Here is a 56,700-nt window from a genome sequence, read left to right on the forward strand (position 1 = left end):
TGATGCCATTCGCCAGCGAGATCCCGATAAAGCGGATCGCGCTCTGCAAACCCACCTCAATAGCGTTTCCGCTACCTGGCACGCGCTCGGTAAAAAAAGTCAAAAAATGCGGTAGCGATCGCACCTCCGATCCCGGTTTAGTGAAGCAGATCGCACTATAAGCGTTCTGTATTATTTGCTGCTTATTTGATCTGGTATAACAGGTATAAAGGTAGGTAGTTAATATATTCATCATCCGTAGAGGTAGGTATGGCAAAAGCATTGCAAGGCGTAATGGCGGCGTTGTTGACCCCATTTGATCATCAGCAGCAACTGGATAGCGAAAGCCTGCGCCGTCTGGTGCGTTTTAACATCGGGCAGGGTATCGACGGGCTGTACGTTGGCGGTTCCACCGGGGAAGCATTCGTACAGAGCCTTGCTGAAAGAGAGCAGGTACTGGAGATTGTCGCCGAAGAGGCGAAGGGAAAAATCACGTTGATCGCCCATGTCGGGACAGTAAGCACCGCAGAAAGCCAGCAGCTTGCCAGCGCCGCAAAGCGTTACGGTTTTGATGCGGTCTCTGCGGTGACGCCTTTTTATTACCCTTTCAGTTTTGAAGAGCACTGTGACCATTATCGGGCAATCATTGATTCCGCAGATGGATTGCCGATGGTGGTATACAACATTCCGGCGTTAAGCGGCGTAAAACTTACCCTCGATCAGATCAATACGCTGGTGACATTACCGGGCGTGAGCGCGCTGAAGCAAACCTCCGGCGATCTCTTCCAGATGGAGCAGATCCGCCGCGCGCATCCGGATCTGGTGCTGTACAACGGTTATGACGAAATCTTCGCTTCCGGTCTGCTGGCGGGCGCGGACGGCGGTATCGGCAGCACATACAACATTATGGGCTGGCGTTATCAGGGGATTGTTCAGGCATTGCGTGAGGGCGATGTGGCGAAAGCGCAGCGTCTGCAAACCGAGTGCAATAAGGTTATTGATTTACTGATTAAAACCGGCGTATTCCGCGGCCTGAAAACGGTCCTGCATTATATGGACGTGCTATCGGTGCCGCTGTGTCGTAAACCGTTTGCGCCTGTTGATGAAAAATACCTGCCGGCGCTCAAGGCGCTGGCTCAACAACTGATGGAAGAAAAGGCGTAACAGCATAATGCCGGGGGCGCTACGCTTGCCCGGCCTACAACAGTGTGAACAGTAGGCCGGATAAGGCGGAGCCGCCATTCGGCATAACGACAACAAAAATCGTCGGGAGAGTAAAATGAGTACTTCTACCCAAAACATCCCGTGGTATCGCCATCTCAACCGGGCGCAGTGGCGGGCATTTTCCGCTGCCTGGCTGGGATATCTGCTTGATGGTTTTGATTTTGTGTTGATTGCTCTTGTACTGACTGAGGTACAAAGCGAATTTGGGCTGACGACGGTACAGGCGGCAAGCCTGATTTCTGCGGCTTTTATCTCTCGCTGGTTCGGCGGGTTATTACTGGGCGCGATGGGCGATCGCTATGGGCGTCGTCTGGCGATGGTCAGCAGCATCATTCTGTTTTCGGTGGGAACCCTGGCCTGCGGGTTTGCGCCCGGTTACACCACCATGTTCATCGCCCGACTGGTGATTGGTATGGGCATGGCGGGCGAATATGGTTCCAGCGCGACCTATGTGATTGAAAGCTGGCCAAAACATTTACGCAATAAAGCCAGCGGTTTTCTGATTTCCGGCTTCTCCGTCGGCGCGGTCGTTGCCGCGCAGGTGTACAGCCTGGTGGTGCCTGTCTGGGGCTGGCGCGCGCTGTTTTTCATTGGCATTTTGCCAATTATCTTCGCCCTCTGGCTGCGGAAAAACATTCCGGAAGCGGAAGACTGGAAAGAGAAACACGCGGGTAAAGCGCCGGTACGCACGATGGTCGACATTCTTTATCGGGGCGAATATCGCATCATCAACATTTTAATGACCTTCGTCGCCGCCGCTGCGCTGTGGTTCTGTTTTGCCGGTAATCTACAAAATGCTGCGATTGTGGCGGGGCTGGGACTACTGTGCGCGGTTATCTTTATCAGTTTTATGGTGCAGAGCAGCGGTAAACGCTGGCCCACTGGCGTCATGCTGATGCTGGTGGTACTGTTTGCTTTCCTCTATTCCTGGCCGATTCAGGCGCTATTACCCACTTATCTGAAAACCGAGCTGGCCTACGATCCGCATACGGTAGCGAATGTCCTGTTCTTTAGCGGATTTGGCGCGGCGGTTGGTTGCTGCGTAGGCGGTTTTCTTGGCGACTGGCTGGGAACGCGTAAAGCCTATGTCTGTAGCCTGCTGGCCTCGCAAATCCTCATTATTCCGGTCTTTGCGATTGGCGGCACAAACGTCTGGGTTCTGGGTCTGCTACTGTTTTTCCAACAGATGTTGGGGCAGGGGATTGCCGGGATTCTGCCGAAACTGATCGGCGGTTACTTCGATACCGATCAGCGCGCGGCGGGGCTGGGCTTTACTTATAACGTCGGCGCGCTCGGCGGCGCGCTGGCGCCGATCCTGGGAGCGCTGATCGCTCAACGTCTGGATCTGGGCACTGCGCTGGCATCGCTCTCTTTCAGCCTGACGTTTGTCGTGATCCTGCTTATTGGGCTTGATATGCCGTCTCGCGTACAGCGTTGGCTACGTCCGGAAGCGTTACGCACCCACGATGCTATTGACGACAAACCGTTCAGCGGAGCCGTACCGCTTGGCAGTGGTAAAGGTGCCTTTGTAAAAACGAAAAGTTAATCCGCTTGCCCGGTTTTAAACCGGGCAATATTTGTAAGGGAGTAGTATGTCGTTACTTGAACAACTGGATAAAAATATTGCCGCTTCTGGCGGCCTGATTGTCTCCTGCCAGCCCGTTCCGGGCAGTCCGCTGGATAAGCCGGAGATTGTAGCGGCAATGGCGTTGGCGGCGGAACAGGCGGGCGCGGTTGCGGTGCGTATTGAAGGCATAGACAACCTGCGTATGACCCGCTCGCTCGTTTCGGTACCCATTATCGGCATTATCAAACGCGATCTGGACGACTCTCCAGTGCGCATTACCCCTTTTCTCGACGATGTAGATGCGCTGGCGCAGGCCGGCGCAGCTATTATCGCCGTTGATGGAACCGCTCGGCAACGGCCGGTAGCCGTTGAGGCGTTGTTGGCGCGCATTCATCACCACCATCTACTGGCGATGGCCGACTGCTCATCCGTGGACGATGGTCTCGCCTGTCAACGGTTGGGCGCGGACATTATCGGCACGACAATGTCCGGCTACACCACCCCCGATACGCCGGAGGAACCCGATCTGCCCTTAGTCAAAGCGTTGCATGACGCCGGATGCCGGGTAATAGCCGAAGGGCGCTATAACTCGCCAGCACTGGCGGCGGAGGCGATCCGTTATGGCGCATGGGCGGTGACGGTAGGGTCCGCCATTACCCGTCTGGAACATATCTGTGGATGGTATAACGACGCATTAAAAAAGGCGGCGTCATGACTACGTTAGCAATTGATATTGGCGGGACTAAACTTGCCGCCGCGCTCATCGACAAAAACTTGCGCATTAGCCAGCGTCGCGAGCTACCGACCCCCGCGAGCAAAACGCCGGATGCGTTACGTGAAGCATTAAAGGCGCTGGTTGAACCACTACGGGCAGAGGCGCGTCAGGTAGCGATAGCTTCTACCGGGATCATTCAGGAAGGGATGCTGCTGGCGCTAAACCCCCATAATCTGGGCGGCTTGCTACACTTTCCGTTAGTGCAAACACTGGAAACGATCGCTGGCCTGCCGACGCTGGCGGTGAACGACGCGCAGGCGGCGGCCTGGGCGGAGTATCACGCGCTCCCTGATGATATCCGCGATATGGTATTTATCACCGTTTCAACCGGCGTTGGCGGCGGCGTTGTCTGTGACGGCAAGCTCCTTACCGGAAAAGGCGGTCTGGCCGGGCACCTGGGACACACCCTGGCGGACCCACACGGGCCCGTATGCGGCTGTGGACGCGTTGGCTGCGTAGAGGCCATCGCCTCCGGACGAGGGATGGCCGCGGCGGCGCGGGACGATCTGGCGGGATGCGACGCCAAAACCCTATTTATTCGCGCTGGCGAAGGTCATCAGCAGGCGCGACATCTGGTAAGCCAATCCGCGCAGGTAATAGCGCGAATGATCGCCGATGTGAAAGCGATTACCGACTGCCAGTGTGTGGTCATTGGCGGCAGCGTAGGGTTAGCTGAGGGATACCTGGAGCAGGTTCGCGCGTTTTTGATGCAAGAGCCTGCGCCTTATCACGTGGCGCTGAGCGCCGCTCGCTATCGGCATGACGCAGGATTATTAGGCGCTGCTTTGTTAGCTCAAGGAGACACATTATGATGATGGGGGAAGTACAGTCGTTGCCTTCTTGCGGGTTGCATCCGCGACTGCTGGATGCCTTGACTCTCGCGCTGGCGGCAAGGCCGCAGGAGAAAGCGCCGGGGCGCTATGAATTGCAGGGCGACAATATCTTTATGAATGTAATGCAGTTAACGACGCAAATGCCGACCGGGAAGAAAGCGGAATTGCATGAACAATACATTGATATTCAGCTACTACTAACCGGCGTCGAGCGTATTGTGTTTGGGATGTCCGGTGCCGCTCGCCAGTGCGAGGAGATGCACGTTGAAGAGGATTACCAGCTTTGTAGTCAAATTGCCGACGAGCAGACTATTACGCTGCAAGCGGGGATGTTTGCTGTGTTTATGCCGGGAGAACCGCATAAACCGGGATGTGCAGTGGGTGAGCCAGATGACATCAAAAAAGTGGTAGTGAAAGTACGCGCCAGTCTGCTGGCGGCCTGAATCTCTTGCCGGAGCAGTCTTCCGAACGCAGCCCCTTACGGGGCTGCGTGGTGAATGTGCCGGAGAGCGCGGGTATGACGGGTTAACGCTTAAACGTTACGGCTTCCGGCTGGGTCAGGTGCAGCGTCGTCTGGCTCGGCACCGTCTCGGCAATCACCCGCCCGTGGCGAATCGAGTAACGGGCAGGCGTCTGGCGACGTACCGCATCGAATCCATTCTCAGCGGGTAAGATAACCAGATTCGCGGCATGGCCGACGCTCAGACCGTAGTCCTGTAAATGCAGGGTTTTTGCGCTGTGAGTTGTGATCAGATTTAACCCGTCGTTGATTTGCCCATACCCCATCAACTGGCAAACGTGTAACCCCATATGCAGCACTTGCAGCATATTTGCGGTGCCTAATGGATACCACGGATCGAAGACGTCATCATGGCCAAAGCAGACGTTGATCCCCGCTTCCAGCATCTCTTTCACTCGCGTGACGCCACGACGTTTCGGGTAAGTGTCAAACCGCCCTTGCAGATGAATATTCACCAGCGGGTTGGCGACGAAGTTAATCCCCGACATTTTCAACAGGCGGAACAGGCGTGACGCATACGCGCCGTTGTACGAGTGCATAGCCGTGGTGTGGCTGGCGGTCACGCGCGCCCCCATGCCATCACGATGCGCCAGCGCCGCGACCGTTTCGACAAAGCGAGACTGCTCGTCATCAATTTCGTCGCAGTGCACATCGATCAAGCGATCGTATTTCTGCGCCAGGGCGAAGATTTTGTGCAGCGATTCAACGCCATATTCCCGCGTGAACTCAAAGTGCGGAATGGCGCCAATAACGTCAGCGCCCAAACGCACGGCTTCCTCTAACAGCGCTTCACCGTTGGGATAAGACAGAATACCTTCTTGCGGAAAGGCGACGATTTGCAGGTCTACCCACGGCGCAACCTCTTGCTTCACTTCCAGCATGGCTTTCAGCGCGGTGAGCGTAGGATCTGAAACGTCAACGTGAGTACGAACGTACTGGATGCCGTTAGCCATCTGCCATTTCAGGGTCTGCATCGCGCGCGCTTTCACATCTTCATGCGTGAGCATTGCTTTACGTTCTGCCCAGCGCTCAATCCCTTCAAACAGTGTGCCGGACTGGTTCCAGCTCGGTTCACCCGCCGTTTGCGTGGTATCCAGGTGGATATGTGGCTCAACAAACGGTGGAATAGCCAGACCGCCTTCGGCATCAAGCACTTCGCCCTGCGGTAACGATGCGGCTTCCTGAGGCTCAATCCGGCTAAAGCGCCCGTTTTCAATCGTAATCTGCCATAATCCTTCGTGTCCCTGCAGACGCGCCTGACGAATGGTGATGTTATTGTTCTGCATGGCTGACCTCTGGTGATTTAGCAAGGCTGCGGTTGAAAAGTGGATTCAGCAGGATATAGCTGAAGACGCCGCCGAGTACGGCGTTGACGGGCACAATACCAGGAACATAATGTCCGGCGGCGATGCCCAGCGCGACGGAAAGAATAGCAATCCAGTTAACAGGAATAAAGCGCACGATGTTGAAGTCGGCATAGCGGCGGCGGTTCAACAGATAGTCGGCAATAATCACTCCGCCAACCGGTGGGATGGCAGATGACAGGAACGTCAGCCAGCCGACAAAATTATTGTAAAGCCACAGCGCGCACACGGTACCGATAATCCCGTTCACCACCGACAGCGTACGGCTGGAAAGACCGGTAATATTGGCGAAGCCCAGACCCGATGCGTACAGCGCGTTATCGTTGGTGGTCCAGATATTCAGGCCGAGCACCACAATCGCGGGCAGCAGCAGCCCCTGCGCTATCATCACGTCAGAGATATCCGCCTGACCGACGGCGGCAGCGCCTGCCGCGCCAAAGATAAACATCAGCGAGTTGCCGAGGAAAAAAGCGACCATCGCAATCAGTACGGCGCTTTTGGCATGACGCCCGAAGCGGACGAAGTCGGCGGTCAATGTACCGGCGCTGACAAACGATCCCACCACCAGCGCCAGCGCGCTGGAAAAATCCAGCGGCGTCTGCGGCACTATCGTTTTTAAATGCTCCAGCCCACCCACGCCGCTGATCGCCAGCCAGACGGAGTAGCTGCCCAGAATAACGATCGCGGGTACGGCAACGATAGACAAAATGGTCAGCGCCGAGATGCCGAAAAAAATGGTCAGGGTCATCAGTAGACCCGAAACGGCAATCAGGATATTGGCATCAATGCCCGTCGCTTTACTGACCGGAATAGCGAACATCGCTACGCCAACGCCAAACCAGCCTACCTGTGTGCCGCCTAGCAGCAGCGAGGGAAGCCATGATCCTTTAACGCCAAAGGAGTAACGTGCAAGGAGGTGGGTGGAGAGTCCGGTTTTTGCGCCGATGTAGCCAAGAAATGCAGTGTAGATACCGAGGAGGAGATTACCGAAGAGAACTGCGAGGAAGAAATCATTATAAGAAAGACCGGTGCCAAGTGTCCCTCCGGTCCACATACTGGCGGAAAAAAACGTTAAACCCAACATGACAAACGTCAGTGGAATCACGCCCTTCCGCGCCGCCAGAGGGACGGGGCCCTGGCTATAATTGTTGTCCTGCGACACAACGCCTCCATGAATTTTGCCCAAAAAATCCGCCGCATAATATACAGTTCTCAGAATAAAGCAAACGTTTTCGTATGATATTTTTTTGATAATTATTCATGGCATTAATGGTTCGTTAGTTTTTCTCCGTTGTCAGTGAACCACCGCGTGTGAGTTGAGTTTGCAGCATGGTTTGCGAACGAATAAGTTCGTCTGTGAGTAATTTTTCGTCGGGCAACTGCACTTTGTACTCGCTCGCCATGATGGTGTTTGGCAGGCCAGTCAGCGCGTAATGCGCTTCCCCCGCGCCTTTCCCTGCGCACAAAACCAGGCCGACTGGCGGGTTTTCTCCGGGCATTGTCCAGTGCTCTTTGGCATAGTTCAGGTACATATTCATCTGCCCGGCATCCGCATAACCGAATTTGCCTACCTTCAGGTCAACGAGCAACAGGCAGCGCAAGCGACGATGGAAGAACAGCAGATCGACGCGGAACCAGCTATCGTCTATGCGTAGTCGGCGTTGGCGGCCAACAAAAGCAAAATCGTCACCAAGTTCCAGCATAAAGTCCATCAGGTGGCTGAGCAGCGCGTCTTCGAGATCTGATTCGGAATACTCGTCCTTCAGGTTAAGAAATTCCAGAATGAACGGGTCGCGTATGGCTTGCTCCGGCAAAACGTTTGGCTCGGCGGGTGCAGGCTGCTGCAACATGGCGGATTTGTCGTGGGACAGTAGCGTTCGTTCGTAAAACTGAGTGGCGATTTGCCGATCGAGTTGCCGTACGGACCAGCCGTTACGTAGCGTCTCTTTCTCGTAAAAAGTGCGGGCATCGTTATCTTTCACCGACAGCAGACGCACATAAGCTGACCAGGGAAGAGGGAATGTTTTGGCGAGCGGTATGAGATTTGAAGATTCCGCAGACAGTGTCTGCGGAATTTCAATGTGTTGAAAACAAAGATAAAATGTACGAATTTGCCATAGGTTTCTGGTGGAAAAACCGCGCTTATAGCGCTGACTTAAATCTACCGATAATCGTTCGATAAGCTGGGTGCCATAGGCCGCTCGCGCTTCTCCTCCCTGTTCAAATTCGACAATGCGTCGGCCAATTTCCCAGTAGGTGGCAGTCATAATGGCATTGATGCTGCGCACGGTCTCGGTACGTGCCGTATCGACCAGACGAATAATACCGTCATGAATTTGCTGATATTCATCAGACTGTGGCACTAAAGTTGGATTCGTCATGTCATCCCTTACGTGATAGTTTCATTGTGAAATTAGAACGCTATCAATACGCTTCAGGCGTAAACGGATCAATCTATGAACGGATTTTACATGGCATTACATCTCGATTTACGAGCGGGTTTCCAGAATCGGCAGGAGAGATATTGAGGAGAGGAATATCGGCTCCCCAGCCATCAGCACAAGGCATTAACCGGGGAGCCGGAAGGGTTATACTTCGAGGTAGTTCATAATCCCGTCAGCCGCTTTACGGCCTTCCGCAATCGCCGTCACCACCAGATCGGAACCGCGCACGATGTCGCCACCGGCGAAGATTTTCGGGTTGCTGGTCTGGAAAGCATTATCGCTGCGTTCCGGCGCGATAATTCGTCCCTGCGAGTCCAGTTCCACGCTGTGTTTCGCCAGCCATTCCATGCTGTGTGGACGAAAACCAAACGCCATCACCACCGCATCAGCCGGAACCACATGCTCGGAACCGGCGACGATCTCCGCCCGCCGACGGCCTTTGGCATCCGGTTCGCCCATTTCAGTGCGCACCATTTTTACGCCGCTCACTTTGCCGTTGGCATTGACTTCAATGCCCAGCGGTTGAACGTTAAACTGAAACTCGACACCTTCCTCGCGCGCGTTTTTCACTTCGCGTCTGGAACCCGGCATGTTCTCTTCATCACGACGATAAGCACAGGTTACGTGCGTTGCGCCCTGACGAATGGAGGTACGTACGCAGTCCATTGCGGTATCGCCGCCGCCCAGCACCACCACGCGTTTGCCTTCCATGCTGACATATGGTTCGTCGCTGGTTTCGCCAAACCCCATGATCTGCTTCGTATTGGCGATAAGGAACGGCAGAGCGTCGAAAACCCCGTCCGCATCTTCATTTTCCAGCCCGCCGCGCATCGACTGATAGGTGCCGACGCCAAGGAATACCGCATCGTAATCTTTCAGCAGATCTTCAAGCTGTACATCACGACCCACTTCGGTATTAAGTTTGAACTCAATACCCATGCCGGTGAAGATCTCGCGACGGCGGGTCATCACCTCTTTTTCCAGTTTGAAAGCTGGAATACCGAAGGTCAGCAGGCCGCCGATTTCCGGATGGCGATCAAAGACCACCGCCTTCACGCCGTTGCGGGTCAGCACGTCGGCGCACGCCAGCCCTGCCGGACCTGCGCCGATAATCGCTACCCGTTTGTCCGTCTGGCGTACGCCGGTCATATCCGGGCGCCAGCCCATTTCGAACGCTTTATCGTTGATATAGCGCTCAATGTTACCGATGGTCACTGCGCCGAACTCATCGTGCAGCGTACAGGAGCCTTCGCACAGGCGGTCCTGCGGGCAGACGCGGCCACACACTTCCGGCAGGGTGTTGGTCTGGTGCGATAGCTCAGCCGCCTCAAAAATACGCCCTTCATTAGCCAGTTTCAGCCAGTTCGGGATGTAGTTATGTACCGGGCATTTCCACTCGCAGTAGGGGTTCCCGCAGGACAAACAGCGATCCGCCTGGGCTTTCGCCTGACCTTCAGAAAACGGTTCGTAGATTTCAACAAATTCGATCTTACGGATCTTCAGCGGTTTCTTCGGCGGATCAACGCGCTGCAGGTCGATAAATTGATAAACATTCTGGCTCATTTCAATTCCTTACTGCGCCTGCACGCGCAATTCTGCCGCACTACGACTACGGTGGCCCAACAGGGCTTTGACATCGCTGGACTTGGGCTTCACTAACGCGAATTGGGTTGAGAAGCTTGACCACCTGGACAGGATCTCTTCGCCGCGTTGCGAACCAGTATGCTGCACGTGCTCGGTGATCAGACCGCGCAGATGCTCTTCGTGGATAGCCAGCGAATCAACGTCCAGTACTTCTACCAGTTCCGGGTTTACGCGTTTACGGAATTCGCCATCTTCGTCCAGCACATAGGCGAAGCCGCCGGTCATGCCCGCGCCGAAGTTAACGCCGGTTTTACCCAGCACGCAGACGATGCCGCCGGTCATGTATTCACAGCCGTTGTCGCCGATGCCCTCTACTACGGTAATCGCCCCGGAGTTACGCACGCCGAAACGTTCGCCCGCGCGGCCCGCCGCGTACAGACGGCCACCGGTCGCTCCATACAGGCAGGTGTTGCCGATAATGCTGGCTTTATGACTGAGGAAGGCGGAACCTACCGGCGGTCTGATGGCGATCAAACCGCCTGCCATACCTTTACCGACATAGTCGTTGGCATCGCCAGTCAGATATAACTCCACGCCGCCCGCGTTCCACACGCCAAAGCTCTGGCCTGCGGTACCGCTGAAGTGCGCTTTAATCGGATCGGAAGCCAGCCCCTGATCGCCGTGGGTCTGTGCGATGTAGCCGGAAAGCGACGCGCCGACGGAACGATCGGTGTTGCGGATGTCGAACCAGAAGGTTTTGCTCTGGCGCGCATCGACAAACGGTTTCGCCTGCTGCAACAGTTGCGCATTCAGCACGCCGTTATCAAATGGCGGGTTATTCTCGGTGCAGTACAGCGCTTTACCCGGATGAGGTTCAGCGGTTTCCAGTAGACGAGACAGCGCCAGCTTCTGCTGTTTAGCGGTGAAGCCCTCCAGCTCTTTAAGCAGGTCGGTGCGGCCAATCAAATCCACCAGGCGGGTCACGCCAAGCGAAGCCATCAGCTCGCGCACTTCGCGGGCGATAAATTCAAAGTAGTTGGTTACTTTGAACGGCAGGCCGTGATAGTGGTTCTTACGCAGTTTTTCATCCTGCGTCGCCACGCCGGTTGCGCAGTTGTTCAGATGGCAAATGCGCAGGTATTTACAGCCCAGCGCCACCATCGGGCCGGTGCCGAAGCCGAAACTTTCCGCACCGAGAATCGCCGCTTTAATGATGTCGACGCCGGTTTTCAGACCGCCGTCCACCTGCAGACGAATCTTGTGACGCAGACCATTGGCGACCAGCGCCTGCTGGGTTTCAACAAGTCCGAGTTCCCACGGACAGCCCGCATATTTCACCGAAGAGAGCGGGCTGGCGCCGGTACCGCCGTCGTAGCCGGCGATAGTGATCAAATCCGCATAGGCTTTCGCCACGCCGGTCGCGATGGTGCCGACGCCCGGTTCGGACACCAGCTTCACGGAGATCATCGCCTTCGGGTTGACCTGTTTGAGGTCGAAAATGAGCTGCGCTAAGTCCTCGATAGAGTAAATATCGTGGTGCGGCGGCGGGGAGATCAGCGTCACGCCCGGCACTGAATAGCGCAGTTTAGCGATATACGGAGTGACTTTATCCCCCGGCAACTGACCGCCTTCGCCCGGTTTCGCGCCCTGCGCGACTTTAATCTGAATCACATCGGCATTGACCAGGTACGCTGGCGTCACGCCAAAACGGCCGGAAGCCACCTGCTTGATACGCGACACTTTATTGGTGCCGTAGCGCGCCGGGTCTTCGCCGCCTTCGCCGGAGTTGGAGTTGCCGCCGAGGCTGTTCATCGCTTCCGCCAGCGCTTCGTGCGCTTCCGGACTTAATGCGCCGATAGACATGGCTGCGGTATCAAAGCGTTTAAACAGCTCACTGGCGGGCTCAACCTCGTCGATAGTCACCGCCTCGCCGTCTGGATGTATCGCCAGCAGATCGCGCAGCGTTGCCGCCGGACGCTCATTGACCAGTTTGGCGTATTCCTGATAATCGCTGTACTCGCCGCTCTGTACCGCCTGTTGCAGGGTACGCACGACATCCGGGTTATAGGCGTGATATTCGCCGCCGTGGACGTACTTCAACAGGCCGCCAGGGCTAATGGGTTTGCGCGCCAGCCAGGCGCGTTTGGAGAGATTCAGCAGATCCTGCTGGAAGTCATCAAAGCTCGCGCCGCCGATACGGCTGACCACGCCCTGGAAGCACAGGTTTACCACATCATCGTGCAGTCCGACCGCTTCAAACAGTTTGGAGCAGCGGTAAGAGGCAATGGTCGAAATGCCCATTTTGGACATAATCTTGTACAGCCCCTTGTTGATGCCGTTACGGTAGTTCTGCATCACGGTACGGTAGTTTTTGGCGATGGCCTGGGTATCAATCAGACGCCCCAGCGTTTCGTAGGCCAGGTACGGATAGATGGCCGTTGCGCCAAAGCCGAGCAGTACCGCAAAGTGATGCGGATCGCGGGCGCTTCCGGTTTCTACGATGATGTTGGCGTCGCAGCGCAGGCTTTGTTCCACCAGACGCGTTTGCACCGCGCCCACCGCCATCGGCGCGGGCACCGGCAGGCGATTCTTACCGATATTGCGATCCGAGAGGACCAGCAGCACGGTGCCGTTGCGCACCATCTGTTCCGCTTTATCGCACAGCGCTTTAACCGTCGCGTCCAGTGTGGTTTCGGTGACATCAAAGGTAATGTCAAGCCAGTCGGCGCGGTAGTGATGCTCGCTCATGGTAGTGAGCTGTTTGAAATCGGAGTACAGCAGAATTGGCGATTTAAAACTCAGGCGATGGGCCTGACCTTCCGCTTCGCAGAAGACGTTCATTTCGCGACCGATGCTGGTGGCGAGCGACATGACGTGCGCTTCACGCAGCGGGTCGATAGGCGGGTTAGTGACCTGCGCGAACTGCTGGCGGAAGTAGTCGTAAATAATACGCGGCTGGCTGGAGAGCACGGCAAAGGGGGTATCGTCGCCCATTGAACCGACGGCTTCCTGGCCGTTTTCGCCCAACACGCGGATAACCGAGTCCAGCTCTTCGGCGCTGTAGTTAAACTGTTTTTGATAGCTGGCGAGCAGGTCATCGTCCAGTTCGCGGCTACCGACTTCTTCATCAGGCAGCTCTTCAAACGGCACCAGACGGCGGACATTCTTTTCCATCCACGCTTTATACGGATGGCGGCTTTTCAGATCGTCATCGGTTTCCGCGGAATGCAGAATACGTCCGCCGCGGGTGTCGATCACCATCAGCTCGCCTGGGCCGACGCGGCCTTTCTCGACCACTTCATCCGGCTGATAGTCCCAGATACCGACTTCGGAGGCGCAGGTGATCAGCTTATCTTTGGTAATGACATAGCGCGCCGGGCGCAGGCCGTTACGGTCAAGGTTACAGGCGGCGAAGCGCCCGTCGGACATCACGATGCCTGCCGGACCGTCCCACGGCTCCATATGCATGGAGTTAAAGTCAAAGAAGGCGCGCAGATCCTGGTCCATATCCGGGTTGTTCTGCCAGGCGGGCGGCACCAACAGGCGCATGGCGCGGATAATGTCCATCCCGCCTGCCAGCAACAGTTCCAGCATGTTGTCCAGCGAGCTGGAATCCGAACCGGTTTCGTTAACAAACGGCGCAGCGGACTGTAAATCCGGGATCAGCGGCGTCTGGAATTTATAGGTACGGGCGCGCGCCCACTGGCGGTTGCCGGTGATGGTGTTAATCTCGCCGTTATGCGCCAGGTAGCGGAACGGCTGCGCCAGCGGCCAACGCGGCACGGTGTTAGTAGAAAAGCGCTGGTGGAACAGACAGATGGCCGATTCCAGACGCAGATCCGCAAGATCCAGGTAGAAGCGCGGCAGATCCGCCGGCATACACAGACCTTTATAAATGTTGACCAGGTTCGACAGGCTGCATACGTAGAAATCTTTGTCGTCCTGCAGGCGTTTTTCAATGCGTCGGCGGGCGATAAACAGACGGCGCTCCATATCACGCGGACGCCAGCCCGCCGGAGCGTTGACAAAAATCTGCTCAATACGCGGCAGGGAGGAGAGGGCGATTTCACCGAGCACGCCTTCATTGGTTGGCACATCGCGCCAGCCGACAATCGACAGGGTTTCCTGCTGTAATTCTTCTTCGACAATATGGCGTGACGTGGCGGCCAGTTCAGGATCTTTATTCAAAAAGATCATCCCGACGGCGTAGTTTTTGGCTAAGCGCCAGCCGCGCTCTTCGGCCACGATGCGAAAGAAACGGTCAGGTTTTTGTAACAGCAAGCCGCAACCGTCGCCGGTTTTACCGTCGGCAAGGATCGCGCCACGGTGCTGCATCCGGGCCAGCGCGTGTATGGCGGTACGCACTACCTTGTGGCTAGGTTCGCCTTCTATGTGGGCGATCAGGCCGAAACCACAGTTATCCTTCTCAAGGGATTTATCGTACAACATATCAGTGAACCTCCCCAGGCTCTACGGGACGCTCTCCCAACCGACGGCGCGCGGGCACAGCAAGAGCATGGCGACGGGGCTGGCGCATCATACGCTTACCTCGCATTCGCCCTCTTTGTGTCCTTTGCGCATTGGTAAATACGGTTAAGAGGGAATCTCAATTACTGCATAAATATGATGAGCAGACGGCTCATCCAGAAAGCTTCCAGCGGATCCCCAACTTATCGGGAATCCACACCCAGGTCAAATGGCAAACTGATTTATGCAAAAGTGTGCTGTAGCACAGATAACTTTTTTAATCTGTTGAAATTAAAAGGTTTTTATAGAAGGGCTGCTAATACGGAGCGGCAGAAAGCCTGTGATCTGTCTCACTATAAGAGCCGCTCGCCAGGCATTATCTGACCTTGCTTTTTCAAAAATCTTGGCATTTTATGCTGTTTTAAGCGTGAGCAGTATTGAATGCTACTGTTTTTATCGATGACCCAGCAAACGCTGAAAAAAGAGGGGAATATCAGGAAAAATCATCAGCGGGATTATGAATGAAATATCGTTTATTTTGCTTGATTATGCAATTGGTAAAAGCCTTCCGGGACGATTGATCCAGGTCATCGCCAAAGGAGACTAAAAATGGCAGGCTTTGGCCTCTTTTTAAGAGGCGGTCTATCAGATTATGCAGTTACAGAAATTAGTCAATATGTTTGGTGGGGATCTTTTACGTCGGTATGGGCAAAAGGTTCATAAGCTGACGCTTCATGGCGGTTTTAGCTGCCCTAATCGCGACGGCACCATCGGGCGTGGCGGTTGCACCTTCTGTAATGTCGCCTCTTTTGCCGATGAGGCGCAGCAGCATCATTCGATTGCCGAGCAGCTTGCGCATCAGGCGCATCTGGTAAACCGCGCTAAACGCTATCTGGCCTATTTCCAGGCCTACACCAGCACCTTTGCGGAAGTGCAGGTGCTGCGTTCCATGTATCAACAGGCGGTCAGCCAGGCCAGTATCGTCGGGTTATGCGTCGGTACGCGTCCGGATTGCGTCCCGCAGGCAGTAGTAGATTTACTGTGTGAATATAAAGATCAAGGCTACGAGGTGTGGCTGGAACTGGGATTGCAAACCGCGCACGATAAAACCCTGCGCCGAATTAACCGCGGGCATGACTTCGCCTGCTATCAGCGTACCACCCGGATTGCCCGGGAGCGCGGGCTGAAAGTGTGCGCGCATCTGATTGTGGGGCTGCCGGGCGAAGGGCAGGCAGAATGCCTGCAAACCATGGAGCGTGTGGTGGAGACGGGCGTTGACGGTATTAAACTGCATCCGCTGCATATTGTGAAAGGCAGTACGATGGCCAAAGCCTGGGAAGCGGGGCGGCTGAACGGCATCGAACTGGACGACTACACGCTAACGGCAGGTGAGATGATTCGTCATACGCCGCCGGAGGTAATTTATCACCGAATTTCAGCCAGCGCTCGCCGTCCGACGCTGCTTGCCCCGCTGTGGTGCGAGAATCGCTGGACGGGGATGGTTGAGCTGGACAAATACCTGAATGAGCATGGCGTGCAGGGCTCTGCGCTGGCCCGTCCCTGGATACCACCTGTAGCGTAGCGTGATGAGGGGCGCTACGCATATTTCGCACAATATTCAACGCGGTTCCCATAATTGGGTATTATGTGCGAAGTTGTGGTGAAGGAATCCTCTATGAAGCAAATTCGTATGCTGGCGCAATACTATGTCGACCTGATGATGAAATTGGGTCTGGTGCGCTTTTCCATGCTCCTGGCGTTGGCATTGGTGGTGCTGGCGATTGTCGTGCAGATGGCGGTGACCATGGTGCTGCATGGTCAGGTTGAAAGTATCGACGTTATTCGTTCCATCTTTTTTGGCCTGTTAATTACGCCCTGGGCGGTCTATTTCTTATCCGTTGTTGTTGAACAACTGGAAGAGTCAAGGCAGCGACTGTCGCGTCTGGTGCAAAAGCTGGAGGAGATGCGCGAGCGCGATCTCAAGCTTAACGTACAGTTGAAGGACAATATTGCCCAGCTTAATCAGGAAATTGCCGATCGCGAAAAAGCGGAAGCGGAGCTGCAAGAGACATTTGAACAGCTAAAAGTAGAAATTAAAGAGCGTGAAGAGGCGCAAATCCAGCTAGAACAGCAATCCTCTTTTCTGCGCTCCTTTCTGGACGCCTCGCCGGATTTGGTTTTTTATCGTAATGAGGATAAAGAGTTTTCCGGCTGTAACCGCGCAATGGAATTGCTAACCGGCAAGAGCGAAAAACAGCTGGTGCATTTGAAGCCGGAAGATGTGTACTCTCCCGAAGCGGCGGAGAAAGTCATTGAAACCGATGAAAAAGTATTCCGCCATAACGTCTCCCTGACCTACGAACAGTGGCTGGATTATCCGGACGGACGAAAGGCCTGCTTTGAAATTCGTAAAGTGCCTTATTATGACCGTGTCGGTAAACGTCATGGCCTGATGGGATTTGGTCGTGATATTACCGAACGTAAGCGTTATCAGGACGCGCTGGAGCGCGCCAGCCGCGACAAGACCACGTTTATCTCTACCATCAGTCATGAGCTGCGCACCCCGCTTAACGGCATCGTCGGTTTAAGCCGCATCCTGCTGGATACCGATCTCACCGCCGAACAGGAAAAATACCTTAAGACAATCCATGTCTCCGCCGTGACGTTAGGCAATATTTTCAATGATATCATTGACATGGATAAGATGGAGCGGCGTAAGGTTCAGCTTGATAACCAACCGGTTGATTTCACCAGCTTTATGGCCGATCTGGAAAACCTTTCCGGTTTGCAGGCGCAGCAAAAAGGGCTACGTTTTGTGCTTGAGCCGACGCTGCCGTTGCCGCACAAAGTCATTACCGACGGAACGCGTCTGCGCCAGATTTTATGGAATTTGATCAGCAATGCGGTGAAGTTTACTCAGCAGGGCCAGGTGACGGTGCGGGCGCGCTATGATGAAGGCGACATGCTGCACTTTGAAGTGGAAGATTCCGGGATCGGCATTCCGCAGGATGAGCAGGATAAAATTTTCGCCATGTATTATCAGGTGAAAGACAGTAACGGCGGCAAACCGGCAACGGGGACCGGTATCGGGCTGGCGGTCTCCCGTCGGCTGGCGAAAAATATGGGCGGCGATATTACCGTTTCCAGTCTGCCGGGCAAAGGATCGACCTTTACGCTAACGGTTCATGCGCCAGCGGTGGCGGAAGAGGTGGAGGACGCCTTTGATGAAGATGACATGCCCCTGCCCGCGCTGCATGTTCTGCTGGTCGAAGATATTGAACTGAACGTAATCGTGGCGCGTTCGGTACTGGAAAAACTGGGTAACAGCGTGGATGTCGCGATGACCGGCAAGGCGGCGCTGGAGATGTTCACGCCGGGCGAATACGACCTGGTCTTACTGGATATTCAGCTACCGGATATGACGGGGCTGGATATTGCCAGAGAACTGACCCGTCGCCACACTCGGGAAGATTTACCGCCGCTGGTAGCGCTTACGGCTAACGTTCTGAAAGATAAAAAAGAGTATCTGGACGCTGGTATGGACGATGTGCTGAGTAAGCCGCTGTCGGTGCCGGCCTTAACCGCGATGATTAAAAAATTCTGGGATGCCACCGATAAAGAGGAGAGTACCGTGACGCCTGAAGAGAGCGATAAAGCGCAAGCGCTGCTGGATATCCCGATGCTGGAACAATACATCGAGTTGGTTGGGCCTAAATTGATCACCGACGGTCTCGCGGTGTTTGAAAAAATGATGCCTGGCTATTTAAGCGTGCTGGAGTCCAATCTGACGGCGCGTGACAAAAAAGGCGTCGTTGAGGAAGGGCATAAGATTAAAGGCGCCGCCGGTTCGGTAGGGCTGCGTCATCTGCAACAGCTTGGCCAGCAAATCCAGTCGCCGGATCTTCCCGCCTGGGAAGATAATGTCGCGGAATGGATTGAAGAGATGAAGCAGGAGTGGCAGCACGATGTCGCGGTGCTGAAAGCCTGGGTGGCAAACGCGGAAAAAAAATGACCCCGGTTTGACCGGGGTGCGCGAATACTGCGCCAACACCAGGGAAATCGTGGCTGCGCCGTGCTTATTATGATGATGTCAAAGGCGCAGTCCTGTTTTCAGGCCGCACGCAGTTAAGATAGCAAATCCTAAATGATTTGTTACATGAATCATTTAAATGTGTGAAGCGTAGCATTTTAATCAAAATTATTAATGGGCTTGAGTCGGTTGCAGGAGGATGTTCACCATGAAAAAAATTGGCGTAGTGCTCAGTGGATGCGGCGTCTATGACGGCGCCGAAATTCATGAGGCCGTTCTGACGCTGTTGGCCATTGCCCGCAGCGGCGCGCAGGCTATCTGCTTCGCGCCGGATAAACCACAAGCGGATGTTATTAATCACCTGACCGGCGAAGCGATGGCGGAAACGCGTAACGTCCTGATTGAGGCGGCGCGTATTACGCGGGGCGATATTCGTCCCCTGTCCCAGGCTCAGCCAGAGGAGCTGGATGCGCTCATTGTGCCTGGTGGTTTCGGCGCGGCGAAGAACCTGAGTAATTTCGCCAGCCAGGGGAGCGAATGCCGGGTGGATAGCGATGTCGTCGCGCTGGCGAAGGCCATGCACCAGTCCGGCAAGCCGCTGGGATTCATCTGTATCGCGCCCGCAATGTTGCCGAAGATCTTTGACTTCCCGCTACGTCTGACAATAGGGACGGATATTGATACCGCTGAAGTACTTGAAGAGATGGGGGCCGAACACGTACCTTGCCCGGTTGATGATATCGTTGTGGACGAGGATAACAAGGTCGTGACCACCCCTGCCTATATGCTGGCGCAGGATATCGCCCAGGCGGCAAGCGGCATTGATAAATTAGTGTCGCGCGTGCTGGTTCTGGCGGAATGAGCAAACGACGCATCGCGCCGTTAAGGTTTTTGCGCCGTCTACTTTTACGTATCCTTGCTGCGCTCGCCGTCTTTTGGGGCGGCGGCATTGCGCTGTTTAGCGTGGTTCCGGTGCCTTTTTCGGCGGTGATGGCGGAACGGCAGATTAGCGCCTGGCTCGGCGGAGAGTTCGGTTATGTGGCGCATTCTGACTGGGTCAGTATGGCGGATATCTCGCCGTGGATGGGGCTGGCGGTAATTGCGGCGGAAGACCAGAAGTTCCCTGAGCACTGGGGCTTTGATGTTCCGGCGATTGAAAAAGCGCTGGCGCATAATGAGCGGAATGAGAGCCGTATTCGCGGCGCCTCTACGCTTTCGCAGCAAACGGCGAAAAATCTCTTTTTATGGGATGGACGCAGTTGGGTGCGCAAAGGTCTGGAGGCCGGGCTAACGCTGGGTATTGAAACTGTCTGGAGCAAAAAGCGCATTCTCACGGTTTATCTGAATATCGCGGAGTTTGGCGATGGTATTTTCGGCGTGGAGGCTGCGGCACAACGGTATTTTCATAAACCCGCCAGTCGCTTGAGTATGTCTGAAGCCGCGTTGCTGGCGGCGGTATTGCCAAATCCGTTACGCTATAAGGCGAATGCGCCTTCCGGCTATGTGCGTAGCCGGCAGGCGTGGATTATGCGCCAGATGCGCCAACTGGGCGGGGAATCTTTTATGACGCGCAACCAGCTTAATTAATTTTGCCGATTGGCGGCGCGAACGCCTTATCCGGCCTGCGATCTGTGTCGTCCAGGCCTGATAAGCACAGGCCATTAAGCTTCGTGAGAAGTAAGCGCCAGCCGTTTCTTGTCTTTTGGCTGCGCGTCCCTCTCCAGGGCAACGGTCAGCGCAGGCTGGGCGATAAACCGCTGCCACACTCTCTCCAGTTTGCGTTCACAGCACCATGTTGACCAGGTTGCCAGCGGGATAAAGGTACTTTCCCCCAGATTGTCGCAAACCACCGGAACCACTTCTGACTCGCTGATACGCTGGCACAGGATGTTTTGCGGCTTCAGCGACATCGTCACAATATGGTTATCCAGCAGGTAACGTTTCAGTTTTTTCAGTAGCCGCCGCAGGACAGCGACATCCTCTTCATAACGACATTGCGCGGCGAACTCGGTCAGGGTAATAGAGGGCGCGCCGTTGAAATCGGTAATCATGTCGTAGACATAGCCAGTGCCGCAATCGGTTTCTACCGTGCCGTAATAACGGGGGATAGCGCTCCAGTCTGTCAGGTAGCGAGACAGATGCGCATAGTAGCTCAGTTCACGCCGAATCTCTTTATCACCGCCGTGGTCACGGTTGTAAATGACTTTTATGCAACGCCGGGCATTATCCGGATGCGTATAGCATTTACGATGTCGACCGGCGCCCAGCGGAGTCTGTTTCGATAAGAGGATCATGGCAAGTCCTGGAAAAATTTATTCACATAAATTTAGTATGGACAAAGAACTTAAACAAAACCTAAACGAAATTTTTTAAGGTTTTCTTAATGTTTTTATGCATAGGTAAAGCGCACGAAATGTACAAATCTTACGAAAGGGCGGGGCTGCGGGACAAGTGGCAGGCAGGCGTAACACGCCCGGTTTTGGGGTGACTGTCATCAAATACCGGGACGGCGTTGGGGGAAATAGGGTATAGAGGGGGAGGTTTAGTCTTCGTCAAAGCCGGAATTGAACAGCGCGATAACCGCCGCCAGCGCTTCAACTTCTTGCGGGCCGGTGGCTTCAATTTCGATCTGACGCCCCTTGGCGGAGTCGAGCATTAACAGAGCGATGACGCTGTTCGCTTCCGCTTCAGTGCCTTCGTCATTGCGTAATAGCACCTCGGCGTCAAACCCCTGCATCAGTTCGAAAAGCTTCATGGCAGGCCGGGCATGCATGCCCAGCTTATTGGTGACTTCAACAGTTTGCTTTACGGTCATGTTTTGCGTTTTTCCAGCGTGCGATGGCGAGACTGGACATTTTTACCGCGCGAGCGGAAGTAGTCTGCCAGCTGTTCTGCAATATACACCGAACGGTGTTTCCCGCCGGTACAACCGATAGCGACGGTAAGGTAGCTGCGGTTGTTGGTCTCCAGCATCGGTAACCATAGCTCAAGATAGCTGCGAGTCTGATAGATAAAATTGTGAACTTCTGTGTGTCGGTCAAGAAACGCGGCTACCGGCTTATCAAGCCCGGTCATGGGGCGCAGTTTTGGATCCCAGTGCGGGTTGGGCAGAAAGCGGACATCAAACACATAGTCCGCATCAATCGGGATACCATGTTTAAAGCCGAAGGACTCAAATACCATCGTCAGTTCACGCTCGCGTTTGCCCAACAGCCGGGTACGCAGCATCTCCGCCAGCTCATGGACGGACATTTCTGAAGTGTCGACGATCAGATCCGCACGTGAGCGTAACGGCTCCAGCAAGTCACTCTCTTTATCGATCGCACTCTCTAAAGAAAGATTTTTGCTGGAAAGCGGATGCAAACGGCGCGTGTCGCTGTAGCGGCGAATCAAGGTATTGCGGTCGGCATCAAGAAACAGCAATTGCGGCGAGAAAGCGCCAGGCAGATTATTCATCGCCTGTTCAAAAATCTCAGGTGATTCAGGCATATTGCGCACATCAATGCTGACGGCGGCGGAAATCTGGCGATCGGCCAGCGTTCGCGCCAGATCGGGCAACAGCACGACGGGGAGGTTATCCACGCAGTAAAATCCCATATCTTCCAGCGCGCGCAGAGCGACAGATTTACCTGATCCGGAACGCCCGCTGACGATCATCAGTACCATGTACCGTTTCTCCTCACAACGACAGAAATAAATGCCATTGAGTTGTTATGCCTCATTCTGCTCACCTTCGGTGTCAGTAATGATTTGATACAGCTCTTCATCATTCAGCGCCGCGCGCAGGCGGCGGCAGATCGTTTTATCCGCCAGACGTTTCGCCACCAGCGACAGCGTGTGCAGATGCGTTTTAGTTTGATCGGCGGGCACCAGCAGGGCGAAGAGGAGATCGACCGGCTGGTTATCGATGGCGTCGAACGCGATTGGCGTTTCGAGCTGAACGAACACGCCGACGGCGCGTAAGGTATCTTCTTCCAGTTTCCCGTGCGGGATGGCGATACCATTACCAATACCGGTACTGCCCATTTTTTCGCGTGTCAGAATGGCTTCAAACACGACCTGAGGAGGTAAACTGAGCTGTTTTGCCGCCAGTTCGCTGATGATTTCCAGCGCGCGTTTCTTACTCTGACAATGAACGCCGCTACGCGTACACTCCTGGTTAAGTACACTGCTCAGTTGTAGAGTCGTATCGTTATTTATCATAATTTCACCTAAGAACCTGTCCTGTCAGGTTGATGGCCAGGTTCGGAGCGCTAACTGTACAAATGGCCCGTTGTGTCACACAACAGGCCGTCCTGCACTGGCTAACTGCCCGGACAATTAGTGTTGTTTCAGTTTATCTTTATGCCTGGTTAACTGCCTTGCCAGTTTATCAATCAAGCCGTCAATGGCGGCATACATATCCTGGCCTTCCGCGCTGGCGTGAATTTCGCCGCCGTTAACGTGTAGCGTCGCATCCGAGATGTGCGTGACCTTCTCCACTTTCAACACCACGTATACCTGATTAATCCGCTCAAAATACTGTTCAAGTTTGGCGAATTTTGTCGTCACAAATTCACGCAGGGCTTCAGTAATTTCGACATTATGTCCGGTGATATTGAGCTGCATAGTGTCTTCCTTATCGGTTGGGTCAAACTAGCTGTTTGCGTTGGTTTGACGGCGGAATGGATAAAGACTCTCGGTACTTCGCAACAGTGCGGCGCGCCACCATGATACCTTGTTCTGACAGCAGAGAGGTTAACTTGCTGTCGCTCAGTGGTTTCGCGGGGTTTTCCGCCGCAATTAACTTCTTCACCAGCGCGCGAATCGCGGTGGAAGAGGCTTCGCCTCCGCCTTCGGTATTGACGTGGCTGGAAAAGAAATATTTGAGTTCAAAAATACCGCGCGGGCTGTGCAAATACTTCTGCGTGGTCACGCGGGATATAGTGGATTCGTGCATCTCGACGGCCTGGGCGATATCCGCCAGTACCATCGGTTTCATATATTCTTCGCCCTGTTCAAAAAAGGCTTGCTGTTGCTCGACGATGCAGCGACTGACGCGCAGCAGCGTGTCGTTACGGCTTTCAAGGCTTTTTATCAGCCATTTCGCATCCTGTAAATTACTGCGGATGAACTGGCTGTCGGCATCGTTGCGCGCGCTATTGCACATGGCGGCATAGTGCTGGTTAATCTGTAAACGGGGAATACTGTCGCTATTAAGCTCCACCGTCCAGCGACCGTTATGCTTGCGTACCAGCACATCCGGGATAACGTACTCCGGCTCGCCGGTCTGGATCGATTGACCGGGTCTGGGATCGAGCGACTGAATCAGGTTTACCGCCTCTTTCAGCACCTCTTCTTTTAGTCGGGTAACGCGCATCAACGTGCGGAAATCGTGGTTGGCCAGCAGATCAAGGTGATCGCAGATAATGAGCCGCGCCTCTTCCAGCCACGGCGTGGATTTGTCGAATTGTGAAAGCTGGATCAGCAGACAGTCGCGAAGATCTTTTGCCGCGACGCCTACCGGATCAAAACGCTGAATGCGCTTCAGAACGGCTTCGACCTCATCGAGATCCACCTCTACATCGCCCATGCTTTCGCGAATTTCGTCCAGGGATACGGTGAGATAACCGGTATCATCTACCGCATCGACAATGGATGTCGCAATAGCGCGATCGGTATCCGAGAAGGGCGTTAGCTCAACCTGCCACATCAGATAATCCTGCAACGACTGCGTCGTTTCGCCCTGATAGACGGGCAGCTCATCGTCGATATAATCGCCGCTGGGGCCGGACGGCGTCCCGGCGGTGTAAATTTCATCCCAACTGGCGTCAAGCGGCAGCTCTTCCGGCATCTCTTTTTGTTCGAGCGCGTCGGCGGTATCGAGAGGATCGTTATCCTGAGGTTGCTGAGTGTCGATTTCGTCATGAAGATCGGTTTGCTCAAGCAGCGGGTTATTTTCCAGCGCTTGCTGGAGTTCCTGCTGAAGTTCCAGCGTAGACAACTGCAACAGACGGATGGCCTGTTGTAGCTGAGGCGTCATCGCCAGTTGTTGGCTAAGCCTGAGTTGCAAACCTTGCTTCATATTCAGAGTCGTTTTCTCCCGCTAGAGCAGCATAGCCCTCTACCCTATCAGAGTCTGAAGTCTTCCCCAAGATATACACGCTTAACGTGTTCGTCTTGCAGGATTTCTGTCGGCGTACCGTGGGCAATAAGGTGGCCCTGGCTCACGATATAGGCGCGTTCACAGACTGCCAGCGTCTCACGGACGTTATGGTCGGTGATCAGCACGCCGAGCCCGCTATCGCGCAGATGCTCGATAATGCGTTTGATGTCGATAACGGAAATCGGGTCAACGCCGGCAAAGGGTTCATCCAGCAGGATAAATTTGGGATTAGCGGCCAACGCGCGGGCTATTTCTACACGACGGCGTTCACCACCGGACAGCGCCTGTCCCATGCTGTCGCGCAGATGCTCGATATGAAACTCTTCCATCAGCTCGTTGGCGCGGTCTTCTCGCTGTTCTGCGGTCAAATCGTCACGAATTTGCAGTACCGCCATCAGGTTATCAAATACGCTGAGACGGCGGAAAATAGAGGCTTCCTGCGGCAAATAGCCGATACCGCGGCGCGCGCGCGCGTGCAGCGGCAGCAGACTGATATCTTCATCATCAATGATGATATTGCCCGCGTCACGCGGCACGATACCGACGACCATATAAAAGGTGGTGGTTTTACCCGCGCCGTTTGGACCGAGCAGCCCGACAATCTCCCCGGAGTTAACGGTCAGACTGACATCTTCCACTACGCGACGGCCTTTATATGCCTTCGCCAGATTCTTTGCAGTTAATGTTGCCATAACGAATTAGTTACTCTTCTTTTGCGCCGGAGTCTGGCCTTTGTTTTTGTCTTGCAACTGCGACGGCACCAGAACGGTGGTGACGCGTTTGCCTTTCTCGCTGAAGGCCTGCATTTTCTGCTCTTTCACCAGGTAGGTGATTTTGTCGCCGGTAATGTTGCTGTCAAGCTGCTCCAGATAAGCGTTGCCGGTCAGCACCACAAAATCTTTCGCCAGCTCGTAATGCATATGGGAAGCGTGGCCTTTCACCGGCTTACCGTTGTCCTGCATCTGGTAGAAGGTGGCCGGATTGCCGTAACCGTCGATCACCTCTTTCCCCTGTTCGCCGCCAGGGCGGGTAACCACGACTTTATCGGCGTTGATCTTAATCGTGCCCTGGGTCATCACCACGTTGCCCGTAAAGGTCACGACGTTGCCTTGCATATCCAGCGACTGTTGATCCGAGTCAATATGAATAGGCTGTTCGGTATCGCCCGTGACGGCGAAGGCCGGAATGCTGGCGGCCAGCAGCGAGCCGGCAAGCATAAGATTAAGGCTGAGTTTGTTTGTTTTGAATTTCATAAGAGGTTCTAACCTTTTCAATCAGCTCGGCGTTCTTGCTGCGTAAGTTACCGCGCATTTTCAGTCCGCTGGAGTTAAATGTTGTGCCGTATAACGTCACCAGATCGTTCGAGGTAACATCCTGCGTCACCAGATTAATCTGCGCGTTATCGGTGGTAATTCTGCGTAATTGAGCGTCAGGCACCAGGGCGTTGACTTCAACATGGCCATACAGATAGAGCATCCGATCGTTAGTCAATTTGGCTTTATCGGCCTTGATCGACCATGTCGGCACTTTATCCTTATCAAAGGTGGTTAATACCGGTTGCGTAAACCATGAGACCGCCTGATCGGAAAAATATTCAACGTGCTGCGCGATCAGACGATAGCTCAACGCGCCTTCCGGACTGTACACGACGGTATCCGTATGCTCGCTTTTATACGTGGGATCGTTGCTGTTGACCATCACGGCAGCAGGATCGTCTTTATCCGCCAGATTGATACCAATCAGTACCAGAATGGCCAGCGACAGTAGAATGATAACCCAACGTCTGGTTTTACTCATATCGATTGCCCTTTGGCCTCATCCAGCTTGCCCTGCGCCAGCAGCAGCAAATCGCACACCTCACGTACCGCGCCGCGCCCGCCGGCAATGTGCGTCACATAGTCAGCGCGGGGGATCAGCAGCGGATGCGCATCCGCAACGGCAACGCTTAACCCCACTTTTTCCATCACTGGCCAGTCAATCAGATCATCGCCGACATAGGCAACATTTTCCGGCGCAATGGCCAGTTTTTCCAGCAGATCGCTAAAGGCGATCAGCTTATTCGACTGTCCCTGATAAAGATGGACAATCCCCAGCGTGGCGCAGCGATCTTCTACAAGTTTAGCCTTTCGTCCGGTAATAATGGCAACCTCGATATTGGAGGTCAAAGCACAGCGAATGCCATAGCCGTCACGAACGTTGAAAGCCTTCAGCTCTTCGCCGTTATTGCCCATATAAATCAGGCCGTCAGACAATACGCCATCCACGTCCAGGATGAGCAGGCGGATATTCTCCGCTTTGGTCATGACATGGGTGCTGACGGGGCCATAACAGGTCGCAAGCGACGCACCTGCTTTACTCATCGTTAATTATCCTTGAGTTTCTACACGACGCCTGCACGCAGGAGATCATGCATATGTAACACACCGAGTAACTGGTCGCCATCAGCAACCAGTACGGAGGTGATATGGCGGGACTGCATTAAATTCAGCGCATCGACAGCGAGAATACCGGGACGCACGCGAATGCCCCCTGGCGTCATCACCTCGGCGATCCCCAACTGGCGCATATCGCCGCCCATATCGAACACGCGACGTAAATCGCCGTCGGTGAAGATACCGTCAATCTTCATGGATTCATCGCAAATGACGGTCATACCGAGATTTTTACGCGTAATTTCTAACAGCGCATCACGCAGGGTGGCATGTTTATTAACATGCGGGATCTCATCGCCAGTATGCATAATATCGCTTACGCGCAGCAGTAGCTTACGTCCCAGCGCGCCGCCAGGATGCGACAGAGCGAAATCCTCGGCGGTAAAGCCGCGCGCTTTTAACAATGCCACGGCGAGCGCGTCGCCCATCACCAGCGTTGCGGTGGTACTACTGGTAGGCGCCAGGCCTAACGGACACGCTTCTTTGGGCACTTTAACACACAGATGCACGTCTGCCGCACGCGCCATGCTGCTTTCCGGTCGCCCGGTAATGCAAATTAACGGTACGTGCAGCCGTTTAAGCACCGGTATTAGCGCCGCGATCTCGCTGGATTCGCCGGAGTTGGAGATAGCGATAACCACATCCTGCGGCGTAACCATCCCCAAATCGCCGTGCGCGGCTTCGCCCGGATGTACAAAAAAGGAAGAGGTGCCGGTACTGGCGAACGTGGCGGCCATTTTCCGTCCGATATGGCCGGATTTCCCCATCCCCATGACCACCACTTTTCCGGTGCAGTTGAACATTTTTTCACAGGCCAGCGTGAAATGCTGGTTGATATATTGATCAAGCTCCGCCAGGCCTTCACGTTCAATTTCCAGGACCTCTTTGCCTGCCTGCTGAAAGTCAAACCCCGGTTGCAACGCTAAATGCGACATAATCCGTTTCCAGTTATCCAACAAGAAGTGGCGATAGCCAATAGAGCATCGCCAGCCATACGATAAACCCGCCGGTCAGCAGTATACCTGCGCCCCGACCAATCTGACGCGGATGCCGCCAGCAAAGTAAAGCGAAAACCACGCTAACCAGCAACATCACGCTATAATCACGCCCAAATGCCAGCGGGTTGATCTCCCCCGGCGCGATCAGCGCAGGCAGTCCCAGCACGATGGCGAGATTAAAAATATTGGCGCCAATGAGATTACCAACGGCAATATCATTTTCGCCTTTTCGCACGCCGGCAATCGCCGTCGCCAGTTCTGGCAGACTGGTGCCGACGGCGATGACTGTCAGACCGAGCGTTAATTCACTCATGGCGAAATAGTTCGCCAGCACCGTAGCGTTATCGATTACCATGCGCGTCGCCATCGGCATGATGACCAGCGCAATGCCCAGCCATAAGAACGCGACGGGGAGCCCGCCTTCGCGCGGCAGCTCCGCCAGTTGTTCGCGGGTGAGGCTGTCATTCCCCTGGCGTTCGGCCAGACGCGCGATTTTAACAATGAATAACAGCCATAGCACAGCCAGAAGCAGGAGAAAGATACCATCACTGCGGCTTAACTGTCCGTCATGCAGTACGGAACCGGCTACCACGCTAACAAATAACATTAATGGCAATTCGCGACGTAAAACATCGGAATGCACGGTAAATGGACGAACCAGCGCCGCCAGCCCTAAGATCAGCAAAATATTGGTGATGTTAGAACCGAGCGCCGCGCCGACGGCCAAATCGAGCTGACCGTGTAGCGATGCGGCGGCCGACACAATAATTTCCGGCAGCGAGGTGCCGATACTCACGACCGTCATCCCGATGATCAGCGGGGGAATACCGAATGTACGGCATAAAATAGAGGCCGCAAACACCAGACGATCGGCGCCGTAGGCCACCAGAAGCAAACCAATTATGAGTAGCGCCATCGCTAAAAGCATCTAAAGTCCTTTCTTCAGGTATACTCGCCGGTCCCCTGGAAGGGATATCTGGAAGCCGTAACGAAGTCCTAATTTTGACTTTATGCGGCTAAAAAGTAAAACGAATGCCAGCTTTCGCTAACCCTGTCAGTTAATATTCTGTAATTATGTCGAACCCATGGTTAAATTCAGCGCCATGGTTACCTCAACAAGGCAATACGAAGGATGAATCAATGGGTCAGTCTGCGGCCAATTTAGTCGATATGCGCGACGTCAGCTTTTCCCGTGGCGAACGCTGCATTTTCGATAATATTTCCCTGACGGTGCCGCGCGGGAAGATCACGGCGATCATGGGGCCGTCGGGCATCGGTAAAACCACGCTGTTGCGCCTGATTGGCGGACAGATCCCGCCGGATAAGGGCGAGATCTTATTTGATGGCGAGAATGTGCCGGCCATGTCCCGTTCGCGGCTCTACACCGTCCGTAAACGTATGAGTATGCTGTTTCAGTCGGGAGCGCTGTTTACCGACATGAACGTGTTTGACAATGTGGCCTATCCGCTACGGGAGCACACCAATTTACCCGCGCCGCTGCTAAAAAGCGTCGTGATGATGAAACTGGAAGCTGTCGGGCTGCGCGGCGCGGCAAAACTGATGCCTTCCGAGCTCTCCGGTGGGATGGCGCGCCGCGCCGCGTTGGCGCGCGCCATCGCTCTGGAACCGGATCTCATCATGTTCGATGAGCCGTTTGTCGGCCAGGACCCGATTACCATGGGCGTTCTGGTGAAGCTGATTTCAGAATTGAACAGCGCGCTGGGCGTGACCTGCGTGGTGGTCTCGCATGATGTGCCAGAGGTGCTCAGTATTGCGGATCACGCCTGGATCATGGCGGACAAAAAAATCGTCGCTCACGGTAGCGCTCAGGCGTTGCAGGAGAATACGGACCCGCGCGTGCGTCAGTTCCTTGACGGTATTGCCGACGGGCCGGTTCCGTTCCGCTATCCGGCGGGCGACTATCACCTTGATTTACTCGAAACAGGGAGTTAAGCCACTCATGCTGTTAAATGCGCTGGCAGCACTCGGACACAGCGGGATCAAAACCGTCAGGACGTTCGGGCGCGCCGGGTTAATGTTATTCAATGCGATTATCGGTAAGCCGGAGTTTCGCAAACATGCGCCGCTGCTGGTGCGCCAGCTTTATAATGTGGGCGTCTTGTCGATGCTTATCATTATTGTCTCCGGCGTATTCATCGGTATGGTGCTGGGGCTGCAAGGCTATCTGGTTCTGACCACTTACAGCGCGGAGACCAGTCTTGGCATGTTAGTGGCGCTTTCGCTGCTGCGCGAGCTGGGGCCGGTGGTCGCGGCGTTGCTGTTTGCCGGGCGGGCTGGGTCGGCGTTGACGGCGGAAATCGGCCTGATGCGGGCGACGGAGCAGCTCTCCAGTATGGAGATGATGGCGGTCGATCCATTGCGCCGGGTGATTTCGCCGCGCTTTTGGGCGGGCGTGATTTCGTTGCCGCTACTGACCATTATCTTTGTGGCGGTCGGTATCTGGGGCGGCTCGCTGGTCGGCGTAAGCTGGAAAGGAATCGACGCCGGGTTCTTCTGGTCCGCGATGCAGAATGCCGTCGACTGGCGTATGGACCTGGTGAACTGTCTGATAAAGAGCGTGGTGTTCGCCATTACGGTAACATGGATTGCGTTATTCAACGGTTATGACGCAATACCAACTTCTGCCGGGATTAGCCGGGCAACGACGCGTACCGTGGTTCACGCATCGTTGGCCGTTCTGGGGCTGGATTTTGTGCTGACCGCACTGATGTTTGGGAATTGAGTTCATGCAAACGAAAAAAAATGAAATTTGGGTAGGCGTTTTTTTGCTGGTAGCGTTGCTGGCGGCGCTGTTTGTTTGCCTGAAGGCGGCAAATGTGACCTCTATGCGCACGGAGCCGACCTATAAGGTTTATGCGACCTTCGATAACATCGGCGGTCTGAAAGTGCGTTCCCCGGTACGCATCGGCGGGGTGGTTGTCGGGCGGGTTGAAGATATCTCGCTTGATCCGAAAACATACCTACCGCGCGTAACGCTCGACATCGAAGAGCGTTATAACCATATTCCCGATACCAGCTCGTTGAGTATTCGTACTTCCGGGCTGCTGGGGGAGCAATATCTGGCATTAAACGTCGGTTTTGAAGATCCTGAGCTGGGAACGTCTATCCTCAAAGATGGGAGTACGATTCAGGACACCAAGTCTGCAATGGTGCTGGAAGATATGATTGGCCAGTTCCTTTATAACAGCAAAGGCGACGACAATAAGAATTCTGGCGATGCGCCAGCCGCAACGGAAGGCCATACTGAAGCCACAACGCCCGCGGGCGAAACGAAATAATCTCAGGAGAATTGAGGCATGTTTAAACGACTGATGATGGTGGCCCTGCTGGTCATTGCGCCATTAAGCGCAGCAACGGCAGCGGATCAGAGCAATCCTTATAAACTGATGAACGAGGCGGCGCAGAAAACGTTTGATCGCCTGAAAAACGAACAGCCGAAAATTCGTGCCAATCCGGATTACCTGCGAGACGTTGTTGATCAGGAACTTCTGCCGTACGTGCAGGTAAAATATGCCGGCGCGCTGGTGTTGGGCCGCTACTACAAAGAGGCGACCCCGGCGCAGCGTGAAGCCTATTTTGCAGCGTTTCGCGAATACCTGAAACAGGCATACGGTCAGGCGCTGGCGATGTACCACGGCCAGACTTACCAGATAGCGCCTGAGCAACCGCTGGGCGATGCGACCATTGTGCCTATCCGTGTAACGATTATCGATCCCAACGGTCGTCCGCCGGTACGCCTGGATTTCCAGTGGCGCAAAAACACTCAGACCGGCAACTGGCAGGCGTATGACATGATTGCGGAAGGCGTCAGCATGATCACCACCAAGCAAAATGAGTGGAGCGATCTGCTGCGTACTAAAGGCATCGACGGCCTGACCGCACAACTGAAATCTATCTCTCAGCAGAAAATTACTTTGGACGAGAAACAGTAATGACGCCGCAACTCACCTGGACGCGTGAGGCGGACACTCTGGTGCTGGCGGGAGAGCTGGATCAGGACGTGTTGGCGCCGCTATGGGACGCGCGCGTAGAAGCGATGACTGGCGTTACCCGTATCGACCTGAGCCAGATCTCCAGGGTGGATACGGGGGGACTGGCGCTGCTGGCGCACCTTGTGAACCAGGCAAAAAAGCAGGGCAATGCCGTGTCGCTGTCTGGCGTTAACGACAAGGTTTACGCGCTGGCGCAATTATATAACTTGCCCGAAGACGTACTTCCCCGTATGTAATGAATGCCGGATGGTTTATCCGGCCTACACTTCGCATGATCCCCGTAGGCCGGATAAGTTGCGTTAGCAGCACCATCCGGCACTTTTACCGCGCTGATTTATCAGCGTAATCTTTTGCTTATTTAAGACGGCGCGACTTTGCTCTAAGATGTTGGGCTGTTTTCACTATTTGACGAATAAAGAACCCATGGAAAATCATGAAATTCAGAGTGTGCTGATGAATGCCCTCTCCCTCCAGGAAGTCCACGTCTCCGGCGATGGCAGTCACTTTCAGGTTATTGCCGTGGGCGAGATGTTTGACGGCATGAGCCGGGTCAAGAAACAGCAAACGGTCTATGGGCCGCTAATGGAGTACATTGCGGACAACCGTATCCATGCCGTATCGATCAAAGCATATACCCCGGCGGAATGGGCGCGCGATCGTAAACTTAACGGATTTTAAGCTACGGGTAACCTGCCGGTAGCGGAGATGAATGCTTAACTGAGAATACAATAATGGATAAATTTCGTGTACAGGGGCCAACGACGCTCCAGGGCGAAGTCACAATTTCCGGCGCCAAAAACGCCGCGCTGCCGATCCTGTTCGCCGCTCTGCTGGCAGAAGAACCGGTAGAGATCCAAAACGTTCCAAAACTGAAAGACGTGGATACGTCGATGAAGCTCCTGAGCCAATTAGGCGCGAAAGTGGAACGCAATGGATCGGTACACATTGACGCCAGCCAGGTGAACGTGTTCTGCGCGCCTTATGATCTGGTTAAGACCATGCGCGCCTCGATATGGGCGCTGGGGCCGCTGGTTGCCCGTTTTGGTCAGGGACAAGTCTCTCTGCCGGGGGGCTGTACTATCGGCGCGCGTCCGGTTGATCTGCATATTACCGGTCTGGAACAACTGGGTGCGACCATCAAGCTGGAAGAGGGCTACGTAAAGGCCTCCGTAGAAGGGCGTCTTAAAGGGGCGCATATCGTGATGGATAAGGTCAGCGTCGGCGCGACCGTCACCATTATGTGCGCCGCCACGCTGGCGGAAGGGACGACCATCATTGAAAACGCCGCGCGCGAGCCGGAAATTGTCGACACCGCTAACTTCCTGGTTACGCTGGGGGCGAAGATCGCCGGGCAGGGCACCGATCGTATTACGATCGAGGGCGTAGAGCGTCTGGGCGGCGGCGTTTATCGTGTGCTGCCGGATCGTATCGAAACAGGGACTTTCCTGGTGGCGGCAGCAATCTCTCGCGGCAAAATCCTCTGCCGTAACGCGCAACCGGACACTCTGGACGCGGTACTGGCGAAACTGCGCGATGCTGGCGCGGATATCGAAGTGGGCGAGGACTGGATTAGTCTGGACATGCACGGCAAACGACCGAAGGCGGTCAATGTCCGTACCGCGCCGCATCCGGCATTTCCGACCGATATGCAGGCGCAGTTCACGTTGCTGAACCTGGTGGCGGAAGGGACGGGCTTTATCACTGAAACCGTCTTTGAAAACCGTTTTATGCACGTGCCTGAACTCAGCCGCATGGGCGCGCGTGCGGAAATTGAAAGCAATACCGTCATATGCCATGGCGTAGAAACGCTCTCTGGCGCCCAGGTCATGGCGACAGATCTGCGAGCATCTGCGAGCCTGGTGCTGGCGGGCTGTATTGCGGAAGGCACGACGATTGTGGATCGTATTTATCACATCGATCGCGGTTATGAGCGCATCGAAGACAAACTGCGCGCGCTAGGCGCGAATATTGAACGCGTGAAAGGCGAATAATCTTCTGTACGCTGAATAACCCCCGCGAACGCGATTGCGGGGGTTATTTTACAGGCACTTACTCTACATTCTGTTTGTCTTTATTACGCGCTCTCATAAGCCGCGTTCTGTCGATAAACTCATGCGTGCGCGGATCGTGATAACGCGATGGCCAAATAACCCAGGGTTCCGTTCCCAATGCTTTCGCAATAATCAACTCTCCTTTCGGCCACGGGCGCGTTAATGCATTGGCCAGCGTGGATGAACTCAATCCATTCCGGCGTGACTCAGCGGCCATTGAAGTCCCTTTTTTACGTAGTCCGGCAATGATATCGGCCGGATGCCAGTCAATAAGCTTGCTTTCCATACATCCATCACTCCTTAGGTTAATCACTTACGGTTTTAACAACCCGACGACGTTCGATACTATAACGCTTCGTGAAGGAATGTTCTAAAAAGTTCATGTAAGTGGCGGTAATATTCAGAATATGCCAGGGAAAGTCCTGAATGAGTATGTGAAAAAACAGGCGATAGGGTATCTGGAGTTTATTAGAACTTAATGGGATATCCCGCGCAGTACGCGGGATAAGAGAACGGCATTAACGATCGCGCTGCACCGCGATGTGTGCGAGACCGATAAGCGCCTCACGCCATGGGGTATCCGGCAATATCTGCAACGCGGATATCGCTTTGTCGGCTTCTTCTTCCGCTCGCTGACGCGTCCATTCCAGCGAGCCGCAGGTGGTCATCGCTTCCAGAACCGGTTCCAGAAGATGACGGCCATTACCTTGTTCAATAGCGGTACGGATCATCGCTGACTGTTCTGGCGTACCGTGGCGCATGGCGTGAAGCAACGGTAAGGTGGGTTTGCCCTCATTGAGGTCATCACCCACATTTTTACCGAGATGCTCGCCGTCGGCGCTGTAATCCAGCAGATCGTCAATGAGCTGGAAAGCCGTACCAAGGTAGCGGCCATAGTCCTGCAACCCTTTCTCTTGCTCAGGCGTACAACCGGCGAGAATACCGGAGCACTGGGCGGCAGCTTCGAACAGACGGGCCGTTTTACTGTAAATCACCCGCATGTAATTTTCTTCGGTAATGTCCGGGTCATTCACGTTCATCAATTGCAGCACTTCGCCTTCTGCGATCACGTTGACCGCTTCCGACATCACTTCCAGCACTTTTAACGAGCCGAGGCTGGTCATCATCTGGAAGGCGCGGGTATAGATAAAGTCGCCGACCAGCACGCTGGCGGCATTACCGAAAGCGGCATTTGCCGTCGCTTTGCCGCGACGCATATCGGATTCATCCACCACATCATCATGTAGCAGCGTCGCCGTGTGGATAAACTCGATCAGAGCGGCGATAGTCACGTGCGCGTTACCCTGATAACCCACCGCGCGCGCGGCAAGAACGGCAATCATCGGACGAATGCGTTTTCCGCCGCCGCTAATAATGTAATATCCTAGCTGATTAATCAGTTGAACGTCGGAATTAAGCTGTTCAAGGATTGTCGCATTGACACCCGCCATATCTTGCGCGGTTAACTCGTTGATTTTTTCTAAATTCATCGCAAAAGCCGGGCTTATCGCCCCGATTATCCCATGTCTGAATGAGGTAACGTAGGGTTTATGGTTAGAAATATACCCTGATTGTACTGAAAAAACGCCGCAGATAAACGTTACCGTATGCGTTGTGTTTTTTTTCTTCATGTATTGATGGTAGCACTTGTCAAAGCCGTGCAATTTGCGTAATATTCGCGCCCTATTGTGAATATTTATAGCGCGCTCTGAATCATTGAAAGGTGTGCGCGGAAGCGGAGTTTTTTATGTACGCGGTTTTCCAAAGTGGTGGTAAACAACACCGAGTAAGCGAAGGTCAGACCGTTCGCCTGGAAAAGCTGGACATCGCAACTGGCGAAACTATCGAGTTCGCTGAAGTTCTGATGATCGCAAACGGTGAAGAAGTCAAAATCGGCGTTCCTTTCGTTGATGGCGGCGTAATCAAAGCTGAAGTTGTTGCCCACGGTCGTGGCGAGAAAGTTAAAATCGTTAAGTTTCGTCGCCGTAAACACTACCGTAAGCAGCAGGGCCATCGTCAGTGGTTCACTGATGTGAAAATTACCGGCATCAGCGCTTAAGATTAGGGGAGCAGATTAAATGGCACATAAAAAGGCTGGCGGCTCGACTCGTAACGGTCGCGATTCTGAAGCTAAACGTCTGGGCGTAAAACGCTTTGGCGGTGAAGCAGTTCTGGCAGGCAGCATCATCGTTCGTCAACGTGGTACTAAATTCCACGCTGGTACCAACGTTGGTTGCGGTCGTGACCACACTCTGTTTGCTAAAGCAGACGGTAAAGTGAAATTCGAAGTTAAAGGCCCGAAAAACCGTAAATACATCAGCATCGTTGCTGAGTAAGTTTTTTGTGGTCCGGTAACGGATGAAAGCCCCGCACCTGTTGCGGGGCTTTTTACATTCGATGGCCGACTAAAATATACCCGTGTGGCTGTGCGAATGCCGTTAACGGGTCTTTGCAGGGAACACGGCATGAAGCAGCAGGCAGGCATTGGCATTCTTTTAGCGCTCACTACCGCGATGTGCTGGGGAGCGTTGCCAATAGCAATGAAGCAAGTGCTGGAGGTGATGGAGCCTTCAACCATTGTCTTCTACCGCTTCTTAATGGCCAGTATTGGCCTCGGGGCGATACTGGCAGTAAAAAGAAAGCTGCCGCCGCTGCGTATTTTTCGTAAGCCGCGCTGGTTGGTGTTATTGGCGATAGCGACCTGCGGACTGTTCGGTAATTTCATTTTGTTCAGTTCTTCCCTGCAATATTTAAGCCCAACCGCGTCGCAGGTTATCGGCCAGCTCTCGCCGGTTGGCATGATGGTCGCCAGCGTCTTTATTCTGAAAGAAAAGATGCGCGGTACGCAGGTGATTGGCGCGCTGATGTTATTGAGCGGGCTGGTGATGTTTTTTAACACCAGTCTGATCGAGATTTTTACCCGACTGACCGACTACACCTGGGGCGTTATTTTTGGCGTAGGTGCGGCGATGGTGTGGGTGAGCTATGGCGTGGCGCAAAAAGTATTATTGCGACGTCTGGCCTCGCAGCAGATCCTGTTTTTACTGTACACTTTATGTACGATAGCGCTCTTGCCGCTGGCAAAACCGATGGTGATAGCGCAACTGAGCGACTGGCAGCTCGCCTGTTTGATTTTCTGCGGGCTAAATACGCTGGTAGGATATGGCGCCCTGGCGGAAGCGATGGCGCGTTGGCAGGCGGCGCAGGTGAGCGCGATAATCACGCTTACACCGCTATTTACCCTGCTGTTTTCAGATCTTTTATCTATGGCCTGGCCCGATTTCTTCGCCAGACCGATGTTAAACCTTTTAGGTTATCTCGGTGCGTTTGTCGTGGTTGCGGGCGCGATGTATTCCGCCATTGGTCATCGTATTTGGGGCGGTTTACGCAAGCATGAAACGGTGGTTTCGCAACCCCGCTCAGGCGAATGATTTACGGAGAATAAAATGAAGTTTGTTGATGAAGCATCGATTCTGGTCGTTGCAGGCGATGGCGGTAATGGCTGTGTGAGCTTCCGCCGCGAAAAATATATCCCGAAAGGCGGCCCGGACGGCGGTGATGGCGGCGACGGCGGCGACGTCTGGATGGAAGCCGATGAAAACCTGAATACGCTGATCGATTACCGCTTTGAAAAATCGTTCCGCGCTGAACGTGGTCAGAATGGCGCGAGCCGCGACTGTACCGGTAAACGCGGTAAAGACGTGACCATCAAAGTGCCGGTCGGTACGCGCGTTATCGACCAGGGAACCGGTGAAACGATGGGCGACATGACCAAACACGGTCAGCGTCTGTTGGTCGCGAAGGGCGGCTGGCATGGGTTAGGCAATACCCGTTTTAAATCCTCGGTTAACCGTACGCCGCGCCAGAAAACCAATGGTACGCCGGGCGATAAGCGCGACCTGCTGCTGGAACTGATGCTGCTGGCGGATGTCGGGATGCTGGGGATGCCAAACGCCGGTAAATCAACGTTCATTCGCGCGGTATCGGCAGCAAAACCGAAAGTCGCGGACTATCCGTTTACCACGCTGGTGCCGAGCCTGGGCGTGGTACGTATGGACAGCGAAAAGAGTTTTGTGGTGGCCGACATTCCGGGGTTGATCGAAGGCGCGGCGGAAGGCGCGGGCCTGGGGATTCGCTTCCTGAAGCACCTCGAACGTTGCCGCGTACTGCTGCACCTCATTGATATCGATCCGATCGACGGTTCCGATCCGGTGGAAAACGCCCGTATCATTATTGGCGAACTGGAAAAATACAGCCAGGATCTGGCGGCTAAACCGCGCTGGTTAGTGTTCAACAAGATCGATCTGATGGATAAAACCGAAGCGGAAGAGAAAGCGAAAGCGATCGCCGAAGCGTTGGGCTGGGAAGGGAAATACTATCTGATTTCCGCTGCCAGTCAGCTAGGGGTGAAAGATCTCTGCTGGGATGTGATGACCTTTATCATCGAGAATCCGATCGCGCAGGCTGAAGAAGCAAAACAGCCGGAAAAAGTCGAGTTCATGTGGGACGATTATCATCGCCAGCAGTTGGCTGAAGTGGAAGAAGACGCAGACGATGACTGGGATGACGACTGGGATGAAGACGACGAAGAAGGCGTCGAGTTCATCTACAAACGTTAATCTCGTAGCCGGATGGCGCTTACGCTTATCCGGCCTATAAAAGCCAACGGGCCGCATTTGCGGCCCGTTTTATTATGTTCGTTGTTGGCCGGATAAGACGCGTTAGCGCCGCCATCCGGCAATAATGCACTCAGTTATTCTGATAAATATCCTTATACAACCGACTCTCGAAGCGTACCAGCGGGATTCGGCGATTACGCTGATCGGCAGGTGGAACCGCGTAGCCGGACAAATACTGTACAAATGCCATCCGTTGCCCGCTTGCGGTGGTAATAAAGCCCGCCAGATTATACACGCCCTGCAGTGACCCGGTTTTCGCTGAAACCTTACCGTCTACGCCCGCCTGATGCAGCCCGGCGCGGTATTGTAATGAACCATCATAGCCCGCCAGCGGCAGCATAGAGATAAAGTTCAGCTCGTTATCGTGTTGGGCGATATATTGCAGCACCTGCATCATCGTGGCGGGAGCGATCAGATTATGGCGAGAAAGACCGGAACCGTCGGCAATAATGGTATTGCCGATATCAATTCCCGCCTGTTGGCGCAGGATCTGGCGAACGGCATCCGATCCCGCCCGCCAGGTGCCAGGCACGTTAAACCTGACATGACCAATCATCCGAAAAACAGTATCGGCGATCATGTTGTCTGACTTTTTCAGCATAATCTTAAGCAGATCGTGCAGTGGCGCCGACTGTTTACTGGCGACGATCGTTCCGGGCTCGTTAACCTGCGTCTGGCGCAGCAGCGTGCCGCGGTAAGTTATCCCGGCCTCTTTCAGTTCCTGCTTGAGGATCGCGCCCGCGTAGCTGGCGCCGTCCTGAATAGCAAAGGCCAGCGGCAGCGGGTCGGCGCGCTGTGGTAAACAGCCGGTAAGCGTATAACGGTTCAAATCGCCAGGCACAACATCCAGCTCGCAATACTGCGCGTCTGCCGAACCGCGCGGCAGAGTCCGTACCTGGCTGAACATCGTTACCGGATAATAAGAGGCCACGCGAATAAAGGCTAAATCGTTTGGTTTTTGCGCGCTATAAAGCGACACAGAAAAACAGTTGCGGTCAACAATGGCGGCGGCGGGAGGCGCGCTGAAACACTGCGTCATGTCGTTCCACGGCCAGCCTGGCGCTTTATCGTGGCTGGCGAAAATCGACGTGTCGATAAGCACATTACCGTCGATTTGCGTGACGCCTGACTTTTTCAGCGTCGCGACCATATTGCGAATATCCTGACGTCTTAGCGTTGGATCGCCACCGAAGCGCGCAATTACGTCACCTTTCAGGATGCCGTTATCGACGTTGCCTTTAGTCTCCAGCGTGGTCGTAAAACGGAAATCCGGGCCGAGTTGAATCAGCGCCGCCAGCGCGGTAATCACCTTTTGGGTACTGGCGGGAAGCGCCATCTGCTGACTATGATAATCAATAGCCGGCGCGGGCGCGCCAATCTTTTGCACCATCAGCGCGAGGTTGGCGCCGGCCGGAAGCTGTTTGATGTATTCGTCAATATTCGCGGCCTGAACGCTGAACGCTATACTGGTGGTCAATCCGATGATAAATCTGGAAAATCGCATAATCTCGCGCTAACACCCTGGAAACAAGCCGTCATACTACGGCGCAACGCCCTAAAAAGTAAACGATGACCCATAGGGAACTCCAGGGTAAAATGGTTATCAAAGAGGAAATTGTAGCTGACCTGGGACTGCGCGCCTGGGTTGGTGTTTTTTTGCTTCTGACCCTGGTATGGCATATGCCGGGGCTGGCTTAGCAGCCGGGGTAGAGTTCATTGCCCCCTACAGGAATGTTCAAGAGGTATAACAAATGCAAGCTATTCCGATGACCTTACGCGGAGCCGAAAAACTGCGCGAAGAGCTGGATTTTCTGAAATCTGTGCGCCGTCCTGAAATCATCGCCGCTATCGCCGAAGCGCGCGAACATGGCGATTTAAAAGAAAACGCGGAGTATCATGCTGCACGCGAACAGCAGGGTTTCTGCGAAGGGCGCATTAAAGATATCGAAGCAAAACTGTCGAATGCGCAGGTGATTGATGTCACTAAAATGCCGAACAATGGTCGCGTGATTTTCGGCGCTACCGTCACGGTGCTGAACCTGGACACCGACGAAGAGCAGACCTACCGCATTGTTGGCGATGATGAGGCGGATTTTAAGCAAAATCTCATTTCGGTAAACTCGCCAATCGCTCGCGGTCTGATCGGCAAAGAGCAGGATGACGTCGTGGTGATCAAAACGCCTGGCGGCGATGTGGAATACGAAGTGCTTAAAGTGGAATACCTTTAAGCAGTACTCAATACGCAAATTGTTGGTGTATTGTAAAGAAAGGAAAAAGGCCGCATAGCGGCCTTTTATCAACGGAGAGAGCGTGGCATTTTGCTCTCCTGCTCGTGGAAAACCCCTCGTTTTACACAGATTTTGTGTTCGACTTTAGGATATCCTTAACGCGGCAGCGAGATTTTACGCTCTTTAGTTGGGCGATACAGCACCAGCGTTTTACCGATGACCTGTACGTTACAGGCGCCGGTTTCGCGCACGATAGCGTCCACGATCAAGGTTTTTGTTTCGCGATCTTCCGAGGCGATTTTCACCTTGATAAGTTCATGGTGCTCTAACGCTTGTTCAATCTCGGCCAGTACCCCTTCGGTCAAACCATTATTGCCAAGCATAACAACAGGCTTGAGCGGATGTGCCAGACCTTTTAGGTGCTGTTTTTGTTTAGTACTCAGATTCATCGTATATTTTTGCTTACGTTGGGATTGAAAACGGGTCATTCTACCGCCATCTCCCTTATATCGCCAAATAGGCGTGTAGAAATTTACGCCATTGGCTACGATGAACTGCCCCGACGGGAAAGTTAAATGACAGGTAAAAAGCGTTCTGCCAGCTCAAGCCGCTGGCTTCAGGAACACTTTAGCGATAAATATGTTCAACAGGCGCAGAAAAAGGGGCTACGCTCCCGTGCCTGGTTTAAACTTGATGAAATACAGCAAAGTGACAAACTTTTTAAGCCGGGAATGACGGTAGTCGATCTCGGCGCTGCGCCAGGAGGCTGGTCACAGTATGTGGTCACGCAGATTGGCGGCAAAGGCCGCATCATCGCTTGTGATCTTTTACCTATGGATCCTATCGTTGGTGTGGACTTTCTTCAGGGCGATTTTCGTGATGAACTTGTCATGAAAGCGTTACTGGAACGCGTGGGTGACAGTAAAGTACAAGTTGTCATGTCGGATATGGCACCAAACATGAGCGGAACACCGGCGGTGGATATCCCCCGCGCCATGTATCTGGTGGAGCTGGCGTTAGAGATGTGCCGCGATGTGCTGGCGCCAGGCGGAAGTTTTGTAGTGAAGGTGTTCCAGGGCGAAGGTTTCGATGAGTATCTAAGGGAAATTCGCTCCCTGTTTACGAAGGTTAAAGTTCGTAAGCCGGACTCTTCGCGTGCGCGTTCGCGTGAAGTGTACATTGTAGCGACCGGGCGAAAGTGATAACCGGCAGATTTCAGACGTAAGGTTTGAAAGAAACTGGATATAGAGTATCCTGACGCTGTTTTTAACACAGTTGTAATAAGAGGTTAATCCCTTGAGTGACATGGCGAAAAACCTAATACTCTGGCTGGTCATTGCCGTTGTGCTGATGTCAGTATTCCAGAGCTTTGGGCCCAGCGAGTCTAATGGCCGTAAGGTGGATTACTCTACCTTCCTGCAAGAGGTCAATCAGGACCAGGTTCGCGAAGCGCGTATCAACGGACGTGAGATCAACGTTACCAAGAAAGATAGTAACCGTTACACGACTTACATTCCGATTAATGATCCGAAGCTGCTTGATAACCTGCTGACTAAAAACGTCAAGGTTGTTGGCGAACCACCTGAAGAGCCAAGCCTGCTGGCTTCTATCTTCATTTCCTGGTTCCCGATGCTGTTGCTGATCGGCGTCTGGATCTTCTTCATGCGTCAGATGCAGGGCGGCGGTGGTAAAGGCGCCATGTCGTTCGGTAAGAGCAAGGCGCGTATGCTGACGGAAGATCAGATCAAAACCACGTTTGCTGACGTTGCGGGTTGTGACGAAGCGAAAGAAGAAGTGGCGGAACTGGTTGAATACCTGCGTGAACCGAGCCGTTTCCAGAAGCTGGGCGGTAAAATTCCGAAAGGCGTCCTGATGGTCGGCCCGCCGGGTACCGGTAAAACCCTGCTGGCAAAAGCCATTGCGGGTGAAGCGAAGGTGCCATTCTTTACGATTTCCGGTTCTGACTTTGTGGAAATGTTCGTGGGTGTCGGCGCGTCTCGTGTGCGTGACATGTTCGAACAGGCCAAGAAAGCGGCGCCGTGCATTATCTTCATCGATGAAATCGACGCCGTAGGTCGCCAGCGTGGCGCTGGTCTGGGCGGCGGTCACGATGAACGTGAGCAGACGTTGAACCAGATGCTGGTTGAGATGGACGGCTTCGAAGGTAACGAAGGTATCATCGTTATCGCCGCAACTAACCGTCCGGACGTTCTGGACCCGGCGCTGCTGCGTCCAGGCCGTTTTGACCGTCAGGTGGTGGTAGGCCTGCCGGATGTTCGCGGTCGTGAGCAGATTTTGAAGGTGCATATGCGTCGCGTACCGTTAGCGACGGATATTGATGCGGCGATCATTGCGCGCGGTACGCCGGGCTTCTCCGGTGCGGACCTGGCGAACCTGGTCAACGAAGCGGCGCTGTTTGCCGCACGCGGCAACAAACGCGTTGTGTCGATGGTTGAGTTCGAGAAAGCGAAAGACAAAATCATGATGGGCGCCGAACGTCGCTCCATGGTGATGACGGAAGCGCAGAAAGAGTCGACCGCGTACCACGAAGCGGGCCACGCGATTATCGGTCGCCTGGTGCCGGAACACGATCCGGTGCACAAAGTGACGATTATCCCGCGCGGTCGTGCGCTGGGCGTGACCTTCTTCCTGCCTGAAGGCGACGCGATCAGCGCCAGCCGTCAGAAGCTGGAAAGCCAAATCAGCACGCTGTACGGCGGACGTCTGGCGGAAGAGATTATCTACGGCGTTGAGCATGTTTCTACCGGCGCGTCGAACGACATTAAAGTCGCGACTAACCTGGCGCGTAACATGGTCACCCAGTGGGGCTTCTCGGAGAAACTTGGTCCGTTGCTGTATGCGGAAGAAGAGGGCGAAGTGTTCCTCGGCCGTAGCGTCGCAAAAGCGAAACATATGTCTGATGAAACTGCGCGTATCATCGACCAGGAAGTGAAAGCGCTGATTGAACGTAACTACAATCGCGCTCGTCAGATCCTGACTGACAATATGGATATTCTGCACGCGATGAAAGATGCGCTGATGAAATATGAAACCATCGATGCGCCGCAGATTGATGACCTGATGGCGCGTCGTGAAGTGCGTCCGCCTGCGGGCTGGGAAGATCCAAACGGCACCAATAACTCTGACAGCAATGGTACGCCTCAGGCGCCGCGTCCGGTTGATGAACCACGCACGCCGAACCCGGGCAACACGATGTCAGAGCAACTGGGCGACAAATAAGCGTTTGTTGTACAACATTATGTTTAGCGCTCACCGAAACCCTGGGGCTTGCCCCGGGGTTTTTCTTTTTTTTACTCACCACAAATAAAACAGGGATTTTGACCATGAAACTCTTCGCTCAGAGCGCCACGCTCGATCTCACTCATCCGCATGTTATGGGGATCCTGAACGTAACGCCGGATTCGTTCTCCGACGGCGGCGCGCATAACACGCTGATTGAGGCGGTGAAACATGCGAATTTAATGGTGAATGCCGGGGCGACAATTATTGATGTGGGGGGGGAATCAACGCGACCAGGCGCGGCGGAAGTGAGCGTGGAAGAAGAGCTGGATCGCGTTATTCCGGTACTGGAAGCAATCGCGCAACGTTTTGAAGTGTGGATTTCTGTGGATACCTCTAAACCCGAGGTGATCCGTGAAGCGGCAAGGGCGGGCGCGCATATTATCAATGATGTCCGTTCGCTCTCCGAGCCCGGCGCGTTGGAAGCGGCAGCGGAAACCGGCTTGCCGGTCAGTCTTATGCACATGCAGGGCAACCCCAAAACCATGCAGGAGGCGCCGAAATATGACGATGTCTTTGCCGAGGTGAATCGCTACTTTATTGAGCAAATAGCACGTTGTGAGAAGGCCGGCATCGCAAAAGAGAAATTGTTGCTCGACCCCGGATTCGGTTTCGGTAAAAATCTCTCTCACAATTATACCTTACTGGCGCGACTGGGTGAGTTTCATCATTTTAACCTGCCGCTGCTGGTGGGCATGTCACGTAAAACGATGGTTGGTCAGTTACTTAACGTGGGACCATCAGACCGTCTGAACGGCAGCCTTGCGTGCGCGGTAATTGCCGCGATGCAGGGCGCGCAGATCATTCGCGTCCATGACGTCAAAGAAACCGTAGAGGCGATGCGGGTGGTAGAAGCCACTCTGTCTGCAAAGGGAAACAAACGCTATGAGTAATCGTAAATATTTCGGTACCGATGGGATTCGCGGACGTGTAGGCAATGCCCCCATTACACCTGATTTCGTGCTTAAACTGGGTTGGGCTGCCGGAAAAGTGCTGGCGCGTCATGGCTCGCGTAAAATCATTATCGGTAAAGATACGCGTATTTCCGGCTATATGCTGGAGTCCGCGCTGGAGGCGGGCCTTGCCGCTGCGGGGCTGTCGGCCTCGTTTACCGGACCTATGCCAACGCCAGCCGTCGCCTATCTGACGCGGACTTTCCGCGCGGAGGCGGGTATCGTTATCTCGGCTTCGCATAACCCGTTCTATGATAACGGCATTAAATTCTTCTCTATCGACGGTACGAAACTGCCTGACGATGTGGAAGAAGCCATTGAAGCCGAAATGGAAAAAGAGATCACCTGCGTAGACTCCGCCGAGCTGGGGAAAGCGAGCCGCATCGTCGATGCCGCCGGACGCTATATTGAGTTCTGTAAAGGCACCTTCCCGAATGAACTGAGCCTCAACGGCCTGAAAGTAGTTGTGGATTGCGCCAACGGCGCTACCTACCATATCGCGCCGAATGTGCTGCGCGAGCTGGGCGCGACCGTTATCGCCATCGGCTGTGAGCCAAACGGCGTCAACATTAACGAAGAAGTGGGCGCGACCGACGTGCGCGCGTTGCAGGCGCGCGTGTTGGCGGAGAAGGCGGACCTCGGCATCGCGCTTGACGGCGACGGCGACCGGGTCATCATGGTTGACCATGAAGGCAATAAAGTCGATGGCGATCAGATCATGTATATCATCGCGCGCGAAGGGCTGCGCCAGGGGCAACTGCGCGGCGGCGCGGTGGGGACGCTGATGAGCAATATGGGGCTGGAGCTGGCGCTCAAGCAGCTTGGCATTCCGTTTGCCCGGGCGAAAGTGGGCGACCGCTACGTGCTGGAAAAATTGCAGGAAAAAGGCTGGCGCATCGGCGCGGAAAACTCTGGTCACGTTATTCTGCTGGATAAAACGACCACTGGCGACGGTATTGTAGCGGGGCTACAAGTTCTGGCGGCGATGGTGCGTAATCATATGAGTCTGCACGATCTGTGCAGCGGTATGAAAATGTTCCCGCAGATTCTGGTTAACGTGCGTTACACCGCCGGTAGCGGCGATCCGCTGGAAAATGAAGCGGTGAAAGCGGTAACGGCGGACGTAGAAGCCACGCTCGGCAATCGTGGGCGGGTACTGCTACGTAAATCCGGTACCGAACCGCTGATTCGCGTGATGGTGGAAGGCGAGGATGAAGCGCAGGTTACGGCATTCGCCCATCGTATCGCGGATGCGGTAAAAGCCGTTTAAGTGACTAAAAAGGCGGCGGTTGCCGCCTTACTGCCCGCAAAAAACAACGCTTTTGCTGTTTTTTTCCGCAGTTGATACAATGCGCTTAAATTGCCCTTGCGAAGGTCATTCACTTTGGTTAGTATTCACACCCGCTTCAGTGGGAAACAGTAAAAATCCCGCTTTATTGGTAGAAGCATTGGTACGCGGCAACTCCGCAAGGAACAGGTTGATTATGTACGAAGCTCTTTTAGTTGTTTTCCTTATTGTGGCAATTGGCCTTGTAGGTCTGATCATGCTGCAGCAAGGTAAAGGCGCTGATATGGGAGCCTCCTTCGGAGCAGGCGCTTCCGCTACGCTATTTGGTTCAAGTGGTTCTGGTAACTTCATGACCCGAATGACGGCGGTATTGGCGACGCTGTTCTTCATCATCAGTCTGGTGTTGGGTAATATCAATAGCAACAAAACCAATAAAGGAAGCGAGTGGGAAAATCTGAGCGCGCCGGCGAAGACCGAGCAGACTCAACCTGCTGCACCGGCCCAGCCGACCAGCGATATCCCACGCTAATAGCAGTATCCGTGCCGAGGTGGTGGAATTGGTAGACACGCTACCTTGAGGTGGTAGTGCCCAATAGGGCTTACGGGTTCAAGTCCCGTCCTCGGTACCAATATTCCGAAAGAAAGACGCTGAAAAGCGTCTTTTTTTTCGTCTGTTGAAACTGCTCTCAGAGAGGAGGTTGAAGCACGCTTACACGCGTCCCTGGCATGGCCCCGTCAATACGTTGAGATAGCCCTCCATACATACTCATGTATGTCCTCTCTGGTGATCTCCCTGCGTCAGGTTCACTCCACCGATTACGAGATCATCTTCGTTCATTGAAGCCAGTAGTTGCTCAGCTATAATCTGAAATGCTTGTATCTGTTATCCCCCTCCATATCTTTTGCTCAAGTAGTTTTATCTAATCTTCCTTTGCACTGAGCCGAATATCTAAGGAAGAGATTAATGAGTTTATTTTTCGATCGTGCTGGATTGATTGCTGAATTGCGCACATCCAATTTGAGCTCTGCTATTCAGGAGAAAGTCGTGCAACAGGCACGTGCTGCTATTGCATTTAAACGTTGTCTGCGGGATATGGAAACAGTAAAGGTGGGGGCATCGCGGTTGGGCGGTCTACCCGACTGGCCATTAGGACAAAGCTGGCCTATACGAAAAAAATCGGTTAATGCCACATCTCGCGTACTAAAGCTGAAAGCTGAAAAAACGCGAAATGCCAGGTTTGTTCATGAAATGAAAATGAGTTATGAACTGCTTAATGAAGGGCGTAAGCTGCTTGGGCAGCCAGCGGAAGATTTTGACGAGGAGAGGTGTCGGTTGGTGCAGCAACGGTTATTAACCGAAATTGACATCCGCATAGAGAATCAGTTGGTTGATTTTCCGCTTGCTTTTGTTGCCCAACTAAATTTGAGTGACCTGGCGTTACTCCCGGGGTTTGATCCACTGCTTCCCAGGCGGGGGTTATTGAGCTTCTTTGTCGATGTTACCTGGGAAGATCGGCAGCCCTTTGTTTTCTGGCACGATGTTGAGGTAGATACATTAAGCACGCTAGCTGTGCCAGATGACTTGCTGGCTTTTTACAATAAGATTGAATTTCGTGAACCATGGCAATTGTGTACACAGGTTGAGTGCCTGGAACCTCTTTCCGTTATCAGTGTTCCGTCAGTCTGCGAGGGGTTAAGCGTTACGCAGCAGAAAGCGTATGAATCATGGTATGACGCGTTAAGTGATTACGAACAGGATAACCCGTATCGAGTTGATGCCTGCTATTCCGGCGATCTTCTGGGAGGGTGGACAATTCCTCTCCAACGTAGTGTGGAAGATGAACTGAATCAAAATGATACAAGATGGCGACAGCTTTTTAGCTGGGATGAAGAAATTCATTCTACAACAGCATTACTGGCTGTCGCTGGGCCGGATTTTGGCGGGGGCGTTGACTATATAATGATGACTGAAAAAGACATGGCTGCACAATGCTTTGACAGGGTGCGAAATGTTGTCCAGTTTGATTAACCGGCAAATCAGCCATTTGCATCAACCTGGGGTGATGTTCATAAAAAAGGCCGCTTTCGCGGCCTGTTGCATCAACGACGCGGGCTTATTTGCCTTTGTTTTCCAGATTCTCAACCTGCGGCAGACCGGTCGCGGAAGAGGCGGTTAACAGACCCGCTTTCGCGTAGCCGAACAGTTTCTCGCGGGTATCGGTAATGTCCAGATTACGCATGGTCAACTGGCCAATACGATCGTCCGGTGAGAATACGGACTCGCCTTTCTCCATGGTCAGACGCTCAGCCTTATAGGTCAGGTTGTCTGACACGGTGTTCAGGATGGAGTAGTCGTTGCCGCGACGCAGCTCCAACGTCACTTCACCGGTAATCTGGCTGGCGACCCAACGTTGCAGGCCGTCACGCAGCATCAGCGCCTGCGAGTCGAACCAGCGGCCCTGATACAGCAGTTTACCCAGCTGACGACCATGAGAGTGATATTGCTCAATGGTGTCTTCGTTGTGAATACCGGTCAACAGACGCTCGTAAGCGATGTGCAGCAGTGCCATTCCGGGGGCTTCATAAATACCGCGGCTTTTTGCTTCAATGATGCGGTTTTCAATTTGGTCGCTCATACCCAGACCGTGACGGCCGCCGATGCGGTTTGCTTCCAGCATCATCTCAACATCATCGCTGAAGGTTTTACCGTTCAGGGCAACAGGGTGACCCTGTTCGAAGCGGACGGTCACCTCTTCTGCCGGGATCTTCACGCTCTCGTCCCAGAACTTCACGCCCATAATCGGGTTGACGATCTTGACGCTGGAGTTAAGAAACTCCAGATCTTTCGCTTCATGCGTGGCGCCGAGCATGTTGGAGTCGGTGGAGTAGGCTTTTTCAACGGACATTTTATAGTCGAAACCGCAGGCAATCATAAATTCAGACATCTCATGGCGACCACCCAGCTCATCGATAAAGTCGGTATCGAGCCACGGCTTGTAAATCTGCAGCTCGGCGTTGGTCAGCAGGCCATAACGATAGAAACGTTCAATATCGTTGCCTTTATAGGTGCTGCCGTCGCCCCAGATATTCACGCCGTCTTCTTTCATCGCGGCGACCAGCATCGTGCCGGTTACGGCACGGCCCAGCGGCGTGGTATTGAAATAGGTCAGCCCGCCAGTCGTATTATGGAAAGCGCCGCACTGAATCGCTGCGATCCCTTCTGCAACCAACTGCTTGCGGCAATCAATCAGGCGAGCATTCTCTGCGCCATACTCCATTGCGCGACGAGGAATGGCGTCATAGTCATCCTCATCCGGTTGTCCCAGATTCGCAGTATAGGCATATGGGACAGCTCCTTTTTGTCGCATCCACAGCAGTGCGGCGCTGGTGTCCAGACCGCCGGAAAAAGCGATACCAATACGTTGACCTGCTGGAAGATGCTTAAGAATCGTCGTCATAGAATAGAACCCTGCTTGATTGACTGATAATGAGATCGGTTTCTGCTTTAGTGCATTTTTATGCAAAATAAATGAGTTTTCATTTAATCATCTTTTAGCAGAGACAGGAAGCGTTTAGTGAAGGTTTACTGAAATAACGTTGTGAAATGCATGTATAAGCCGGAGAGGTGGGATGAGTATAACGAAGAGTGATATTCATTCATCTGCATATTGGGAATAGGGTTGACATAACTCATGCCTGGTCACTATACTGTGCGCAGATTTTACGTCCCGTCCTCGGTACCAAATCCCAGCAGTATTTGCAAATTTTGCCCAAAACGAGTAGAATTTGCCACGTTTCAGGCGCGGGGTGGAGCAGCCTGGTAGCTCGTCGGGCTCATAACCCGAAGGTCGTCGGTTCAAATCCGGCCCCCGCAACCACTTTCCCTTAGAGTTCTTTTTCAAATATACTGTGAAGATTATGTCCTTCGTAGCTGGATTTGAAAAAAATTCTTTCGGAAGGTACACCAGACCGCCGTTGCGGTTATAGGGTTCAGTTATCTAAAGCCCCGATTTATCGGGGTTTTTTGTTATCTGACTACAGAATAACTGGGCTTTAGGCCCTTTTTTTATGTCTTGGGGGTGGGCTTGTCCACATTAGAGCAAAAATTAACAGAGATGATTACAGCGCCAGTTGAAGCCTTAGGCTACGAGCTGGTCGGCATCGAATTTATTCGCGGTCGCACATCCACACTGCGCATCTATATTGATAGTGAAGATGGCATCAATGTTGATGATTGTGCTGATGTGAGCCACCAGGTAAGCGCGGTGCTGGACGTTGAAGATCCTATCTCCGTGGCTTACAACCTTGAAGTCTCGTCACCGGGTCTCGACCGTCCTATGTTCACTGCCGATCATTATGCGCGTTTCCAGGGTGAAGAAGTTGCGCTGGTTCTTCGCATGGCGGTACAGAACCGTCGCAAGTGGCAGGGCATTATCAAAGCGGTGGACGGTGAAATGATTACCGTCACAGTCGAAGGCAAAGATGAAGTGTTCGCGCTGAGTAATATCCAGAAGGCGAACCTGGTTCCCCACTTTTAACAGTCTGGATGAGGTGAAAAGCCCGCGATGAACAAAGAAATTTTGGCTGTTGTTGAAGCCGTCTCCAACGAAAAAGCGCTGCCACGCGAGAAAATTTTTGAAGCGCTGGAAAGTGCGCTGGCGACAGCAACAAAGAAAAAATATGAGCAGGAGATCGATGTTCGTGTAGAAATCGATCGTAAAAGCGGTGATTTTGATACTTTCCGCCGTTGGTTGATCGTTGAAGAAGTGACCATGCCGACGAAGGAAATTACGCTGGAAGCGGCGCGTTTTGAAGACGAAAGCCTGAATGTTGGCGACTATGTTGAAGATCAGATTGAATCTGTCACCTTTGACCGTATCACCACGCAGACTGCGAAACAGGTTATCGTACAGAAGGTCCGTGAAGCTGAACGCGCGATGGTTGTCGATCAGTTCCGCGACCAGGAAGGCGAAATCGTCACTGGCGTGGTGAAGAAAGTGAACCGCGACAATATCTCTCTGGAAATTAAATCCGAAGGGATGGCCGGTAACGCTGAAGCGGTGATTCTGCGTGAAGATATGCTGCCGCGCGAAAACTTCCGTCCTGGCGACCGTATTCGCGGCGTGCTGTATGCTGTTCGCCCGGAAGCGCGTGGCGCGCAGCTGTTCGTCACCCGTTCCAAGCCGGAAATGCTGATCGAACTGTTCCGCATTGAAGTGCCGGAAATCGGCGAAGAAGTGATTGAAATTAAAGCGGCGGCTCGCGATCCGGGTTCTCGTGCGAAAATCGCAGTGAAAACCAACGATAAACGTATCGATCCGGTCGGCGCTTGCGTGGGGATGCGCGGCGCGCGCGTTCAGGCGGTCTCTACCGAACTGGGCGGTGAGCGTATCGATATCGTGCTGTGGGATGATAACCCGGCGCAGTTCGTCATTAATGCGATGGCGCCGGCAGACGTCGCGTCTATCGTGGTGGACGAAGATAAACATACCATGGATATCGCCGTTGAAGCCGGTAATCTGGCGCAGGCGATCGGACGTAATGGTCAGAACGTCCGCCTGGCTTCGCAATTGAGCGGCTGGGAACTCAACGTAATGACCGTTGATGACTTGCAGGCTAAACATCAGGCTGAAGCACATGCCGCTATCGAGATCTTTACTAAATATCTTGATATTGATGAAGAGTTCGCGACCGTTCTGGTAGAAGAAGGTTTCTCCACGCTCGAAGAACTGGCCTATGTGCCAATGAAAGAACTGCTGGAAATTGACGGCCTTGATGAGCCGACCGTTGAAGCACTGCGCGAGCGTGCTAAAAACGCACTGGCCACTCTGGCGCAGGACCAGGAAGCAAGCCTCGGTGATAACAAACCGGCTGACGATCTGCTGAATCTGGAAGGATTAGATCGCGATATGGCTTTCAAACTGGCGGCTCGTGGTGTTTGTACGCTGGAAGATCTCGCCGACCAGGGCATTGATGATCTGGCTGATATCGAAGGGTTGACCGACGAAAAAGCCGGTGAGCTGATTATGGCTGCCCGTAATATTTGCTGGTTCGGCGACGAAGCGTAATAAACTGTAGCAGGAAGGAACAGCATGACAGATGTAACCCTAAAAGCGCTGGCCGCAGAGAGACAGGTTTCCGTGGATCGCCTGGTACAGCAGTTTGCTGATGCAGGTATCCGGAAATCTGCTGACGACTCTGTGTCCGCACAAGAAAAACAGACTTTACTGGCGCACCTGAACCGCGAAGCGGTTTCTGGTCCCGATAAACTGACGCTGCAGCGTAAGACGCGCAGCACCCTGAACATTCCAGGTACCGGTGGAAAAAGTAAATCGGTACAAATCGAAGTCCGCAAGAAGCGCACCTTTGTGAAACGCGATCCGCAAGAGGCTGAACGCCTGGCCGCGGAAGAGCAGGCGCAGCGTGAAGCGGAAGAGCAAGCCCGTCGTGAGGCAGAAGAACAGGCCAAACGCGAGGCGCAACAAAAAGCTGAACGCGAGGCCGCAGAACAAGCTAAGCGTGAAGCCGCTGAAAAAGCGAAACGTGAAGCTGCGGAAAAAGACAAAGTGAGCAATCAACAGACTGACGATATGACCAAAACCGCCCAGGCCGAAAAAGCCCGCCGTGAGAATGAAGCTGCAGAGCTGAAGCGTAAAGCGGAAGAAGAAGCACGTCGCAAACTCGAAGAAGAAGCGCGTCGTGTAGCAGAAGAAGCTCGCCGCATGGCGGAAGAAAACAAATGGACCGCAACGCCTGAGCCAGTAGAAGACACCAGTGACTATCATGTCACTACTTCTCAGCACGCGCGCCAGGCCGAAGACGAAAACGATCGTGAAGTAGAAGGCGGTCGTGGTCGTGGCCGTAATGCAAAAGCGGCGCGTCCGGCGAAAAAAGGCAAACATGCCGAATCCAAAGCCGATCGCGAAGAAGCGCGTGCTGCGGTTCGCGGCGGTAAAGGCGGCAAGCGTAAAGGGTCTTCTTTACAGCAAGGCTTCCAGAAGCCCGCTCAGGCCGTTAACCGCGACGTGGTGATCGGTGAAACCATCACCGTTGGAGAACTGGCGAACAAGATGGCGGTGAAAGGTTCTCAGGTCATCAAAGCGATGATGAAGCTGGGCGCCATGGCCACCATCAACCAGGTCATCGACCAGGAAACCGCACAGCTGGTTGCCGAAGAGATGGGCCACAAAGTTATCCTGCGTCGTGAAAACGAACTGGAAGAAGCGGTAATGAGCGACCGTGATACCGGCGCTGCGGCTGAACCGCGCGCCCCGGTTGTGACCATCATGGGCCACGTTGACCACGGTAAAACCTCTCTGCTGGACTACATTCGTTCCACGAAAGTAGCCTCTGGCGAAGCGGGCGGCATTACCCAGCACATCGGTGCTTACCACGTTGAAACTGACAACGGGATGATCACCTTCCTGGACACCCCGGGTCACGCCGCGTTTACTTCTATGCGTGCTCGCGGCGCCCAGGCAACGGATATCGTGGTTCTGGTGGTAGCGGCAGACGACGGCGTGATGCCGCAGACTATCGAAGCTATCCAGCACGCGAAAGCGGCAGGTGTGCCGGTCGTGGTTGCGGTGAACAAAATCGATAAGCCGGAAGCGGATCCGGATCGCGTTAAGAACGAACTGTCCCAGTACGGCATTCTGCCGGAAGAGTGGGGCGGCGAGAGCCAGTTCGTTCACGTGTCTGCGAAAGCAGGTACCGGTATTGACGAACTGCTGGATGCTATCCTGCTGCAGGCCGAAGTTCTGGAACTGAAAGCGGTACGCAAAGGTATGGCGAGCGGTGCGGTGATCGAATCCTTCCTGGATAAAGGTCGTGGTCCGGTGGCTACCGTGCTGGTTCGTGAAGGTACGCTGCATAAGGGCGATATCGTGCTGTGTGGCTTCGAATACGGCCGCGTGCGTGCGATGCGTAACGAACTGGGTCAGGAAGTGCTGGAAGCGGGTCCGTCCATTCCGGTGGAAATCCTCGGCCTGTCCGGCGTTCCGGCTGCGGGTGACGAAGTGACCGTGGTTCGCGACGAGAAGAAAGCGCGTGAAGTTGCTCTGTATCGTCAGGGTAAATTCCGTGAAGTTAAACTGGCTCGTCAGCAGAAATCTAAACTCGAGAACATGTTCGCCAACATGACCGAAGGCGAAGTTCACGAAGTGAACATCGTGCTGAAGGCCGACGTACAGGGTTCTGTGGAAGCGATCTCCGACTCCTTGCTGAAACTGTCTACCGACGAAGTGAAAGTGAAGATCATCGGTTCTGGCGTAGGTGGTATCACCGAAACCGACGCGACCCTGGCTGCGGCGTCCAACGCCATTCTGGTGGGCTTCAACGTTCGTGCCGATGCCTCTGCGCGTAAAGTGATCGAATCTGAAAGCCTGGATCTGCGTTACTACTCCGTCATCTATAACCTGATCGACGAAGTGAAAGCGGCGATGAGCGGTATGCTGTCTCCGGAACTGAAACAGCAGATCATCGGTCTGGCTGAAGTGCGCGATGTGTTCAAATCGCCGAAATTCGGCGCGATCGCGGGCTGTATGGTTACCGAAGGTACAATTAAACGCCATAACCCAATCCGCGTTCTGCGCGACAACGTGGTTATCTATGAAGGCGAGCTGGAATCCCTGCGCCGCTTCAAAGATGACGTTAACGAAGTCCGTAACGGCATGGAATGTGGTATCGGCGTGAAGAACTACAACGACGTTCGCGTTGGCGATATGATTGAAGTGTTCGAGATTATCGAGATCCAACGTACCATCGCTTAAGGTTGGTTGGGTGTAGGCCGGATAAGGCGTTTACGCCGCCATCCGGCAATGTTATGCCTGATGGCGCTAGCGCTTATCAGGCCTACAGCCTGAATACCGTATTAATTTCAAAAAGGGGCTGATAGCCCCTTTTTTGTCTGGAGAATTTATTATGGCGAAAGAATTTGGTCGCCCGCAGCGCGTGGCCCAGGAGATGCAAAAAGAGATCGCAATCATCCTGCAGCGCGAAATTAAAGACCCGCGCCTGGGTATGATGACTACCGTCTCCGGTGTCGAAATGTCCCGTGACCTGGCCTATGCCAAAGTGTTTGTCACCTTTTTGAACGACAAAGATGAAGACGCAGTAAAAGCGGGCATCAAAGCGTTGCAGGAAGCGTCTGGTTTCATCCGCAGCTTGCTGGGTAAAGCGATGCGTCTGCGCATCGTACCGGAACTGACCTTCTTCTACGACAACTCGCTGGTGGAAGGGATGCGTATGTCCAACCTGGTGACTAACGTGGTGAAACATGACGAAGAACGTCGTGTGAACCCGGACGACAGCAAGGAGGACTGATGAGTCGTCCTCGTCGTCGTGGCCGCGACATTCACGGCGTGCTGCTGCTGGATAAGCCGCAGGGTATGTCCAGCAATGACGTGCTGCAGAAAGTTAAGCGCATCTACAATGCTAACCGCGCCGGGCATACCGGCGCGCTGGACCCGCTGGCGACCGGCATGTTGCCGATTTGCCTCGGCGAAGCGACAAAATTTTCGCAGTACCTGCTGGATTCTGACAAACGCTATCGTGTTATTGCCCGTCTGGGGCAGCGCACGGATACCTCTGACGCCGATGGTCAAATCGTGCAGGAGCGTCCGGTGACTTTCAGCGCTGAGCAGCTTGCGAGCGCGCTGGAGACCTTTCGTGGGGATATCGAACAGATTCCCTCGATGTATTCGGCGCTGAAGTATCAGGGCAAGAAGCTGTACGAATATGCCCGCCAGGGTATCGAAGTGCCGCGCGAAGCCCGCCCGATTACCGTCTATGAGCTGCTGTTTATTCGCCATGAAGGTAACGAGCT

The 56,700-nt window shown here is 53.9% G+C and carries 56 protein-coding genes and 2 tRNA genes (2 of these 58 running past the window's edge); 36 read left to right on the forward strand and 22 right to left on the reverse strand.

Annotated elements, in window-relative coordinates; translation table 11 throughout:
- The 6 genes from nanR to nanQ form a co-directional block, all read left to right on the forward strand.
- Positions 1-115 carry the 3' portion of a transcriptional regulator NanR gene (gene nanR / locus ACLJQD_RS00280; RefSeq protein ID WP_000382923.1) on the forward strand. Its footprint begins 677 nt before the window's first position, so 115 of the gene's 792 nt are visible here — the last part of the coding sequence; its start codon lies beyond the left edge, outside the window; it ends in the stop codon at positions 113-115.
- A 134-nt stretch (positions 116-249) separates the two neighbouring features.
- Complete coding sequence (gene nanA, locus ACLJQD_RS00285; protein ID WP_001029665.1) at positions 250-1,143, forward strand: N-acetylneuraminate lyase; 894 nt, start codon at positions 250-252, stop codon at positions 1,141-1,143.
- Positions 1,144-1,258: 115 nt separating this feature from the next.
- Positions 1,259-2,749 carry a sialic acid transporter NanT gene (nanT, locus tag ACLJQD_RS00290; protein ID WP_017441466.1) on the forward strand — a complete coding sequence of 497 codons (1,491 nt, stop codon included), beginning with the start codon at positions 1,259-1,261 and terminating at the stop codon, positions 2,747-2,749.
- Positions 2,750-2,795: 46 nt separating this feature from the next.
- Entirely contained in the window at positions 2,796-3,485 is a 690-nt protein-coding gene (locus ACLJQD_RS00295) for an N-acetylmannosamine-6-phosphate 2-epimerase (protein WP_000054439.1), read from the forward strand.
- Positions 3,482-4,357, forward strand: a complete 876-nt coding sequence (nanK, locus tag ACLJQD_RS00300; protein WP_000208969.1) for an N-acetylmannosamine kinase — start codon at positions 3,482-3,484, stop codon at positions 4,355-4,357. Before ACLJQD_RS00295 ends, nanK begins: the two co-directional genes overlap by 4 nt.
- Positions 4,354-4,821 carry an N-acetylneuraminate anomerase gene (gene nanQ, locus ACLJQD_RS00305; protein ID WP_017441467.1) on the forward strand — a complete coding sequence of 156 codons (468 nt, stop codon included), beginning with the start codon at positions 4,354-4,356 and terminating at the stop codon, positions 4,819-4,821. The genes nanK and nanQ overlap by 4 nt, the downstream gene beginning before the upstream one ends.
- An 82-nt stretch (positions 4,822-4,903) precedes the next feature.
- On the opposite strand, the gene ACLJQD_RS00310 is transcribed toward nanQ, so the two are convergent.
- From ACLJQD_RS00310 to gltB, 5 genes are all read right to left on the reverse strand, one after another.
- The gene (locus tag ACLJQD_RS00310; RefSeq protein WP_001648384.1) at positions 4,904-6,184 is read right to left on the reverse strand and encodes a cytosine deaminase; all 1,281 of its coding nucleotides are present in this window, start codon (positions 6,182-6,184) and stop codon (positions 4,904-4,906) included.
- A complete protein-coding gene (gene codB / locus ACLJQD_RS00315; RefSeq protein ID WP_017441468.1) occupies positions 6,171-7,424 on the reverse strand; it encodes a cytosine permease in 1,254 nt (417 codons plus the stop codon). The genes ACLJQD_RS00310 and codB overlap by 14 nt, the downstream gene beginning before the upstream one ends.
- 115 nt (positions 7,425-7,539) lie before the next feature.
- Complete coding sequence (locus ACLJQD_RS00320; RefSeq protein ID WP_017441469.1) at positions 7,540-8,643, reverse strand: YhcG family protein; 1,104 nt, start codon at positions 8,641-8,643, stop codon at positions 7,540-7,542.
- A 207-nt stretch (positions 8,644-8,850) separates the two neighbouring features.
- Complete coding sequence (gene gltD, locus ACLJQD_RS00325; RefSeq protein ID WP_000081635.1) at positions 8,851-10,269, reverse strand: glutamate synthase subunit GltD; 1,419 nt, start codon at positions 10,267-10,269, stop codon at positions 8,851-8,853.
- 9 nt (positions 10,270-10,278) lie between these two features.
- Complete coding sequence (gene gltB / locus ACLJQD_RS00330; protein WP_017441470.1) at positions 10,279-14,739, reverse strand: glutamate synthase large subunit; 4,461 nt, start codon at positions 14,737-14,739, stop codon at positions 10,279-10,281.
- Between the two features lie 670 nt (positions 14,740-15,409).
- Here gltB and ACLJQD_RS00335 point away from each other — a divergent pair.
- The 4 genes from ACLJQD_RS00335 to mtgA all read left to right on the forward strand — a co-directional run bounded on the left by ACLJQD_RS00335 (position 15,410) and on the right by mtgA (position 20,374).
- On the forward strand, positions 15,410-16,339 hold the full coding sequence (locus ACLJQD_RS00335) for a TIGR01212 family radical SAM protein (RefSeq protein WP_001176887.1): 930 nt from the start codon (positions 15,410-15,412) through the stop codon (positions 16,337-16,339).
- 93 nt (positions 16,340-16,432) lie between these two features.
- A complete protein-coding gene (gene arcB / locus ACLJQD_RS00340) occupies positions 16,433-18,769 on the forward strand; it encodes an aerobic respiration two-component sensor histidine kinase ArcB (RefSeq protein ID WP_000809822.1) in 2,337 nt (778 codons plus the stop codon).
- 226 nt (positions 18,770-18,995) lie between these two features.
- Complete coding sequence (gene elbB / locus ACLJQD_RS00345) at positions 18,996-19,649, forward strand: isoprenoid biosynthesis glyoxalase ElbB (protein WP_001748596.1); 654 nt, start codon at positions 18,996-18,998, stop codon at positions 19,647-19,649.
- On the forward strand, positions 19,646-20,374 hold the full coding sequence (gene mtgA, locus ACLJQD_RS00350; protein WP_017441471.1) for a monofunctional biosynthetic peptidoglycan transglycosylase: 729 nt from the start codon (positions 19,646-19,648) through the stop codon (positions 20,372-20,374). Before elbB ends, mtgA begins: the two co-directional genes overlap by 4 nt.
- Positions 20,375-20,448: 74 nt before the next feature.
- Here mtgA and yrbL read toward each other — a convergent pair whose 3' ends face one another.
- From yrbL to ACLJQD_RS00410, 12 genes are all read right to left on the reverse strand, one after another.
- Positions 20,449-21,081 carry a PhoP regulatory network protein YrbL gene (yrbL, locus tag ACLJQD_RS00355; protein ID WP_000602198.1) on the reverse strand — a complete coding sequence of 211 codons (633 nt, stop codon included), beginning with the start codon at positions 21,079-21,081 and terminating at the stop codon, positions 20,449-20,451.
- A 248-nt stretch (positions 21,082-21,329) separates the two neighbouring features.
- Positions 21,330-21,602, reverse strand: a complete 273-nt coding sequence (gene npr / locus ACLJQD_RS00360) for a PTS phosphocarrier protein NPr (RefSeq protein ID WP_000216797.1) — start codon at positions 21,600-21,602, stop codon at positions 21,330-21,332.
- On the reverse strand, positions 21,599-22,453 hold the full coding sequence (rapZ, locus tag ACLJQD_RS00365) for an RNase adapter RapZ (protein WP_000243749.1): 855 nt from the start codon (positions 22,451-22,453) through the stop codon (positions 21,599-21,601). The genes npr and rapZ overlap by 4 nt, the downstream gene beginning before the upstream one ends.
- A gap of 45 nt (positions 22,454-22,498) precedes the next feature.
- Entirely contained in the window at positions 22,499-22,990 is a 492-nt protein-coding gene (gene ptsN, locus ACLJQD_RS00370; protein WP_000609332.1) for a PTS IIA-like nitrogen regulatory protein PtsN, read from the reverse strand.
- A gap of 117 nt (positions 22,991-23,107) precedes the next feature.
- Positions 23,108-23,395, reverse strand: coding sequence for a ribosome hibernation promoting factor (gene hpf / locus ACLJQD_RS00375; RefSeq protein WP_001176589.1), 288 nt, complete (start codon positions 23,393-23,395; stop codon positions 23,108-23,110).
- Positions 23,396-23,417: 22 nt separating this feature from the next.
- Positions 23,418-24,851: an RNA polymerase factor sigma-54 gene (gene rpoN, locus ACLJQD_RS00380; protein WP_000809020.1), complete on the reverse strand. Its 1,434-nt coding sequence runs from the start codon at positions 24,849-24,851 to the stop codon at positions 23,418-23,420.
- A 47-nt stretch (positions 24,852-24,898) separates the two neighbouring features.
- A complete protein-coding gene (gene lptB / locus ACLJQD_RS00385; RefSeq protein ID WP_000224104.1) occupies positions 24,899-25,624 on the reverse strand; it encodes an LPS export ABC transporter ATP-binding protein in 726 nt (241 codons plus the stop codon).
- A gap of 6 nt (positions 25,625-25,630) precedes the next feature.
- Positions 25,631-26,185, reverse strand: a complete 555-nt coding sequence (lptA, locus tag ACLJQD_RS00390) for a lipopolysaccharide ABC transporter substrate-binding protein LptA (protein ID WP_000669770.1) — start codon at positions 26,183-26,185, stop codon at positions 25,631-25,633.
- Complete coding sequence (gene lptC, locus ACLJQD_RS00395; protein WP_000047845.1) at positions 26,154-26,729, reverse strand: LPS export ABC transporter periplasmic protein LptC; 576 nt, start codon at positions 26,727-26,729, stop codon at positions 26,154-26,156. The genes lptA and lptC overlap by 32 nt, the downstream gene beginning before the upstream one ends.
- Positions 26,726-27,292 carry a 3-deoxy-manno-octulosonate-8-phosphatase KdsC gene (gene kdsC, locus ACLJQD_RS00400; protein ID WP_000030029.1) on the reverse strand — a complete coding sequence of 189 codons (567 nt, stop codon included), beginning with the start codon at positions 27,290-27,292 and terminating at the stop codon, positions 26,726-26,728. Before kdsC ends, lptC begins: the two co-directional genes overlap by 4 nt.
- A 20-nt stretch (positions 27,293-27,312) precedes the next feature.
- Positions 27,313-28,299, reverse strand: coding sequence for an arabinose-5-phosphate isomerase KdsD (kdsD, locus tag ACLJQD_RS00405; RefSeq protein ID WP_000018617.1), 987 nt, complete (start codon positions 28,297-28,299; stop codon positions 27,313-27,315).
- Positions 28,300-28,312: 13 nt separating this feature from the next.
- Positions 28,313-29,290, reverse strand: coding sequence for a calcium/sodium antiporter (locus tag ACLJQD_RS00410; RefSeq protein WP_000922736.1), 978 nt, complete (start codon positions 29,288-29,290; stop codon positions 28,313-28,315).
- Between the two features lie 212 nt (positions 29,291-29,502).
- On the opposite strand from ACLJQD_RS00410, the gene mlaF reads away from it, so the two are divergent.
- The 7 genes from mlaF (at position 29,503) to murA (ending at position 34,366) form a co-directional block, all read left to right on the forward strand.
- A complete protein-coding gene (gene mlaF, locus ACLJQD_RS00415) occupies positions 29,503-30,315 on the forward strand; it encodes a phospholipid ABC transporter ATP-binding protein MlaF (protein WP_000531566.1) in 813 nt (270 codons plus the stop codon).
- A 7-nt stretch (positions 30,316-30,322) separates the two neighbouring features.
- Positions 30,323-31,105 (forward strand): lipid asymmetry maintenance ABC transporter permease subunit MlaE, encoded by a 783-nt coding sequence (gene mlaE / locus ACLJQD_RS00420; protein WP_000925786.1) that lies wholly within the window; start codon positions 30,323-30,325, stop codon positions 31,103-31,105.
- Positions 31,106-31,109: 4 nt separating this feature from the next.
- On the forward strand, positions 31,110-31,661 hold the full coding sequence (gene mlaD, locus ACLJQD_RS00425) for an outer membrane lipid asymmetry maintenance protein MlaD (RefSeq protein ID WP_001193591.1): 552 nt from the start codon (positions 31,110-31,112) through the stop codon (positions 31,659-31,661).
- An 18-nt stretch (positions 31,662-31,679) separates the two neighbouring features.
- Positions 31,680-32,315, forward strand: a complete 636-nt coding sequence (gene mlaC, locus ACLJQD_RS00430) for a phospholipid-binding protein MlaC (protein WP_000476475.1) — start codon at positions 31,680-31,682, stop codon at positions 32,313-32,315.
- On the forward strand, positions 32,315-32,611 hold the full coding sequence (gene mlaB / locus ACLJQD_RS00435) for a lipid asymmetry maintenance protein MlaB (RefSeq protein ID WP_000188844.1): 297 nt from the start codon (positions 32,315-32,317) through the stop codon (positions 32,609-32,611). The genes mlaC and mlaB overlap by 1 nt, the downstream gene beginning before the upstream one ends.
- Positions 32,612-32,798: 187 nt before the next feature.
- Entirely contained in the window at positions 32,799-33,053 is a 255-nt protein-coding gene (gene ibaG / locus ACLJQD_RS00440) for a BolA family iron metabolism protein IbaG (RefSeq protein ID WP_001518349.1), read from the forward strand.
- Positions 33,054-33,106: 53 nt separating this feature from the next.
- Positions 33,107-34,366 (forward strand): UDP-N-acetylglucosamine 1-carboxyvinyltransferase, encoded by a 1,260-nt coding sequence (murA, locus tag ACLJQD_RS00445; protein ID WP_000357288.1) that lies wholly within the window; start codon positions 33,107-33,109, stop codon positions 34,364-34,366.
- A 58-nt stretch (positions 34,367-34,424) separates the two neighbouring features.
- Here murA and sfsB read toward each other — a convergent pair whose 3' ends face one another.
- A complete protein-coding gene (sfsB, locus tag ACLJQD_RS00450) occupies positions 34,425-34,712 on the reverse strand; it encodes a DNA-binding transcriptional regulator SfsB (RefSeq protein WP_000444167.1) in 288 nt (95 codons plus the stop codon).
- 232 nt (positions 34,713-34,944) lie between these two features.
- Complete coding sequence (ispB, locus tag ACLJQD_RS00455) at positions 34,945-35,916, reverse strand: octaprenyl diphosphate synthase (RefSeq protein WP_001047354.1); 972 nt, start codon at positions 35,914-35,916, stop codon at positions 34,945-34,947.
- 257 nt (positions 35,917-36,173) lie between these two features.
- On the opposite strand from ispB, the gene rplU reads away from it, so the two are divergent.
- From rplU to cgtA, 4 genes are all read left to right on the forward strand, one after another.
- Positions 36,174-36,485 (forward strand): 50S ribosomal protein L21, encoded by a 312-nt coding sequence (gene rplU / locus ACLJQD_RS00460; protein WP_000271396.1) that lies wholly within the window; start codon positions 36,174-36,176, stop codon positions 36,483-36,485.
- A 19-nt stretch (positions 36,486-36,504) separates the two neighbouring features.
- Positions 36,505-36,762 carry a 50S ribosomal protein L27 gene (gene rpmA / locus ACLJQD_RS00465; protein ID WP_000940593.1) on the forward strand — a complete coding sequence of 86 codons (258 nt, stop codon included), beginning with the start codon at positions 36,505-36,507 and terminating at the stop codon, positions 36,760-36,762.
- Between the two features lie 129 nt (positions 36,763-36,891).
- Positions 36,892-37,857: a DMT family transporter gene (locus ACLJQD_RS00470; protein ID WP_000813052.1), complete on the forward strand. Its 966-nt coding sequence runs from the start codon at positions 36,892-36,894 to the stop codon at positions 37,855-37,857.
- A gap of 15 nt (positions 37,858-37,872) precedes the next feature.
- Positions 37,873-39,045, forward strand: coding sequence for an Obg family GTPase CgtA (cgtA, locus tag ACLJQD_RS00475; RefSeq protein WP_000673556.1), 1,173 nt, complete (start codon positions 37,873-37,875; stop codon positions 39,043-39,045).
- A gap of 130 nt (positions 39,046-39,175) precedes the next feature.
- On the opposite strand, the gene dacB is transcribed toward cgtA, so the two are convergent.
- Entirely contained in the window at positions 39,176-40,609 is a 1,434-nt protein-coding gene (gene dacB, locus ACLJQD_RS00480) for a serine-type D-Ala-D-Ala carboxypeptidase (protein WP_017441472.1), read from the reverse strand.
- A gap of 65 nt (positions 40,610-40,674) precedes the next feature.
- Here dacB and ACLJQD_RS00485 point away from each other — a divergent pair, with 65 nt between their 5' ends.
- Positions 40,675-40,803 carry a hypothetical protein gene (locus ACLJQD_RS00485; protein WP_254888488.1) on the forward strand — a complete coding sequence of 43 codons (129 nt, stop codon included), beginning with the start codon at positions 40,675-40,677 and terminating at the stop codon, positions 40,801-40,803.
- 53 nt (positions 40,804-40,856) lie between these two features.
- The gene (greA, locus tag ACLJQD_RS00490) at positions 40,857-41,333 is read left to right on the forward strand and encodes a transcription elongation factor GreA (RefSeq protein WP_001148008.1); all 477 of its coding nucleotides are present in this window, start codon (positions 40,857-40,859) and stop codon (positions 41,331-41,333) included.
- A gap of 155 nt (positions 41,334-41,488) precedes the next feature.
- Here the strand turns inward: greA and yhbY are convergent, their stop codons facing one another.
- Complete coding sequence (gene yhbY, locus ACLJQD_RS00495) at positions 41,489-41,782, reverse strand: ribosome assembly RNA-binding protein YhbY (protein ID WP_001592995.1); 294 nt, start codon at positions 41,780-41,782, stop codon at positions 41,489-41,491.
- A gap of 126 nt (positions 41,783-41,908) precedes the next feature.
- Here yhbY and rlmE point away from each other — a divergent pair, with 126 nt between their 5' ends.
- The 7 genes from rlmE (at position 41,909) to ACLJQD_RS00530 (ending at position 48,903) form a co-directional block, all read left to right on the forward strand.
- Positions 41,909-42,535, forward strand: a complete 627-nt coding sequence (gene rlmE, locus ACLJQD_RS00500) for a 23S rRNA (uridine(2552)-2'-O)-methyltransferase RlmE (protein WP_000145974.1) — start codon at positions 41,909-41,911, stop codon at positions 42,533-42,535.
- A 103-nt stretch (positions 42,536-42,638) separates the two neighbouring features.
- Positions 42,639-44,573, forward strand: coding sequence for an ATP-dependent zinc metalloprotease FtsH (gene ftsH / locus ACLJQD_RS00505; protein ID WP_001107481.1), 1,935 nt, complete (start codon positions 42,639-42,641; stop codon positions 44,571-44,573).
- Positions 44,574-44,677: 104 nt separating this feature from the next.
- The gene (folP, locus tag ACLJQD_RS00510) at positions 44,678-45,526 is read left to right on the forward strand and encodes a dihydropteroate synthase (RefSeq protein WP_017441474.1); all 849 of its coding nucleotides are present in this window, start codon (positions 44,678-44,680) and stop codon (positions 45,524-45,526) included.
- Positions 45,519-46,856: a phosphoglucosamine mutase gene (gene glmM, locus ACLJQD_RS00515; protein WP_000071169.1), complete on the forward strand. Its 1,338-nt coding sequence runs from the start codon at positions 45,519-45,521 to the stop codon at positions 46,854-46,856. The genes folP and glmM overlap by 8 nt, the downstream gene beginning before the upstream one ends.
- Before the next feature lie 214 nt (positions 46,857-47,070).
- The gene (gene secG / locus ACLJQD_RS00520) at positions 47,071-47,403 is read left to right on the forward strand and encodes a preprotein translocase subunit SecG (protein ID WP_000272680.1); all 333 of its coding nucleotides are present in this window, start codon (positions 47,071-47,073) and stop codon (positions 47,401-47,403) included.
- Between the two features lie 13 nt (positions 47,404-47,416).
- Positions 47,417-47,503, forward strand: a tRNA-Leu gene (locus tag ACLJQD_RS00525).
- Positions 47,504-47,838: 335 nt separating this feature from the next.
- Positions 47,839-48,903, forward strand: a complete 1,065-nt coding sequence (locus tag ACLJQD_RS00530) for a YwqG family protein (RefSeq protein WP_017441475.1) — start codon at positions 47,839-47,841, stop codon at positions 48,901-48,903.
- 85 nt (positions 48,904-48,988) lie between these two features.
- Here the strand turns inward: ACLJQD_RS00530 and argG are convergent, their stop codons facing one another.
- On the reverse strand, positions 48,989-50,332 hold the full coding sequence (argG, locus tag ACLJQD_RS00535; protein ID WP_000207646.1) for an argininosuccinate synthase: 1,344 nt from the start codon (positions 50,330-50,332) through the stop codon (positions 48,989-48,991).
- Between the two features lie 343 nt (positions 50,333-50,675).
- Here argG and ACLJQD_RS00540 point away from each other — a divergent pair.
- From ACLJQD_RS00540 to truB, 6 genes are all read left to right on the forward strand, one after another.
- Positions 50,676-50,752, forward strand: a tRNA-Met gene (locus ACLJQD_RS00540).
- A 207-nt stretch (positions 50,753-50,959) separates the two neighbouring features.
- The gene (gene rimP / locus ACLJQD_RS00545) at positions 50,960-51,412 is read left to right on the forward strand and encodes a ribosome maturation factor RimP (protein WP_000105461.1); all 453 of its coding nucleotides are present in this window, start codon (positions 50,960-50,962) and stop codon (positions 51,410-51,412) included.
- A 27-nt stretch (positions 51,413-51,439) separates the two neighbouring features.
- A complete protein-coding gene (gene nusA, locus ACLJQD_RS00550) occupies positions 51,440-52,942 on the forward strand; it encodes a transcription termination factor NusA (RefSeq protein WP_001031038.1) in 1,503 nt (500 codons plus the stop codon).
- A 24-nt stretch (positions 52,943-52,966) separates the two neighbouring features.
- Positions 52,967-55,645: a translation initiation factor IF-2 gene (gene infB / locus ACLJQD_RS00555; RefSeq protein ID WP_000133064.1), complete on the forward strand. Its 2,679-nt coding sequence runs from the start codon at positions 52,967-52,969 to the stop codon at positions 55,643-55,645.
- A 151-nt stretch (positions 55,646-55,796) separates the two neighbouring features.
- Positions 55,797-56,198, forward strand: a complete 402-nt coding sequence (gene rbfA, locus ACLJQD_RS00560; RefSeq protein ID WP_001040199.1) for a 30S ribosome-binding factor RbfA — start codon at positions 55,797-55,799, stop codon at positions 56,196-56,198.
- Positions 56,198-56,700, forward strand: partial view of a tRNA pseudouridine(55) synthase TruB gene (gene truB, locus ACLJQD_RS00565; RefSeq protein ID WP_000089678.1) — the 5' portion only. Its footprint extends 442 nt past the window's final position; only the first 503 of its 945 coding nucleotides appear in the window; its start codon is at positions 56,198-56,200; its stop codon lies off the right edge, out of view. Before rbfA ends, truB begins: the two co-directional genes overlap by 1 nt.

The organism is Salmonella sp. SAL04214, from assembly GCF_046550615.1.
Lineage (GTDB): Bacteria > Pseudomonadota > Gammaproteobacteria > Enterobacterales > Enterobacteriaceae > Salmonella > Salmonella enterica.

What these genes read in the sequence shown, in the direction of transcription:
- ispB (WP_001047354.1), bottom strand. Translation starts at nt 35,916, where the DNA reads ATGAATTTAGAAAAAATCAACGAGTTAACCGCGCAAGATATGGCGGGT.
- ACLJQD_RS00320 (WP_017441469.1), bottom strand. Translation starts at nt 8,643, where the DNA reads ATGACGAATCCAACTTTAGTGCCACAGTCTGATGAATATCAGCAAATT.
- gltD (WP_000081635.1), bottom strand. Translation starts at nt 10,269, where the DNA reads ATGAGCCAGAATGTTTATCAATTTATCGACCTGCAGCGCGTTGATCCG.
- murA (WP_000357288.1), top strand. Translation starts at nt 33,107, where the DNA reads ATGGATAAATTTCGTGTACAGGGGCCAACGACGCTCCAGGGCGAAGTC.
- rpmA (WP_000940593.1), top strand. Translation starts at nt 36,505, where the DNA reads ATGGCACATAAAAAGGCTGGCGGCTCGACTCGTAACGGTCGCGATTCT.
- ptsN (WP_000609332.1), bottom strand. Translation starts at nt 22,990, where the DNA reads ATGATAAATAACGATACGACTCTACAACTGAGCAGTGTACTTAACCAG.
- nanK (WP_000208969.1), top strand. Translation starts at nt 3,482, where the DNA reads ATGACTACGTTAGCAATTGATATTGGCGGGACTAAACTTGCCGCCGCG.
- elbB (WP_001748596.1), top strand. Translation starts at nt 18,996, where the DNA reads ATGAAAAAAATTGGCGTAGTGCTCAGTGGATGCGGCGTCTATGACGGC.
- folP (WP_017441474.1), top strand. Translation starts at nt 44,678, where the DNA reads ATGAAACTCTTCGCTCAGAGCGCCACGCTCGATCTCACTCATCCGCAT.
- ibaG (WP_001518349.1), top strand. Translation starts at nt 32,799, where the DNA reads ATGGAAAATCATGAAATTCAGAGTGTGCTGATGAATGCCCTCTCCCTC.
- nanA (WP_001029665.1), top strand. Translation starts at nt 250, where the DNA reads ATGGCAAAAGCATTGCAAGGCGTAATGGCGGCGTTGTTGACCCCATTT.
- nanT (WP_017441466.1), top strand. Translation starts at nt 1,259, where the DNA reads ATGAGTACTTCTACCCAAAACATCCCGTGGTATCGCCATCTCAACCGG.
- kdsC (WP_000030029.1), bottom strand. Translation starts at nt 27,292, where the DNA reads ATGAGTAAAGCAGGTGCGTCGCTTGCGACCTGTTATGGCCCCGTCAGC.
- ACLJQD_RS00295 (WP_000054439.1), top strand. Translation starts at nt 2,796, where the DNA reads ATGTCGTTACTTGAACAACTGGATAAAAATATTGCCGCTTCTGGCGGC.
- mtgA (WP_017441471.1), top strand. Translation starts at nt 19,646, where the DNA reads ATGAGCAAACGACGCATCGCGCCGTTAAGGTTTTTGCGCCGTCTACTT.
- lptA (WP_000669770.1), bottom strand. Translation starts at nt 26,185, where the DNA reads ATGAAATTCAAAACAAACAAACTCAGCCTTAATCTTATGCTTGCCGGC.
- ACLJQD_RS00335 (WP_001176887.1), top strand. Translation starts at nt 15,410, where the DNA reads ATGCAGTTACAGAAATTAGTCAATATGTTTGGTGGGGATCTTTTACGT.
- npr (WP_000216797.1), bottom strand. Translation starts at nt 21,602, where the DNA reads ATGACCGTAAAGCAAACTGTTGAAGTCACCAATAAGCTGGGCATGCAT.
- infB (WP_000133064.1), top strand. Translation starts at nt 52,967, where the DNA reads ATGACAGATGTAACCCTAAAAGCGCTGGCCGCAGAGAGACAGGTTTCC.
- rapZ (WP_000243749.1), bottom strand. Translation starts at nt 22,453, where the DNA reads ATGGTACTGATGATCGTCAGCGGGCGTTCCGGATCAGGTAAATCTGTC.
- mlaC (WP_000476475.1), top strand. Translation starts at nt 31,680, where the DNA reads ATGTTTAAACGACTGATGATGGTGGCCCTGCTGGTCATTGCGCCATTA.
- dacB (WP_017441472.1), bottom strand. Translation starts at nt 40,609, where the DNA reads ATGCGATTTTCCAGATTTATCATCGGATTGACCACCAGTATAGCGTTC.
- kdsD (WP_000018617.1), bottom strand. Translation starts at nt 28,299, where the DNA reads ATGTCGCATTTAGCGTTGCAACCGGGGTTTGACTTTCAGCAGGCAGGC.
- lptB (WP_000224104.1), bottom strand. Translation starts at nt 25,624, where the DNA reads ATGGCAACATTAACTGCAAAGAATCTGGCGAAGGCATATAAAGGCCGT.
- arcB (WP_000809822.1), top strand. Translation starts at nt 16,433, where the DNA reads ATGAAGCAAATTCGTATGCTGGCGCAATACTATGTCGACCTGATGATG.
- ACLJQD_RS00485 (WP_254888488.1), top strand. Translation starts at nt 40,675, where the DNA reads ATGACCCATAGGGAACTCCAGGGTAAAATGGTTATCAAAGAGGAAATT.
- ACLJQD_RS00470 (WP_000813052.1), top strand. Translation starts at nt 36,892, where the DNA reads ATGAAGCAGCAGGCAGGCATTGGCATTCTTTTAGCGCTCACTACCGCG.
- ACLJQD_RS00530 (WP_017441475.1), top strand. Translation starts at nt 47,839, where the DNA reads ATGAGTTTATTTTTCGATCGTGCTGGATTGATTGCTGAATTGCGCACA.
- mlaF (WP_000531566.1), top strand. Translation starts at nt 29,503, where the DNA reads ATGGGTCAGTCTGCGGCCAATTTAGTCGATATGCGCGACGTCAGCTTT.
- ACLJQD_RS00310 (WP_001648384.1), bottom strand. Translation starts at nt 6,184, where the DNA reads ATGCAGAACAATAACATCACCATTCGTCAGGCGCGTCTGCAGGGACAC.
- sfsB (WP_000444167.1), bottom strand. Translation starts at nt 34,712, where the DNA reads ATGGAAAGCAAGCTTATTGACTGGCATCCGGCCGATATCATTGCCGGA.
- cgtA (WP_000673556.1), top strand. Translation starts at nt 37,873, where the DNA reads ATGAAGTTTGTTGATGAAGCATCGATTCTGGTCGTTGCAGGCGATGGC.
- mlaE (WP_000925786.1), top strand. Translation starts at nt 30,323, where the DNA reads ATGCTGTTAAATGCGCTGGCAGCACTCGGACACAGCGGGATCAAAACC.
- hpf (WP_001176589.1), bottom strand. Translation starts at nt 23,395, where the DNA reads ATGCAGCTCAATATCACCGGACATAATGTCGAAATTACTGAAGCCCTG.
- lptC (WP_000047845.1), bottom strand. Translation starts at nt 26,729, where the DNA reads ATGAGTAAAACCAGACGTTGGGTTATCATTCTACTGTCGCTGGCCATT.
- mlaD (WP_001193591.1), top strand. Translation starts at nt 31,110, where the DNA reads ATGCAAACGAAAAAAAATGAAATTTGGGTAGGCGTTTTTTTGCTGGTA.
- yrbL (WP_000602198.1), bottom strand. Translation starts at nt 21,081, where the DNA reads ATGATCCTCTTATCGAAACAGACTCCGCTGGGCGCCGGTCGACATCGT.
- yhbY (WP_001592995.1), bottom strand. Translation starts at nt 41,782, where the DNA reads ATGAATCTGAGTACTAAACAAAAACAGCACCTAAAAGGTCTGGCACAT.
- ftsH (WP_001107481.1), top strand. Translation starts at nt 42,639, where the DNA reads ATGGCGAAAAACCTAATACTCTGGCTGGTCATTGCCGTTGTGCTGATG.
- glmM (WP_000071169.1), top strand. Translation starts at nt 45,519, where the DNA reads ATGAGTAATCGTAAATATTTCGGTACCGATGGGATTCGCGGACGTGTA.
- gltB (WP_017441470.1), bottom strand. Translation starts at nt 14,739, where the DNA reads ATGTTGTACGATAAATCCCTTGAGAAGGATAACTGTGGTTTCGGCCTG.
- rbfA (WP_001040199.1), top strand. Translation starts at nt 55,797, where the DNA reads ATGGCGAAAGAATTTGGTCGCCCGCAGCGCGTGGCCCAGGAGATGCAA.
- nanQ (WP_017441467.1), top strand. Translation starts at nt 4,354, where the DNA reads ATGATGATGGGGGAAGTACAGTCGTTGCCTTCTTGCGGGTTGCATCCG.
- rlmE (WP_000145974.1), top strand. Translation starts at nt 41,909, where the DNA reads ATGACAGGTAAAAAGCGTTCTGCCAGCTCAAGCCGCTGGCTTCAGGAA.
- ACLJQD_RS00410 (WP_000922736.1), bottom strand. Translation starts at nt 29,290, where the DNA reads ATGCTTTTAGCGATGGCGCTACTCATAATTGGTTTGCTTCTGGTGGCC.
- rpoN (WP_000809020.1), bottom strand. Translation starts at nt 24,851, where the DNA reads ATGAAGCAAGGTTTGCAACTCAGGCTTAGCCAACAACTGGCGATGACG.
- secG (WP_000272680.1), top strand. Translation starts at nt 47,071, where the DNA reads ATGTACGAAGCTCTTTTAGTTGTTTTCCTTATTGTGGCAATTGGCCTT.
- rplU (WP_000271396.1), top strand. Translation starts at nt 36,174, where the DNA reads ATGTACGCGGTTTTCCAAAGTGGTGGTAAACAACACCGAGTAAGCGAA.
- argG (WP_000207646.1), bottom strand. Translation starts at nt 50,332, where the DNA reads ATGACGACGATTCTTAAGCATCTTCCAGCAGGTCAACGTATTGGTATC.
- greA (WP_001148008.1), top strand. Translation starts at nt 40,857, where the DNA reads ATGCAAGCTATTCCGATGACCTTACGCGGAGCCGAAAAACTGCGCGAA.
- nusA (WP_001031038.1), top strand. Translation starts at nt 51,440, where the DNA reads ATGAACAAAGAAATTTTGGCTGTTGTTGAAGCCGTCTCCAACGAAAAA.
- mlaB (WP_000188844.1), top strand. Translation starts at nt 32,315, where the DNA reads ATGACGCCGCAACTCACCTGGACGCGTGAGGCGGACACTCTGGTGCTG.